This window comes from Streptomyces sp. NPDC127092, from assembly GCF_042722475.1.
Taxonomy (GTDB): Bacteria; Actinomycetota; Actinomycetes; order Streptomycetales; family Streptomycetaceae; genus Streptomyces.
Genome location: NZ_JBHXFE010000010.1, coordinates 138,742 through 192,867, shown reverse-complemented (window position 1 = coordinate 192,867; position 54,126 = coordinate 138,742). Strand labels below are relative to the sequence as shown.

Sequence of the window (54,126 nt, the reverse complement as noted above, 5' to 3'; positions counted from 1 at the left end):
GCCCTCGGCCGTTCCTCCTGGTCCGGCAGGCGCTACATGCCGCCGCTCCGCGAACCCGGCGGCAGCGCGTACGCCGACGACCAGCCCGTCTGCTGGCGGTGCCGCGCCACTCCCGTTCCGGCGAAGCCCCGGAAGCCCAGCTCCTCCTCGCCGCTGCGGTCGCCCGGCAGCGTACGGAACGACCGGCGGTACTCGGAGTACAGGGCGTCGTAGATCGGAGTCGCCGAAAAACCCGCCGAACCGTCCTGCGCCGGGCGCATCGCGGGGATCGCGCTCGGCACGGGACTCGGGGTCGGACTCGGATACTGCTGGCGAAATGGGTCGTATGCGTGCACGTATGTGCCAACGACCCCGCCGTCCGTGAGATGCGGGCGATGCGCCTCCGAAAGCGGAGCCCGGGGGCGCGGCACGGTCGGCACCCCCGGGACGCGGGCCGGCCCTATGCCGGGTCGCGGGTGGTCCATCACGTGCCGGCCAGCGGCATCGCGGCGGCCACCAGGCGCCCGTTGGCCGCGGCCTTCTCCAGCGCGTCGCGCAGCAGGTCCTCGCGCGGCTGCTGCCCGATCGAACCGACCGGGGCGGCGAAGACGAGCACCGTGTGCGACTTGTTCGCCGCGGCCCGCCAGCCCTCGGTGACCTGCAGCGGCTGGTGCGCCTGCCACCAGGCGACCTGGCCCGTGCCGCCCGTACCCGGCTGGAGCACCGAGTGCAGCTGGCCCATGGCGACCAGGACCGACCAGCCGGGCAGCGGGGCCGGCGTGTGCTCGAGGTCGGCGACCGGCTGGAAGCCCTGCTCGACGAGCAGCGGCAGGAACTCGTCCGTCAGACCCTCCGAGCCGGGGCGGGCGACCGGCGCGGTCGGCTCCACCACGAGCGCCGGGTGCAGCTCGCCCTGGATCAGGACCAGACCGCTGGTGACGCCGAGGACCGCCTGCTCCGGGTGGGCGGCGGAGAGCGAGCCGGCGGCGTCGGCCGCCGTGATGGAGGCGACGGCGCCCTGGAGCTGCTCCTCGGCGACCCGTACGACCTGGGACGGAATGCAGCTGGCGTGGGCGAACGCGAGGACGGCGGTCTCCTCGCCGACGAACAGGACGGTGCTGGTGCGCTCCTGCTCGGAGTCGCCCGGGGTCCGGCAGGAGGTGCAGTCGTAGCTGCCCGGGGCGTTGTCGCCGGCGAGCAGCCGGTCGGCTTCTTCGTCGCCGATCTCGGCGCGTACGTCCTCGCTGACGTCGAGCATGCGCGGCACGGGGGGCTCCCTGGACTCATTGCGTGCGACGGCGGGCGGTTCCCGGTCGTCTCATGCCGAGTTCAACGGGGAAGGCTCGGCCGGGGTCACGCGTGGAGGGCCGACAAATGTTTGAGGAGCGGCGCCGCGGGCCGTGCCGCCGACCGGGTGGGATGTGAACGGCGTTCCGCGCGGCACGGGGCCGGGCTCCGGGGCCGCTGCCTAGCCTGCCCCGATGTCGAAGATCCGATGGTGGACGACCGGATGCCTGCTGACGGCCGCGCTGCTGGCACCTCCGGCGGAGGCCGTGGCGGTCGCGGGGACGACGGGCACGGCGGGGGCGCCCGCCGCTCCCACGCCCGTCGAGGCGTGTGTGAAGGACCAGTGGCCGTGGGGCTGCGTCGCGCAGTGCGAGAGCGGCGGGGACTGGCGCGCCAACACCGGGAACGGCTTCTACGGCGGGCTGCAGTTCTGGCAGCCCACCTGGGACGAGTTCGGCGGCCGCCGCTACGCCCGGCGCGCGGACCTGGCGACCCGGGCCCAGCAGATCACGGTCGCCGAGGACGTGCTGCGCGTCCAGGGCTGGGGGGCCTGGCCGGTGTGCTCGCGGCGGTACGGCCTGAGCGGCCGCGCCCATGTCGTGCAGCCCGGCGACACGCTCAGCGCCATCGCCCGGCGGTTCGCCGTCAAGGGCGGCTGGCAGGCGCTGTACGCCGCGAACCGTTCGGCGATCGGCCCTGACCCGAACCGGCTGACGGTAGGCACGATGCTGCGGATCGCCCCGCTCTAGAAGCGCCCCGCCGCGCTGTGGGGCTCACGGCCTCCTACACGAGCTCACCCGCGCCGGCGAGGGAGCCCCGGCTCAGTTCGTACGCGAGCGAGCCCGGCGGCAGCCCGCCCGGGACGCGCTGCTCGGCCAGGACGACCGCCGCGGAGCGGGGCGGGCGGGCGAGTGCGGCGAGCAGGCCGTACGTACGGGAGGCGACGGCCCGGGACAGGCCGAGGGACGGCTCGTCGACGAGGACGACGCGGGCGGGGGAGAGCAGCGCGCGGGTGAGGGCGAGCATGCGCCGCTCACCGCCGGAGAGGGTGCCGGCGCGGTGGCCGAGCAGCGGCGCGAGCTCCGGGTAGGCGGCGAGGGCCGCGTCCTGGCGGCCGGGGGCCACCAGGTCCAGGTTCTCGGCGACGGTGAGGGTCGCGTACACCGCCCGAAGATCCGGTACGAAGCAGAGCCCGCGGCGGGCCCGGGCGTGGGCGGGCAGTCCCGTGACGTCCGTACCGCGCCACAGGACGCGTCCTGCGGCGAGCGGCACCGTCCCGGCGAGCGCGCGCAGCGCGGTGGTGCGGCCGGAGCCGTTGCGGCCGAGCAGCAGGGTGACGGTGGCGGCCGGCAGTGCCAGGTCGAGACCGTGCAGGGCCTCCAGCGGGCCATAACGGACCCGCGCGGCGCGGAGGGCGATCTCGACGGTCACGGCCCGCTCCTGGACACGATCCGGCCGCCCTCCATGATGTGGACGGTGCGGGCGATGCCCGCGACGAGATCCGGGTCGTGCTCGATCACGAGCACGGCGAGGCCGTCGGCGGCGAGGGCGGCGAGGACGCGGGCGAGGGCGTCGGTCTCGCCCGCGTCGAGCCCGGCGGCGGGTTCGTCCAGGAGCAGGGTGTGCGGCCCGGCCGCGAGCGCCCGGGCCAGCTCGACCCGGCGCAGCGTCCCGGTCGGCAGCCCGGCCGCCGCCGCCCGCCGGACCGGCCCCGCGAGCCCGACGAGACGCAGCGCCTGTTCGACGGCCGTCTCCGCGTCCCGGCCGCGGGCGCCGACGCGGACGTTCTCCTCGACGGTGAGCGACGGGAACACGGCGAGCTGCTGGAAGGTCCGCGAGATCCCGAGGCGGTGCCTGGTGTGGGCGGCCCGCTTCGTGATGTCCACCCCGTCGAGCGCGACCCGGCCGGCGGTCGGCCGGAGGGTTCCGGCGAGGCAGTCGAACAGCGTGCTCTTGCCCGCCCCGTTCGGCCCGACGACGGCGGTGACCGCACCCGCCCGGAGATCGAGATCGACCCGGTCGAGAGCGGTGAGCCCACCGGGGTAGGTGAGGCTGAGCCGGCGCGCGACGAGACGGGCCTGCGGCCGGCGCGCGGACGACCGTCCGGCCCCCGGTCCGCCGCCGCCCGCGGCCGACGGTCCCGCCGCCCGCCCTCCGCCCGGACTGCCGGCCCCCGCCCGTCCCACCCGTGGCGGCCCGTCCGCCGGTTCTCCGGCGCGCGATGCGGCGTCGCCAGAGGCCGGGGGCTGTCGGGCCTCCGCCCGGCCTTCGGCCCTGGGGTCCGGGTGGCTGTCCTGGCCCGGGCCTTCGCCCGGGTGGGTCGGGCCCGTGGTGTGCGGGGGCGTCCTGGGCGCGGGCCGGGCGGTGGTCGGGTGCGGAGGGGTGGTGGCGCGCGTCGTGGGGGCCTCCGGCGGTGCCGGGGCGGGTGGCTGCCGGCCTGGGTGGCGGGGAGCGGCCGCAGGGGCCGTCGTGGGTCGGCGCGTGCGTGCCCGGGCGGTTGCGGCGGTCGTCGTCGGCCCGCTCGCGGGGGCCGCCGCCCGGCGCGGTTTCGGCAGCAGGGCCGGGACGAGCGGGGGGACGCGGCCCGTCAGGGTGGCGAGGAGGCCGATCAGGGCCGCCGCGACGCCCGCGTGGGAGCCGGCGTCCAGGGCCACGAGGAGGGTGGCGGCCAGGAGGGGGGTGAGGAGGGTGTCCGCGCCGAGGACCAGGACGGCGGCGAACCAGAGGAGGCCGCGCACCGGGTCGAAGGCGTCGGGATCGAAGGCGCGGACGCCCATGCCGAGGAGGCCGCCGCCCAGCGCGGCCAGCGCCGAGCCCAGGGTGAAGGCGAGGAGCTTGAGGCGGGCCACCGGCACGCCCGCCGCCTCCGCGCCCGGCTCGTGGTCGCGCAGCGCCGCGAGCGCGCGGCCCGTGCGGCCCCGGCGCAGGGCCGCGACCAGGAGCAGGCAGCCGGCGAGCAGCACCAGCTCCAGGGCGTAGTACGCGCGGTCGTGGCCGAAGCCCGCCGGGCGGTCGAGCGTCACGCCCGCCGTCGCGTACGGCTGCGCGAAGACGAAGCGGCTCACCGCGACCCCGACCGCGAGGGTCGCCAGGGCGAGGGCGAGTCCGTGGCGGCGGATCGCGGGCCGGCCGGTCAGCAGACCGAGCGGCGCCACGCACAGCACGGCCACGCCCAGCGCCACCAGCTCCGGCAGGCCGGCCGCCGTGAGGAGGCCGGTGAACAGCGCGCCGAGACCCGCGTACGCCGCCTGGCCCAGCGCGATCTGTCCGCCCCGGCCGGAGACCACCACCAGCGACAGCAGGACCACCGCGAGCGCCGGGACCTGCACCGCCGTCGTCAGGTCCTCTCCCGCGAAGCCCAGCGGCAGGAGGAAGAGCACGGCCGTCACCAGCCAGACGCCCGGCGGGACCCGCGGCGCGGCCCTCGGCGGCGGCAGCGCGTCGGTGTCGCCCACTCCCGGCAGCACCAGCGCCGCCACGAGCAGCGCCACGACGAACAGGTTCGCCCCCACCGCCTGGAGCAGTTCGCCCGGCCAGCCGCCGGGGTGCAGCCGGGTCAGCTGGGCCTGCGCCACGCCGAGCGCGAGCGCGGTCACCACCGCCACCGGCAGGCTCCGCATCCGGGCCACCACCGCCACCGCGATGACCTCGACCACCAGCAGCGGCATCCCGTACGGGTCGAGCCGCACGTACGGCGCGAGCAGCACGCCCGTGAGGCCCGCCGTGAACGAGCCGAACGCCCAGCCCGCCGCCGACACCCGGTCCGCCGGGATGCCGGACAGGACGGCGAGTGGCCGGTTGTCGACGACCGCCCGCAGCTCCCGGCCGAACCGGGTCCACCGGGTCACCGCGCCCACGAGAAACGCCAGCGCCACCGCCGCCGCGAGCTGCGCCCACGGGTCGTCGCCGAGCAGCACGGGCGCGTCGTCCCGCGCGCCGCCGCCCCAGATCAGCGCCGCCGCGCCCACGAGCAGCACGAACACGCCGATCGACGCCACGAGCGTCTGCGCCGGACCCGCGCCGGCCAGCGCCAGCGGCCGGAACACCGCCCGGTCCAGGACCAGGCCGATGCCCGGCGCGACCACGAGCAGCGTCACCAGCGCGGCCGGCGGCAGCGGCCAGCCCCACTCGACCACCAGCTGGCGCAGCACGTACGCGCAGATCATGGCGACCGCGCCGTGCGCCAGGTTCAGGACGCCGGTCGCCCGGTAGGTGACGATCAGTCCGATGCCGGTGAGCGCCGCCGCGCTGCCGACGGCGAGCCCGGCGAGCACGAGGTCGTACGTCAGCGAGGCCACGGCTCACACACCGGGCAGGGAGCCAGCTCCGCGTCCCCCGCGGGCTCCGCCTCCGGCCGCCCCGCCACCAGCGGGCAGTCCGGCCGGTGCGCCAGCGTCCCGCCCGGCACCCGCAGCGGCGGCTCCTCCGAGGAAGGCGCCTGCCCAGGCTCCTCGGCCGGCTCCTCGGCCGGCCGCTCCTCCGTCGCCCTCGCCGCCGCCTCCCCGCCCGCGCCCCCGTACGTCCACAGCGCCCCCACGACCAGCACCGCCCCCGTCACGATCAGCGCCGCCCCCGGGACCGTGCACGAGGCCAGATACGGCAGCTGGCGCTCCGCGAAGCGCTCGCCCGAGATGCCGTACCAGCCGACGACGCACAGCACCGCCCCGGCCGCCGCCGCCACGAGCCCGCACCACAGCAGGAGCCGGGAAGCCGGCGTCCGGCGGACCGACCGCGGAATCGACGGCACGGGAGCCTCCCTTTCCCTTCGGCCGGGTCACTTCGGCCGGGACGTCACACACTCACACCTCACGTCGCACACCCACACCTCACGTCACACCCTCACACCTCACCCCCACCCTTTATGTTCTCTTTAGTTCCCTTCCTTGCGCTATGTCCGCGATCGGCACACCCTGGAATCGGCAGGCCGCCCGGTCTGCCCTCGCGTCCGGCCCTCCGGTGGTGAGCCAGATGGTTCTCAAGCGACGCGCGGCCGCTTTCGCCGCCGCGGCGGTCCTCGCCCTCACGCCGGTGGTCGCCGGCTGCTCGGACGACGGAGGTTCCGCCTCCGACGAGGCCACGCCCACGGTGCCTCCCGTTCCTTCCACGACGACCGCCCGGCCCAGCGACCAGCCCGCCGACCCGGCCGCGGCCAAGGCGGAGATCACCAGGAACTGGACCGCCTTCTTCGACCCGAAGACCCCGACCGCCGAGCGGGTGAAGCTGCTGGAGAACGGCGAGAGCATGACACCGGTCCTCGCCGCCTTCGCGGGCGACAAGAACGCCCAGCAGACCTCCGTGAAGGTCAAGAAGATCGACTTCACCTCGCCGTCCGGCGCCGACGTCACCTACGACCTGCTCGTCGCCGGCAACAACGCCCTGCCCGACGCCAAGGGCACCTCCGTCCTCCAGGACGACACCTGGAAGGTCTCCGTGAAGACCCTCTGCGGACTCGTCCAGGTCAGTGGTGCGACCGTCCCGGGCTGCTGAGACGGCACTGGCGCTGCTCCTCGCCGTCCTGGCCGCGCTCGTCGCGGGCTGCGGCAGCCGGCTTCCGGAGCGCGCCTTCGAGACGCGGCCCACCGCCAACCCCTCCGGCGGTGAGCCGCTTCGCGTCGGCATCATCACCAGCGCCACGAGCCCTGTCGGCGGAGGCGCCTTCACCGGTCCGCGCGACGGCGCCCTCGCCTACTTCGCCGCACTCAACGCCCGCGGCGGGCTCGACGGCCGCCGGATCGAGGCGATCACCTGCGACGACGGCGGCAGCGGCATCGGCAACAACGCGTGCGTGCACCGGCTGGTCGACGAGCGCAAGGTCTTCGCCCTGGTCGCCACCACCGCCCTCGACTACGCGGGCGCCCCGCGGGTCTCCCGGGCCGGCGTCCCCGACATCGGCGGACAGCCGCTGACCCCGGCCTACGAGACGTACCCGCACCTCTACGGGATCTACGGCAGCTCCGCCCCGCGCACCGGCGAGGCGCCCGGCTGGGACGGGGTGCTGTACGGCGGCACCGAGGTCTACCGCTGGTTCAGGACCCACCTCGGCGCCCGTACCGCCGCCGTCGTCTCCTACAACCAGGCCGCCTCCGCCGCGTACGCCCGGCTGATCTCCCAGGGGCTCCGCGCCGAGGGCTACCGGGTCGTCGACGAACAGGTCGACTTCGTCCTGCCCAACTTCCGCGCGGTGGCGGCCGATCTGCGGGCGCAGAAGGCCGACGTCGTCTTCGACGCGATGGACACCCACGGCAACGCCCGGCTGTGCGAGGCGATGGAGGCCTCCGGCGTACGGGTCGCCGCCAAGGTGACCAACGTGCAGAACTGGTCCTCGTCGGTGCCGCGCGACTACGCGAAGTCGCCCGGCTGCCGGGCCGCGCTCTACGTGACCGGCTCCAGCCGCAACCACGACGACACGTCCTTCCCGGCCGTACGGGAGTTCCGGGCGGCGATGGGCGGCCGGCCGCTCTCGCAGTGGCAACTGGAGGGCTGGGCGGCGGCCATGTGGTTCACGGACGCGGCGCGGTCCTGTCTCGCCGCGCCCGGTGGGCTCACCCGTCCCTGCGTCGAGGAGTACGTCAACCGGGCGGAGCCGTACACCGCGCGCGGGCTGTTGCTGCCGGTCCGCTTCGAGCACCTCGCCGAGCCGCCGAAGACCCGTGAGACCTGTCTGTCCGTGGCCCGTTGGCGCGACGGACACGGCTGGATCGCCCAGGGCGACATGAACAGGACCTGTGCTTCCGTCCCCCAGTTGGGATACCGGCCGTGAACACCGAAGCGCCGGGGCAGTACAGTCGCCCACGACCACGCTCCTGACCGGGGGGAACCGGCACGCCCATGCGCATCTCCTTCCTGCTCCACAACGGCTACCACATCGGCGGGACCATCCGGGCGACCTTCACGCTCGCGGCCGAGCTGGCGGGCCGTCACGAGGTCGAGATTGTCTCGGTGTTCCGCCACCGCGACGAGCCGATCCTCGGCGTGCCCGCCGGTGTGACGCTGCGGCACCTCGTCGACCTGCGGAAGAAGAGCCCGGGTTACGACGGCGAGCACCCCGACTTCCACCGGCCCGCCCGGGTCTTCCCGCGCGGCGACGGCCGCTGGAAGCAATACAGCGCGCTCACCGACGCCCGGATCGGCGCGCACCTCGCCTCCGTCGAGGCGGACGTCGTCGTCGCGACCCGCCCGGGGCTCAACGTCCAGCTCGCCCGGCAGGCGCCGCGCGGCCCCGTCCTCGTCGGCCAGGAGCACCTGACCCTCGACGGGCACGGCTACCGGCTGCGGCGCGACATCCGGCACGAGTACGCGCTCCTGGACGCGGTCACCACGGTCACCGAGGCCGACGCCCGCTCCTACCGGGCGCTCGGACTGCCCGGCGTACGCGTCGACGCCGTGCCCAACAGCGTGCCGGCGCCGGGCCTGCCGCCCGCCGACCCCGCGTCGAAGGTCGTCGTCGCGGCCGGCCGGCTCACCCCGGTCAAGCGCTACGACCTGCTGATCGACGCCTTCGCGGACGTGGCCGCCGCCCGCCCGGACTGGAAGCTGCGGATCTACGGCACCGGCGACGCCTCCGACAACCTGAAGAAGACGCTGGCGAAGCAGGTCGAGCGGCTCGGCCTCGGCGAGCACGTCTTCCTCATGGGCACCGCCCACCCGATGGAGCCGGAGTGGGCCAAGGGCTCGCTGGCCGCGGTCACCTCGCGGCGCGAGTCCTTCGGCATGACCATCGTCGAGGCGATGCGCTGCGGGCTCCCGGTGGTCTCCACCGACTGTCCGCACGGCCCTGCCGAGATCATCGAGGACGGCGTCGACGGCCGGCTCGTCCCCGTCGACGACACGGCGGCGGTCGCGGCGGCGCTGCTCGCCCTCATCAACGACGACGAGGCCAGGGCCCGGGCGGCCAAGGCCGCGCTGGTGGCCTCCGAGCGCTTCGACCCGGCGCGGATCGCCGGCCGTCACGAGACGATCTGGGCCGACCTGGCCTCGGCCTCCGCGTCCCGCCCCCGCACCCACCCCGCCCTCCGCGCCGCCACGCACCGCGCGGTGGGCGCGGCGGTCGACGCCGTCTACTCGGCGAAGGCGGCGGCGGGAAGGCTGGTCCGCCGCTTCCGCTGAGGCGGAGGAAGGGCGGGGGAGTCCGCAGCGGCCCGGGGGGACGTGCCCTCAGGGGGGGCGCGGCCTCAGGGGATGCCTGCGCGATCGCGGACCGTATCCGTCCGCGATCGCTGGCAGACTCGTCGCCATGTTGGAGACCTCCGCGCGACTGCTGCGTCTGCTCTCGTTGCTCCAGGCACACCGTGACTGGTCGGGCCCCGAGCTCGCCGAGCGGCTCGGGGTGACGCCGCGGACCGTGCGGCGCGACGTGGACCGGCTGCGGGAGCTGGGCTACCCGGTCAACGCCACGCCCGGTACGGGCGGCGGCTACCAGCTGGGCGCCGGGGCGGAGCTGCCGCCGCTGCTGCTCGACGACGAGGAGGCGGTCGCCGTCGCCGTCGGGCTCCGGGCCGCCGCAGGGCAGGGGATCGAGGGCATCGGCGAGAGCTCCGTGCGCGCGCTCGCCAAGCTGGAGCAGGTGCTGCCCGGGCGGCTGCGCCGCCGGGTGGGCGCCCTGAACGCGTACACCGTGCCCATGCTGCGCACCCCGCGCGACCGGATCGACCCGGCCGTTCTCACCGAGCTCGCCAACGCCTGCCGGGACGCCGAGCGGCTGCGCTTCGCGTACCGCGACCACGGCGGCTCCGCCACCCGCAGGACCGTGGAGCCGCACCGCCTGGTGTGCAGCGAGCGCCGCTGGTACCTGGTCGCCTGGGACCTGGACCGGGCCGGCTGGCGCACCTTCCGGGCCGACCGGATCACGCCGACGCCGCCGCACGGTCCCCGCTTCGTGCCCCGGGATCCGCCCGCCGAGGACCTGGCCGCCTATGTGGCGAAGGGCGTGTCCACCGCCGCGTACGCGACCGAGGCGACGATCCGGCTGCACGTGCCGCTCGCCGAGGCGGCCGCCGCCGTGGGCGCCGCCGACGGGACGCTCACCGCCGAGGGCGAGCACTCCTGCGTGCTGCGGACCGGGGCCCACAGCCTGGACCTGATGGTGGTCCACGTGTCGATGATCGGTTTCGAGTTCGAGGTCCTCGACCCGCCGGAGCTCGTCGACCGGGTGCGGGCGCTCAGGGACCTGCTGTCCCGGGGCCTCGACCGGTCGGCCGGCGCTCCGGCGGCGGGCTCGTGAGCCGCATCCGCTCGTACTCCGCGAACTCGGGGTGGTGCAGGTCGAAGGCGGGGGCCTCGGAGCGGATCAGCGGCACTTCGAGGAAGTTGTGCCGGGGCGGCGGGCACGAGGTCGCCCATTCCAGCGAGCGGCCGAAGCCCCACGGGTCGGCGACCTCGACCTTCGGCGCGTACCGCCAGGTCCGCCACGCGTTGTAGAGGAACGGCAGCGTGGACGCGCCGAGCAGGAACGCGCCGATCGTCGACGCCGTGTTGAGCGCCGTGAAGCCGTCGTCGGCCAGGTAGTCCGGGTACCGCCGGGGCATGCCCTCCGCGCCCAGCCAGTGCTGTACGAGGAAGGTGAGGTGGAAGCCGACGAAGAGCGTCCAGAAGTGGATCTTTCCGAGGCGCTCGTCGAGCATCCGGCCGGTGAACTTGGGCCACCAGAAGTAGAAGCCGCCGAAGGTCGCGAAGACGACGGTGCCGAACACCGTGTAGTGGAAGTGGGCCACCACGAAGTACGAGTCGGTGACGTGGAAGTCCAGCGGCGGCGACGCCAGGATCACCCCGGTGAGCCCGCCGAACAGGAACGACACGAGGAAGCCGGTCGCCCACAGCATCGGCGTCTCGAAGGACAGCGAGCCCCGCAGCATCGTCCCGGTCCAGTTGAAGAACTTCACCCCGGTCGGCACCGCGATGAGGAACGACAGCATCGAGAAGAAGGGCAGCAGCACCGCCCCCGTCACGAACATGTGGTGCGCCCACACGACCACCGAGAGCCCGGTGATGCTCATCGTCGCGGCGATCAGCGTCACGTAGCCGAACAGCGGCTTGCGGGCGAAGACCGGGATGATCTCGCTGACGATGCCGAAGAACGGCAGCGCGATGATGTACACCTCGGGGTGCCCGAAGAACCAGAACAGGTGCTGCCACAGCAGTGCGCCCCCGTTCTGCGCCTGGAAGGCGACCGAGCCGAAGCGCCGGTCGGACTCCAGGACCAGCAGGGCCGCGGCGAGGACGGGGAAGGCGACGAGCACGAGGATCGCGGTGAAGAGCACGTTCCAGGTGAAGATCGGCATCCGGAACATCGTCATGCCGGGCGCCCGCATCCCGATGATCGTCGCCAGGAAGTTCACCGAGGTGAGGATCGTGCCGAACCCGGAGAACGCGAGCCCCATGATCCACAGGTCGACGCCGATCCCGGGCGAGCGCAGCGCGCTGTTGAGCGGGGCGTAGGCGGTCCAGCCGAAGGCGGCGGGGCCGGTGGGCGTGAGGAAGGACCCGAGCACCATCAGGCCGCCGAAGAGGAACAGCCAGTACGAGAACATGTTGAGCCGCGGGAAGGCGACGTCGGGCGCGCCGATCTGGAGCGGCACCAGCTCGTTGGCGAAGCCGGCGAAGGTGGGCGTCGCGAACAGCAGCAGCATGATCGTGCCGTGGAGGGTGAAGGCCTGGTTGAACTCCAGGTTCGACACCAGCTGGAGCCCCGGCCGGGCCAGCTCGGCCCGCATGACCATCGCCAGCGCCCCGGCGACGAGGAAGAAGACGAACGAGGTCACCAGGTACAGGTGGCCGATCTTCTTGTGGTCGGTCGTGGTGATCCAGTCGACCACGATCCGGCCATGCCGCTGCCGCGGCGATTCGACGGCCGCGGTCTCGGTCTCGGTACCCATCCCCGGATGATGGCCTCCGTCGCGCGGGCGGTGCGGGAGGCGGACCGGCGCGTCGTCCGGTCGGCGGACCGTGTGCGCGGGGTGCGGGGGAATCGTGAATTCCGCCTGACCTGCCGGTCCGCCCGAATTCCCGGACGTGGCACGCGCGTACGGAATTCGGGAAGCGCCTGCCGACGGTGTGCGCGTTCACCGTGGGCGCCTCGCGGAGGAGCCCGTGAATTACCCGGGAAACGGCTGGAAACCGTCGTCGCCGGCTGACGGAGACGCGTCAAACATATGTCGAGAACCTGTGACACAAGCGTGACCGGCGAGGTACTAACGTGATCTGCATGACATCCGAACACGCACCCGACCACGCTTCCGAAACCTATGTGGGGCTCGACCGGGAGGAGGCCGAGCGGCTCGCCCGGGTCCGCGGCTGGAGCGTCGTGCGCAGCCTTCCGCCCGGCTCGATCATCACCATGGAGTACCTGGAGGGGCGCATCAACTTCGAGGTCGAGGACGGCGTCGTCACCCGCGTCTGGCTCGGCTGACCGCGCCGACGGGGAGCGACAGGGAGAGGGCCCCGGCCGACGATCGGCCGGGGCCCTCTCCCGTACGCGTGCGGCGGCTCAGCCGCCCGTCGCGGGACGCGAGTGCGGAGGACGGCGGCTGCCGGCCGGGCCGACCGGACCGCGCTCCGAGCGCACCGCGTGATGCCCCGTGTGGTGCGAGGGGTGCGCCGTCCGGGGCGCGGCGAGCGGCTGACCGGGGCGGGCCGTGCCCCGCGCGGCCGTGCCCAGGCCCGAACCGGCGCCGACGGCCTCGCGGACCGGCTCCTCGGCGCCCGGGCGCGGCGGGAACAGATGGCCCGGCAGCGGGCCTCCGCCGGCGACGGGCAGCGAGGGCACCAGGCGGCGGCGGGAGCGCAGCTGCTCGCGCAGCCGGTCGCGCACGCCCAGGATCCAGGCCTCCGCCACCGCAAGCACCGGCTCGCACCAGGGCAGCGCGAGCAGGATGAGCAGGCCGGCGGCCCAGCCGAGCAGCACGTCGCTCAGCCAGTGCGTACCCAGGTAGACGGTGGTGAGGCCGACGCCCAGCGCGACCACGGCCGACAGCGCCGAGAGATAGCGGCGGGCCCTCGGCGTGGTCGCCAGATAGGCCAGGATGCCCCAGGTCACCACCGCGTTCGCGGTGTGGCCGGAGGGGAATATATCCCCGCCCGCGAACAGCTCGGCGGAGCCGACCTGGGTCGCGTAGTGGGGGCCGAGGCGGCCGAGTCCGAGTTTGACCGCGCCGACGGTCACGTTCAGCAGCAGCAGCGCGGCGCCGAGGCAGAGCAGCGGCCGCAGCGTGTGCTGACGCCAGGAGCGCCAGCCGAGCCAGGCCGCGACCATCACGGCGGTCGGGCCGCGCTGGCCCAGGACCACGTAGTAGTCGAGGAAGGCGTGGAGCTCCTGCCACTGCTGGTAGGGCCGGAAGAGCATGATCTTCCAGTCGAGGGTCACCAGCCACGTCGACAGGAGTACGGCGACGACGATGGCCAGATAGAACGCCAGCGTCCCGCCGAAGAGGGCGAGACGCGTACGGGTCATCCGCGGGACCTCTATCTTCGGCGGTTCCGGCTCCCGGTCCAGCCGGGCAAAGATGTCGGTACGCACCCAATCGACGTTACAGGGAGTGAGTACCGACCTTGGTCGTTCCCGTGCCTTCGTGATGACGATGTGATGTGGAGTTGCTCTCAGCCGGGCGTTTGTTCCCGTCAGCCGTCGGAAAATCCGATGACCTTCCGCCCTATTGCCCGACGGACGTTTCCGGAACTCTGTTTGAGGCCCCCGGGAATTCCCGGAACGGCTTCGCGGGAGGAATTCCAGGCGGCGCGCGGCGGACCCCGAGTGGTGTACGCCACACCGTGCGGCCCGCCGGGGTGAGAGCTGCACCACGCGCTCGGGCCTTGAACTCGCGTACGCTGACGGCTCACTCGCCCGTCGATGCCGGGCCGCCCCGGGGCCGCTCCCCGGCCGGTGCCCGCCGAGCGCGAGGGCTTCACTGGGAGGTACGTACATGGCACGGACGATCACGGCCGGAGCACGTCTCCGAACCGCCGGCGGTGGTGCCAACCGCTGGGTCGTGCTCGTCGTCCTCTGCGTCAGCCTGCTGCTGGTCGCGCTCGACGCGACCGTGCTGCACGTCGCCGTCCCCTCGCTCACCGAGGACCTCCGGCCCAGCTCCACCGCGCTGCTGTGGATCGTCGACGCCTATCCGCTGATCTGCGCCGCGCTGCTGATCCTCTTCGGCACGCTCGGCGACCGGGTCGGCCGCAGACGGGTGCTGCTGCTCGGTTACGCGCTGTTCGGCGTCGCCTCGGCGGTCGCCGCGCTCGCCACCGTGCCCGAGGTCCTGATCGCCGCCCGCGCCCTGCTCGGCGTCGGCGGCGCGATGATCATGCCCGCCACGCTCTCCATCCTCCGCGCGGTCTTCCCCGACCGCCGCGAGCGGGCCACCGCGATCGGCGTCTGGACGGCGGTCGCCGCCGTCGGCGCCGCCACCGGTCCCGTGCTCGGCGGCTTCCTGGTCGAGCACTTCTGGTGGGGCTCCGTCTTCCTGATCAACATCCCGCTGATGGCGCTGATCCTGCCCGTCGGGCGCTGGCTGCTGCCCGAGTCGCGGGGCGGCTCCGACGGCCCCTGGGACGTGCTCGGCGCGCTGATGGCCGCGGCCGGAGTGCTCGGCGCCGTCCTCGGCGTCAAACGGCTCGGCGCCGGCGACCCGCCGTTCGCCCCGGCCACGCTCGGCCCGCTGCTGCTCGGCGCCGCGCTGCTCGTCCTCTTCGTACGGCGGCAGAAGCGCCGCACGCACCCACTGATCGACATGCGGCTGTTCGCCCGCGCGCCCTTCACCACCTCGGTCGGCTGCATCGTGCTCGCCATGCTGGCGCTGGTCGGCCTGGAACTGATCGCCGTCCAGTACCTCCAGCTGGTCCTCGGCCTCAGCCCCCTGGAGACGGGCCTGCGGCTGCTCCCGCTGACCTTCGCCGCGATGGCCGCCGGCGCCACCGGCTCGTACACCCTGCGTCGGCTCGGCCCGCGCCGGATGGTCGGCTGGGGCTTCCTGCTGACCGCGTCCGCCGTGCTGCTGCTCGTCCTCATGGGGCAGCACGACCGGCCGCTGCTGCTCACCGTCGGCTTCGTGCTGCTCGGCTTCGGCCTGCAGACCACGCTCTTCTCGGCGTACGAGTCGATGCTGAGCGAGGCCCCGCCGGAGAGCGCGGGCGGTGCCGCGGCGATCGGCGAGACCTCGTACCAGCTGGGCGCCGGCATGGGCATCGCGCTGCTCGGCAGCGTGATGAACGCGGCGTACGCACCCGGCCTCAGCGGGGTGCCCGGAGTGCCGGACGAGGTGGCCAGGGCGGCCGCGAACTCGCTCGGCGAGGCCTACCAGGTCGCCGACCGGCTCGGCGGCCCGGCGGGCGAAGCCCTGCACCACGCGGCCCGGCACGCCTTCGTGAACGGCCTGCACGTGACCCTGTTCGTGAGTGCCGGACTGCTGCTGCTCGGCGCGCTCATGGCGCTGCGGCTGCCGCGCGTCATGGAGTGCCCGGCCGCACCGGACGCCGAGCGGGCCGGCGAGGACCGGACGGACACGGACCGGACCGCCAGGGAGCAGGCCGGCCGGGGACGGGCCGGCGCCGAGCTGCCGGATGCGGCGGGCCGAGGGCCGGTGGGCCGTGGGCCGGCGGACCCGGACGGCGGGCCGCGAACGGGGGGCGGGACCGCGGATGCCGTACGGGTCCCCGCCACGCGGGGCCACGCCGAGCCGGCCGGCTCGGGCCTGCAGGGACACTGACGTCCCGGCGGGCCGGACGAACGCCCCCGACGGGGCGTCGGTGTCAGCTCTGGTTGAAGAAACCGTCCTGCGAACGGCCGCCGGGGTCGCCGCTGACGATCTCCGTGTCCGCCGGGGTCAGCAGGAAGACCCGGGTCGCCACCCGCTCGATCGAGCCGCGCAGACCGAAGGCGAGACCGGCGCAGAAGTCGACCACGCGCTTGGCGTCGTTCGGCTCCATCGCGGTCAGGTTCACGATCACCGGGACGCCGTCCCGGAACAGCTCGCCGATGCCCCGGGCGTCCCGGAACCCGTCGGGCGAGAGGGTCGCGATCCGACGGCCATGCTCCTGCGCCGTGTCGGACGCCACCCGCACCCGCGGGTCCGTCACCCAGGCGTCGTTGCCCTCGGCACCGTCGGCGTACTCGTCGTCGTAGTAACGCTCGTCGTTGTCCTCGACGAGTCCCAGCCAGGCACTGGCCTTGCGCACCGATCCCATGGACGCCTCCTTTCAGCGCGGTCACTCGTGGTTCCGCAATCCCTATCGTCGTCCATGATGCGGATCGCGCGCCAAGTGGATAGTCGGCGCGCAGGGGATTCGTGACGGTACTGGTGCAGAACGTGAGGCTCGAAATCTGGCGATTCGTCAGGGATCTTGCGGTTTGCCCGGGCTGACGGTGGGTCGGATCGGGGCACGCAACTTAAAATATGAAAGTCGGGCCAGAAGGGTGAGGGCGAGGGCGTACGGGTGAACCGATCGCGTCGGACCTCCTCGGTACGATGCCCGACGCAGCCGCGCGGATCCGCGCGCCGGTCCACGGGGGAGTGTCTTTGTTCGGAATCGTCAGGCCCTGCGCGCACCGCCTCACCGAAGGCCTCAAGGTGGAGTGGATGGCCCATCTCTGCGGCCTCTGTCTGGCCCTGCGCGCCGACCACGGGCAGTTCGCCCGGGTCGTCACCAACTACGACGGCCTGATCGTCTCGGTCCTGACGGAGGCTCAGGCGGGCCGGACCGAGGCCGGGCGCCGCACCGCCGGCCCCTGCCCGCTGCGCGCCATGCGGACCGCGCCCGTCGCGCGCGGCGAGGGAGCGCGGCTCGCCGCCGCCGTCTCCCTGGTCCTCGCCTCCGCGAAGATCCGCGACCACGTCGCCGACCGCGACGGCCTGCTGGCCCGCCGGCCGGTCGCCGCCGCGGCCCGCCGGGTCGCCCGCTCCTGGGACCGGGCCGGCGCCCGCACCGGCCGGGAACTCGGCTTCGACACCGCCGTCCTGGTCGACGCCGTCGACCGGCAGACCGGTCTTGAGGCCCTGGCCGGGCCCGGCACGCCGCTGCTCGTCGTCACCGAGCCGACCGAGACGGCGACCGCGGCGGCCTTCGCGCACACCGCGGTTCTCGCCGGCCGCCCGGGCAACGCCGAACCGCTCGCCGAGGCGGGCCGCCTCTTCGGCCGCCTCGCCCACCTCCTGGACGCCGTCGAGGACCAGGCCGCCGACGACGCGGCAGGCGCCTGGAACCCGCTCACCGCGACCGGCACCTCCCGCGAGGAGGCCCGCCGGCTCGCCGACGACGCGCTGCACGGCATCCGCCTCGCGCTGAAGGACGCCGAGTTCACCGACGGACACCTCGCCCACGTGCTCCTCGCGCACGAGCTGCGCAACTCCGTCGACCGGGCCTTCGGCACGACGAGGTGCGCGCACGGAGCGCCGCCGCCCGCGCAGGGCGGGGCGCCCGGGCCGTACGGCGCGTACAACCCGTACGGCGGCGGCAACCCGTACGGCGGTGGCGGCAATCCGTACGGCGGTGGGCACCCCCACGGCGGCGGCGGGCCGGCCGGCCCCGGCGGCCCCGGCGGTCCGGGCGGTCCGGGCGGACCCGGCGGACTGCCGCCGCAGTTCGGCGCCGGCGGGCCGCACCAGCCCAAGAAGCCGCGCGGCTTCCTGGCCGGCTGCGCCATGTTCACCTGGCTGTTCTGCACCTGCCAGATCTGCTGCGCCAAGGAGTACGAGGGCCCCTGGTCGCGGAAGAAGCGCGAGGGCTGCTGCCGGGACTGCGACTGCGGCAACTGCAACTGTGACGGCTGCGACTGCTGCTGCCCCTGCGACGGCTGCTGACGGTCCGTCGGGCCCGCCCGGCCGTGCGTCCGCGGTGCCGTGGGCCCGCGAGGCGCGGGTCCGCGGTGCCGTGACGTGACGTCTGTGTGTCGGTCCGCCCGGTCTGCTCCGTGCCAGGAGCAGACCTGTGGAAAAGTGGCCCACCATGACGGATGCATCACAGGAGTGGCAGCACTGGCACGAGCAGCGGACCGCGGCGGTCGCCTCGTCGTACGGGCCGCTCTCGCTGACCGGTACCTACTGGCTGTCGGACTTCCCGGAAGGCCGGATTCCGGCCGTTCCGGGGGAGTGGCGGGCGGACGGCGACGAGGTGGTCCTCAGCGCGGGCGCGGAGGACGCCGTCACGGTGGACGGCAAGCCGCTGATCGGCACCGTACGGCTGACCGCCGACCACGGTCCGATCCACGAGTCCCGGGCCGAGTCGGCGGGGCGGCGCCTCGTCGTGCTGCGCCGCGAGGGGGAGTGGGCGGTACGGGACTTCGACCCGGAGTCGGAGGCGCGGCGCTCCTTCCAGGGCATCGAGGCCACGCCGTACGACGAGAAGTGGGTGCGGCCGGGAGTCTTCCGCCCGTACAGCGAGGACCGGCACGTCCGGGTGGAGAACGCGGACGGCAAGGAGCGCGGCCTCGGGCTCTCGGGCGAGCTGATCTTCGACCTGAACGGCGCCGAGCACAGCCTCCAGGTGGCGGTGGAGGACGACGGCACGCTGTGGGCGGTCTTCGCGGACGCCACCAGCGGCCGGGACAGCTACCGCTTCCGCTTCCTGCGGCCGGCCGCCCCGGCGGCGGACGGTTCGGTGACGGTGGACTTCAACCGGGCGCTGCTGCCGCCGTGCGCGTTCGCGGCGCACTTCATCTGCCCGTTCCCGCCGCCGGGCAACACGCTGGACACGGCGGTCGCGGCGGGGGAGCGGCGGGTGGCGGGCACCTGACGGCAGGCCCCGCGGGGCGGTCCGTCAGGGCCGTGACGGGCGGCCCGCAGGTAGGTCACCGGGCGGCCCGCAGGTAGGTCACCGGACGGTCCGCAGGTGGGTCACCGGACGGTCCGCAGGTAGGTCACGGGCGGCGCGGGCTCAGGGGAGCGCGCGCCGCCCACGCGCGTAGAGCGGGTGTGTGGGCGGTCTTGTGCGTTCCGGAACGGTGGGCCAGTATCGCTCGCGTGCATGTCAGGAACACGTCACCTGACGATGCCTCATGGGCCCGCCACCCGCGGGTTCCTCCGGTGTGACCCGAAGGAGACCAGTGAGGACCACGCGCATCCGACTGCTCGCCGTCGTCGCCGCCGCCACGGCGGCCACCGCCCTCGGCCTTCCCGGCGCCCAGGCCGCCCCCACCCCCGGACCCGCGAGCGCCCAGGCGCTCGCCCGCGCCGACGCCGCCGTTTTGAAGGCGGACGTTGGCGGCACCGCCTGGTACGTCGACAAGGCCGCCGGCCGGGTCGTCGTCACCGTCGACTCCACGGTCGGCGAGGCCGGGATCGCCAAGATCCGCCAGGCCGCCGGAGCCGACGCCTCGGCGCTGCGGGTCGAGAGAACCTCCGGGGTCTTCAAGCCCCTGCTCGGCCCCGGCGACGCCATCTACGGCGGCGGCTACCGCTGTTCGCTCGGCTTCAACGTGGTCAGCGGCAACACGCCGTACTTCCTGACCGCCGGCCACTGCGGCAACGTCGTGAAGACCTGGTACGCCAACTCGGCCCAGTCCACGCTGATCGGCCCCACGGTCGGTTCGAGCTTCCCGGGCAACGACTACGCCCTGGTCCGCTACGACAACACCTCGCTCAGCCGCACCGGCGGCTTCACCGCCGCCGACGCCTACGTGGGCGAGCCCGTCAAGCGCTCCGGCTCGACCACCGGCACCCGCAGCGGCACCGTCACCGGCCTGGACGCCACCGTCCACTACTCCGGCGGCGGCACCGTGCGCGGCATGATCCAGACCAACGTCTGCGCCGAGCCCGGCGACTCGGGCGGTGCCCTCTACGACGGCACCAAGGCGCTCGGCATCACCTCCGGCGGCAGCGGCAACTGCTCGACCGGCGGCACCACGTTCTACCAGCCGGTGCCCGAGGCGCTCGCCAAGTACCGGGTGAGCCTGCTCTAAGCAACCAACTTCCGCATCTGGCTGGTCAGTTGAAGGCCGCACGACCGAAAGCCGCCCTTGCGGCCCGAAGTCGTGCGGCCGGAGACTCCCCCACAGCGCCGGCCCCCCAAGGCCGCGCCTCACGGGTCCGACACCCCACTGCGGGCCCCCGATTCCCCTCTGGAGGAACGAGAAGTGAGGATCAAGCGCACCACCCCCACGAGAAACACCGGCACCGTCCGGATGGTCGCCGTCGCGACCGGTCTGGTCGCCGCCGCGGCGCTCGCCGTCCCCACCGCGAACGCCGACTCCGCGCAGACCTTCGGCGCCACCCAGCTCGCCGCCGCGAGTGACGCCGTCCTCGCCGCCGACGTGGCGGGCACCGCCTGGCACACCGACGCCGCCACCGGCAAGGTGGTCGTCACCGTCGACTCCACCGTCTCGCAGGCGGAGATCGCCAAGATCAAGCGCCAGGCCGGAGCCAACGCGGGCGCGCTCCGCATCGAGCGCACCCCGGGCAAGTTCAACAAGCTGATCTCCGGCGGCGACGCCATCTACGCGAGCAGCTGGCGCTGCTCCCTCGGCTTCAACGTCAAGGACAGCGCGGGGAACTACTACTTCCTGACCGCCGGTCACTGCACCGACGGCGCGGGCACCTGGTACTCCAACTCCTCCCGGACCACGGTGCTCGGCTCCACCGCCGGGTCGAGCTTCCCCAACAACGACTACGGCATCGTGCGCTACACCAACAGCACGGTGACCAAGTCCGGTTCGGTCGGCAGCGTCGACATCACCAGCGCCGCCAACGCCACCGTCGGCATGTCCGTCACCCGCCGCGGCTCCACCACCGGCATCCACAGCGGCTCGGTCACCGGCCTCAACGCCACGGTGAACTACGGCGGCGGCGACATCGTCTACGGCATGATCCGGACCAACGTCTGCGCCGAGCCCGGCGACTCCGGCGGCCCGCTCTACTCCGGCAGCCGCGCCATCGGCCTCACCTCCGGCGGCAGCGGCAACTGCTCCACCGGCGGCACCACGTTCTTCCAGCCGGTCACGGAGGCGCTGAGCGCGTACGGCGTCAGCGTCTACTAGACCGCTCGGGCGACGCGGCGGATGCCCCCGGCGGACGCGCCGGGGGCATTCCCTTCCAAGATCTTGTGAAAGCCTTCACAAAGGGACTTCCGGCCCCTCCCGCAGGGTCTTTCTCCGGATCTCTCCGCAGGTCATCGGGTGTCGAATGGAGACGTAGGGAAAGCGCCGGACCCACGAAGGAGGGCCTGTCATGGAGGCCAAGGAGAGGGTGGACGGACTCGTCGGGAGCGCGCTCGCCGCACTCGCGGAGTTCGAGGACCTCGACCAGGAGCGGGTCGACCACATCGTGCAGAAGGCCTCGCTCGCCGCCCTCGCCGCCCACGGGGAGCTGGCCCGGCTCGCCGTCGAGGAGACCGGCCGCGGCCTCTTCGAGGACAAGGCCGTCAAGAACCTGTTCGCCTGCGAACACGTCACCCACTCGATGGCCGGCCTGAAGACCGCCGGAGTGATCCGCCGCGACGAGATCACCGGCATCACCGAGATCGCCGAACCCGTCGGCGTCGTCTGCGCGATGACCCCGGTCACCAACCCCACCTCGACCACCGTCTTCAAGGCGCTGATCGCCCTGAAGACCCGCAACCCGATCGTCTTCGCCTTCCACCCCTCCGCGCAGCGGTGCTCCGCCGAGGCCGCCCGGACCGTCCGCGACGCCGCCGTCGCCGCCGGCGCGCCCGCCCACTGCGTGCAGTGGATCGAGGAGCCCTCGATGGAGGCCACCCGACTCCTCATGAACCACGAGGGCGTCTCCACCATCCTCGCCACCGGCGGCAACGCGATGGTCCGCGCCGCCTACTCGTGCGGCAAGCCCGCCCTCGGCGTCGGCGCCGGCAACGTCCCCGCGTACGTCACCAGGACCGCCAGGGTGCAGCGCGCGATCCACGACATCGTGCTCTCCAAGGCCTTCGACAACGGCATGATCTGCGCCTCCGAGCAGGCCGTGATCCTCGACGAGGAGGTGTACGAGGAGGGCATCGCCGAGTTCGAGCGGCTCGGCGCGCACGTCGTCACCGCCGCCGAGAAGGCCAAGCTGGAGGAGTACCTCTTCGGCGTCACCGCCCACGGCGGCGACTGCGCCGGCGCCAGGCTCAACTCCGCCGTCGTCGGGAGGTCCGCGGCGTGGATCGCCGAGCAGGCCGGTTTCGAGGTTCCCGAGGGCACCTCGGTCCTGCTCGCGGAGTGCGCCGAGGTCGGCGAGAGCGAGCCGCTCACCCGGGAGAAGCTCTCCCCGGTCCTGGCAGTCCTCAAGGCCGGATCCACCGAGCAGGGCCTCGAACTCGCCGCCCGGACGGTCGAGTTCCACGGCCTCGGGCACAGCGCCGCCATCCACACCGAGGACGAGGCCCTGGCCGAGGAGTTCGGCAGGCGGGTCAAGGCCGTCCGGGTCATCGTCAACGCGCCCTCCACCTTCGGCGGCATCGGCGACGTCTACAACGCCTTCCTGCCCTCCCTCACCCTCGGCTGCGGCTCGTACGGACACAACTCCGTGTCCGACAACGTCTCCGCCGTGAACCTGCTCAACATCAAGCGGATCGGACGGCGCAACACCAACATGCAGTGGTACAAGATCCCGCCGAAGATCTACTTCGAGCGGAACGCCATCCGCTACCTCGGCGAGATGGAGGGCCTGGAGCGGGTCACGATCGTCACCGACCGGACCATGGGCGAGCTCGGCTTCGTGCGGAAGGTCACCGACATCCTGAACGGCCGCCCCGGGCCGGTCACCATCCAGGTCATCGACGGAGTCGAGCCCAACCCCGAACTCGCCACCGTCCGGGCCGGCGCCGCCGCCATGCGGGACTTCCGGCCGGACACGATCATCGCCCTCGGCGGCGGCTCGCCGATGGACGCGGCGAAGATCATGTGGCTGATGTACGAGCGGCCCGAGGTCGAGTTCGCGGACACCAAGGAGAAGTTCTTCGACATCCGCAAGCGCGCCTACCGCTTCCCGGCGCTCGGCGGGAAGGCGAAGCTGGTCGCGATCCCCACCACCTCCGGCACCGGCAGCGAGGTCACCCCCTTCGCCGTCATCTCCGACCCGGAGGCCGCCCGGAAGTACCCGCTCGCCGACTACGCGCTCACCCCCGACGTGGCCATCGTCGACCCGGTGCTTCCGCTGCACCTGCCGCCGACCGTCACCGCCGACTCCGGCTTCGACGCGCTGACCCACGCCACCGAGGCGTACGTCTCCGCCTACGCCAGCGACTTCACCGACGGGCAGTGCATCCAGGCGATCCGGCTGGTCTTCGAGAACCTGGAGGCCTGCGTGAAGGAGGGGGCCGGGGCGCCCGGGGCCCGCGAGAAGATGCACAACGCGTCCACCATCGCCGGCATGGCCTTCGCCAACGCCTTCCTCGGCCTGGTCCACGCGATGGCCCACACCCTCGGCAACACCTTCCACGTGGCCCATGGCCGCACCAACGCCCTGCTCCTGCCGCACGTGATCCGGCACAACGGCACGGTCACGCACAAGGCCGTGCCGTGGCCGAAGGCCGAGGTGTACCGGGCGCCGGAGCGCTACCAGGAGATCGCGCGGATGCTCGGCCTGCCGGCCACGACGCCCGAGGAGGGCGTGGAGTCCTACGCCCGGGCGGTGGAGGAGCTGCGCGAGCGCTGCGGCATACCGGCCTCCTTCCGGGAGGCGGGCGTCGACGAGGAGGCCTTCCTGGCGGCCCTGCCGCAGCAGGCGATGAACGCCTACGCCGACCAGTGCGCGCCCGCCAACCCGCGGATGCCGATGATCGACGAGATGAAGGAGCTGATGACCCGGGCCTACTACGGCGCGTAGCCCGCGGCGGCGCGTCGCCCGGGACGCGCGAAGGGCCCCGGCGGAGTGTGCGGTCCGCCGGGGCCCTTCGGTCCGCCCCGTGTGCCCGTACGGCTCAGGCCCTGACCTCGCCCAGCTCCTCCGCGACCGGCTCGGGCTCCGGCTGCTTCGGCCTCAGCGAGGCCATCACCAGCGTGACGGCGGAGCCGACGACCGCCCAGGCCGACAGGACCAGCATCGAGGCGGTCATGTCGTTGCCCTTGAAGTACGCGATCGAGCGTGCGGCCCAGGTGCCGGCGCCCGGGGGCAGGGCCGGGCCGATCGCCTTCCAGAACGGCGGCAGCATCGGCAGCGGGAAGGCGCCGCCCGCGCTCGGGTTGCCGGCGACCACGATGAGCAAGATCGCCAGGCCGATGCCGACGATCCCGAAGACGGACTGCAGGGCGAGGGTGGCCGCGCCGACCGCGAACACCACCAGGGTGCCGAGGCCCCACAGGGCGGCGATGCTGCCGGGCAGGGCGCCGAGGACCGGGCCGATGACGACCGCGCCGCCGAGGCCGCTGAGGACCGAGTAGAGCGCGAGCGTCCCGAGCCGGATGACCGCCCGCTCCCGGTTGGCGGGCCGGGAGCCGGCGCTGATCGCCAGGATCGCGGCGCAGATGTAGCCGCCGACGCACCAGCCGACGACCAGGTAGAAGGCGGAGAGGCCGTCGAAGTCCTCGGGGGAGGCGGGGGCGACGTCGACGGTCCGGATGGTGCGCTGGTTGGCCGCCTCCACCTGGGTGAACATCTTCTCGAGCGTGGAGGAGAGCACGGTGCCGCCGCCGGAGGCGACGAGCAGGGTGTCGGTGCGGCCCCTCGGGTCGACGATCAGTGCCCCGTCGATGTCCCGGTTCATGATCTGGTCCCGTGCCGCGTCCGCGTCCGCGACCGTGCGCGGATCGAGCGGATCACCGGGCAGCTTCTCCAGCCGGTCCATGAGGACGGTGGAGACCTGCTGCGGGGCGACGACGCCGAAGGGCACGTCCGTCGGTTTCGGACTGTGCAGGGCCCCGACGTACGAGGTGATGAACAGCATCTGGAGCGCGAAGACGCCGATGACCAGCAGGGCTGCTCGGGGAGTGACGGCGCTCTTCAGTTCGTCGACGAGACTCATGCCCCCACGCTCCGGGGCGGACGGCGTTTCCGCAGGTGGGAAGGGGCCGAATGGCTGACGGGGTCGTGCCGCTCCCGGTTATCGTACGAGCGTTCGAAAATGAGCTATGGTGAGAGCGAGGGGGTGGGAACGTATGTACGATTTTGCTGTGGGAGGTGAGGCGGCGCATGCCGGGGTTCACGCATCTGCACACCGCGTCGGGCTTCTCCCTGCGCCACGGCGCCTCGCATCCCGCCCGGCTGGCCGAGCGCGCCGCCGAGCGCGGCATGGACGCCCTCGCCCTGACCGACCGCGACACGGTCGCGGGCGTGGTCCGCTTCGCCAAGGCCTGCGAGAAGGCGGGCGTCCGTCCGCTCTTCGGCGTGGACCTCGCCTGTGAGCCGTTCCTGACCGCCGTCCCTCCGCACGGCGCGGGCGCCGACGGCACCCGCACCGGCGGGGCCACCTCCGCGCGGCGCGCGCCCGTGCGCGGCGGCGCCTTCGTGGACGAGTCCGCACCCCGTGCCGTCTTCCTCGCCCGGTCCCGGGCCGGCTGGGCCGAGCTCTGCGCGCTCGTCACCGCCGCCCACGCCCACGCGGGCGAGGGGCCGCCCGTGCTGCCCTGGGCGGCCAACCGGGGCGAGGACCTCTTCGTGCTGCTCGGCACCGGCTCCGACGTCGGGCGGGCCCTCGCCGCGGGACGCCCCGACCGGGCCGCGCGGCTGCTCGCGCCCTGGCGGGAGCGGTACGGCGACGCCCTGTGCCTGGAGGTCGTGCACCACGGGCGCTCCGGCACCGGCCCCGGCTCGCTGCGGCTCGCCGCCCGCACCGTCGGCTTCGCCGCCGAGCAGGGCGTCCGGCCCGTGCTCGGCAACGAGGTGCGGTACGCCGACCCCGGCCAGGGCCCGGTCGCCGACGTGCTCGACTCGGCCCGCCGGCTCGTCCCGGTCGACCCGCGCGCCGGGCTCGACAGCGGTGAGGCCTGGCTCAAGGGCCCCGGCGACATGCTGGCCACGGCCGAGCGGGTGGTGGAGGCCGCGGGCTTCCGCCGGGACGCCGCCCACCGCCTCCTGGAGCGGACCGAGTCCGTCGCCGCGGCCTGTCTCGTCGACCCCAAGGACGACCTCGGCATGGGCTCCGCGCACTTCCCCGAGCCGTACCTGGTCGGCGCCGCCCACCGCACCGCCCAGCGCGTGCTGGCCTCCCGGGCCGCCGCCGGCATGGTCCTCAAGGGCTACGACCGGCGCCCCGACCGGCGCGCCTACTGGGACCGGATGCACCGGGAGCTGGACATCATCGCCCACCACGGCTTCGCCAGCTACTTCCTGACGGTGGCCCAGGTCGTGGACGACGTACGGCAGATGGGCATCCGGGTCGCCGCCCGCGGCTCCGGCGCCGGCTCCCTCGTCAACCACCTCCTCGGCATCGCCCACGCCGACCCGGTCGAGCACGGCCTGCTGATGGAGCGCTTCCTGTCCAAGCGCCGCACCGCCCTGCCCGACATCGACATCGACGTGGAGTCCGCCCGCCGCATCGAGGTCTACCGGGCGATCCTCGGCCGCTTCGGCGCCGAGCGGGTCGTCACCGTCGCCATGCCCGAGACCTACCGGGTCCGCCACGCGGTGCGCGACGTGGGCGCCGCCCTGTCCATGGACCCGGCCGAGACCGACCGGATCGCCAAGGCCTTCCCGCACATCCGCGCCCGGGACGCCCGCGCCGCCCTCGACGAACTGCCCGAACTGCGCGGGCTGAAGGCGGAGACGGAAGGGCGCGAGCGCTTCTGGGAGCTGGTCGAGGCGCTGGACGCGCTGCCCCGCGGCGTCGCCATGCACCCCTGCGGCGTGCTCCTCTCGGACGCCTCGCTGCTCACCCGTACCCCCGTCGTGCCGACCAGCGGCGAGGGGCTGCCGATGTCGCAGTTCGACAAGGACGACGTGGAGGACCTCGGTCTGCTCAAGCTCGACGTCCTCGGCGTACGGATGCAGTCGGCGATGGCGCACGCGGCCGCCGAGGTCGAGCGGGTCACCGGCACCCGGCCGGACGTCGACGCGGTCCCGCCCGGCGACCCCGAGACGTACCGGCTGATCCGCTCCACCGAGACCCTGGGCTGCTTCCAGATCGAGTCGCCGGGCCAGCGCGACCTGGTGGGCCGGCTCCAGCCGGAGAACTTCCACGACCTCGTCGTCGACATCTCGCTCTTCCGCCCGGGTCCGGTCGCCGCCGACATGGTCCGCCCGTTCATCGCGGCCCGGCACGGCCGCGCGCCGGTCCGCTACCCGCACCCCGACCTGGAGGGCGCGCTGAAGGAGACGTACGGCGTCGTCGTCTTCCACGAGCAGATCATCGAGATCGTGAGCATCATGACCGGCTGCGGCCGCGACGAGGCCGACCAGGTCCGCCGCGGCCTCTCCCACCCCGAGTCGCAGGGCAGGATCAGGAACTGGTTCGCCGAGCGGGCGCGGCGGAAGGGCTACGAGGACGAGGTCGTCGCCCGTACCTGGGAGATCGTCGAGGCCTTCGGCTCGTACGGCTTCTGCAAGGCGCACGCGGTGGCCTTCGCCGTGCCGACCTACCAGTCGGCCTGGCTCAAGGCGCACCACCCGGCCGCCTTCTACGCCGGGCTGCTCACCCACGACCCCGGCATGTACCCGAAGCGGCTGCTGCTCGCGGACGCCCGGCGGCGCGGGGTGCCCGTGCTGCCGCTCGACGTGAACCGGTCGGCGGCCGCCCATCGCATCGAACTGGTGTCCGATGGCGGCTCGGAGAAGTGGGGCCTCCGGCTCGGTCTCGCCGACGTCCACGGCATCAGCGAGGCCGAGAGCGCCCGCATCGAGGCCGGACAGCCCTACGCCTCCCTGCTCGACTTCTGGGAGCGGGCCCGCCCGCGCAAGCCCGTCGCCGAACGGCTCGCCCAGGTCGGCGCGCTGGACGCGTTCGGCGCCAACCGCCGCGACCTGCTGCTGCACCTCACCGAACTCCACCGCACCCAGCGGGGCGCCGCCTCCTACGGCGGACAGCTCCCGCTCGCGCAGGGCCGCAAGACCGCCCCCGTCGGCCTGCCCGACCTCGACGAGAGCGAACGGCTCAGCGCCGAACTCGGCATCCTCGGCATGGACGCCTCCCGCCACCTCATGGGCGACCACCAGGCCTTCCTGCGCGAACTCGGCGTGATCTCCGCCCGCCGGCTGCGCTCGGCCGCGCACGGCCAGGTCGTCCTGGTCGCCGGCGCCAAGGCGGCCACCCAGACCCCGCCGATCCGCTCCGGCAAGCGGGTCATCTTCACCACCCTCGACGACGGCACCGGCCTGGTCGACCTCGCCTTCTTCGACGACTCCCACGAGCGCTGCGCCCACACCGTCTTCCACTCCTGGCTGCTGCTCGTCCGCGGGGTGGTGCAGCGGCGCGGCCCGCGCAGCCTCAGCGTGGTCGGCGCCGCCGCCTGGAACCTCGCCGAGCTCGCCGAACTGCGGGCGAGCGGCGGCCTGGAGGCGGTGGGCGAACGGCTCTCCGAGCAGCCCGGGCAGACCCCCGCCGAGGAGGCCGGCGACACCGGCCGGCGGATCACCCTGCCCACCGGCTACACGATGAACCCCTGGGCCGACCTCCAGCCGGCCGGGGAAGGCGCCGCGACACCGTCGCGGAAGCTGTGGCACAGCAGTCCGGGGAGCGCGGGATGATCCTTTGCGTACGGTTCCGACTGGAGCCCCTGTGGGAGGTGATGCTCCCTCAGCTGCTCGATCTGCTCGGCGAGTTCACCCCGGTCGTCGAGGCGGCCCCGCCCGCCGAGGCGCTCGCCGACGTGCGCGGCGCACTGCGCTACTTCGGCTGGAGCCCGGCCGAACTCGCCTCGGTGATCCGGGTCAGGGCGCTCGCCCTGTACGGGATCGACTGCGTCATCGGCGCCGGCCCCAACCCGATGCTCGCCCGGATGGCGGCCCGCGAGGCCCGGCCCGGCGCCACCGTGGTCGTCGAGGACCCGGAGGCCTTCCTGCGGGACCGGCCGGTCGCCGCCCTCGACGGAGTGGGCCGCGCCACCGCCCGTACCCTCTGCGGCTACGGCCTCGACTCCGTCGGCCGGGTCGCGGACGCGCCGCTCGCCGTGCTCCAGCGCCTGGTCGGCGCCAAGGCCGGCCGCGAGCTGTGGGAACGGGCCCGCGGCATCGACCGCACCCCCGTCGTCCCCGGTGAGGTCTCCCGGTCCGTCGCGGCCGAACGCTCCTTCCCGCACGACGAGCTGAACCCCGCGGAGCACCGCAGGGCGCTGCTCTCGCTCACCGGCGAACTGGGCGCCCGGATGCGGACGGAGGGCCAGGTGTGCCGCTCCCTGACCGTGACCGTGCGCTACGCGGACCGCACCACGTCGAGCCGCACCCGCACCCTGCGCGAACCCACCGCCCACTCCACGGACCTCACCGCGCTCGCGTACGCGATCCACGCCTCCTTCGGCCTCCAGCGCGCCCGGGTCCGGGGCATCGCGCTGCGCGCCGAGGGCCTGGCCCCCGCCGAGGGAGCCGCCCACCAGCTCACCTTCGACCCGGCCGACGACAAGGCCCGCCGCATCGAGGAGGTGGCGGACCGGGCCCGGGCGAAGTACGGCCCGCGGGCGATCGTGCCGGGCTCACTGGCCGCGTGAGCGACACGGCACTTTTTACCGACGCGTAACTTCCCACCGAAGCTACCCGTACGTAGCTTGGCTGAAGCGCATCCCCACTTGTGGTCCGGACCGCAGGGCGTAGAGCACTCCCTCATTCCCCTTGAGCCGCAAGGAGATCGCCCGATGCTGCCCAGGAAGCCCTGGAAGCAGGCCGTCAGAGCGCTGTCCGTACTGCTCCTGACCGCCGCCGCCACCCTCGCACCGACCGCCGCCGCCCAGGCCGGCACCGCCCCCAGCCGTGGCTGGAACGACTTCACCTGCAAGCCGTCCGCCGCCCACCCCCGCCCGGTCGTCCTCGTCCACGGCACCTTCGGCAACTCCGTCGACAACTGGCTGGGCCTCGCGCCCTACCTCGTCAACCGGGACTACTGCGTCTTCTCGCTCGACTACGGCCAGCTGCCGGGCGTGCCGTTCTTCAACGGCCTCGGCCCGATCGACAAGTCGGCCGGTCAGCTCGCCGCCTACGTCGACCGGGTCCTCGCCTCGACCGGGGCCGCGGAGGTCGACCTCGTCGGGCACTCGCAGGGCGGCATGATGCCGCGCCACTACCTCAAGTTCCTCGGCGGCGCCGCCAAGGTCAACGCGCTCGTCGGCATCGCCCCCGACAACCACGGCACCACCCTCAACGGGCTCACCAGGCTCCTGCCGTACTTCCCGGGCGCCGAGGACCTGATCGGCACCCACACCCCCGCGCTCGCCGACCAGATCGCCGGCTCGGCGTTCCTCACCAGGCTGAACGAGGGCGGCGACACCGTGCCCGGCGTCCGGTACACGGTGATCGCCACCAAGTACGACGAGGTCGTCACCCCGTACCAGTCGGGCTGGCTGTCCGGGCCCGACGTCACCAACGTGCTGCTCCAGGACCGCTGCGCGCTCGACCTGTCCGAGCACGTGGCGATCGCGACGGTGGACCGGGTCGTCTTCCACGAGGTGAACAACGCCCTCGACCCGGCCCACGCGACCCCGACCACCTGCCTGTCGGTCGTCGGCTAGCGGGACGACCTGCGGCGGGCGGTCGCGAAGAGCACGATCGCACCCAGACCGAGGACGGCGGCGCCGCCCGTCGCGAGGTACGCGGTGGCGGAGTCGCCACCGGTCTCGGCGAGCTCCTCGCCGGAGCCGTGGGCGGCGGGCGCGGGAGCCGCGGAGCCCGGGGCGGCGTCGCTGCCGGGCGTCGCGGTGCCGCCCGGGGCGGTGCTGCTCGGGGCGGTGGTGCCCGGGGCGGTGGTGCTCGGTGCGGTGTGCCCGCCGTGGCCGCCGTGCCCGGCCCGCGTCGGCTCCTCGGAGGGGGCGCTCGGCGCCGGCACCGGGGCGCCGCCGCCGCTGTCCTTCCCGAACACCACGTCGGAGCAGGTGTAGAAGGCCTCGGGGGAGTCGGAGCGCTGCCAGATCGAGTAGATCAGGTGGCGGCCCGACTTCTCCGGCACGGTGCCGGTGAACACGTAGTCACCGTTCCGCATCCCCGGGTCGGTCACCGTGGCGAACGGCTTCGCCTCCAGGTCCGACCACTTCAGCGGCTTCGACGGGTCGTAGCCGTCCTTCGTCACGTACAGCTCGAAGGACCCCTTGTGCGGCGCGGTGCCCTTGTACCGGAAGGTGTGCCCACCGGAGTTCATCGGGCTCGCCGGCCAGTCGGCGCGGGCGAGGTCGAGGCCCCGGTACTTCTCGTTCCCGGCGCTGCACAGCTCGCCGTCCGGGATCAGCTCCCGGTGCTTCCCGGCCGCGTTCGCGATGTTCACCCCGTTCCAGTCGTAGAACGCCTGCGTCCCGCTCGCCGCCACGGCCGCCTTGCACGCCGCCGAGTCCGGGCTCTCCGGCCCCTCCGCGTAGCAGCCCGCGACCCGGCTCACCGGGTCGGTCATCGACCCGTGCGCGAACGCGCCGGGCGCGGCGGCGAGTCCGGACAGGACCAGCGCGGCGACGGTGGCGGAGACGGCGGTGGTACGGCGTGAGGTCATGGGGGGACAACTCCTTCACGAGGGTGAGGTGGGGGGGGTTGCCCAGCAAACTAGCCCTGGCGGAGGGCGCGACGGCCCGCCTTAGGACGGCGTTAAGGCGGAGGTAAGAGCCGCCTGAGGAACACGTCCGCCCGGGGGGAGCTTCAGCCCAGCCGCCGGTAGCGGCGCTCCGGGCGGCCCGTACCGCCGTAGCGCAGGGTGATCTCGGCGCGGCCGGTCTCCGCGAAGTACTCCAGATAGCGGCGGGCGCTCACCCGGGACAGCGAGCCCGCCTCCGCGCACTCGGTGGCCGACAGGCCCTCCGGGTGGGCCCGCAGGATGGTGTCGACCAGGTCGGCGGTGGGCGCGGCCAGGCCCTTGGGGAGCTCGCGGGAGGCCCGCGGGCGCGCGCCGAAGATCTGGTCCACGTCCTCCTGGCGGGCCCCCGCCCGCTCCAGCTCGTCCAGACGGCCCTGCAGCGAGGCCACGTGCCGCAGCTGCTCCTGCAGCGCCGCCTGGTTGAAGGGCTTGATCAGGTAGTGCAGGGCACCGGCGCGCAGCGCCGAGCGGATCGTGTCCACGTCCCGCGCCGCCGTGATGAACAGCGCGTCCGCCGAGAGGCCCGCCGCCCGCAGCTCGCGCAGCACCGCGATCCCGTCCATGTCGGGCAGGAAGATGTCGAGCAGCAGCAGGTCCGGCCGCAGCCGGTCCGCGGCGCGCAGCGCCTCGGCGCCGGTGTGCGCGACGCCCACGACCTCGAAGCCCGGCACCGCCGCGACGTAGCGGCAGTGCAGCTTGGCCACCATGAAGTCGTCGTCGACCACCAGCACCTTCGTCACGCCGCCAAGGTAGGTCGCGACCACAAGGACCACAACGTCCGTTGGTTGCGGAAGAGAGACAGCTTCTTAACGTGCGGGCAACATGTGGGACACCTCACACCTTTCCCGTACCCACGAGAGGCGGCTCACGTGCGCCTGCGCACCCCCTTCGCCCTGCTCGGGGCGGCGCTCCTGGTGCTCGTCGGACCGCCGCTGCTCAGCCCCGGCAGCGGCACCGACACCGGCACGCAGATACCCGGCCTGCGCTTCATGGTCCCCAACACACCCGGCGGCGGCTACGACATCACCGCCCGCACCGCGGCCAAGAACGCCGAGGAAGCCGGGCTCACCTCCGACATCGAGGTCTTCAACCTGCCCGGCGCCGGCGGCACCGTCGGCCTCACCCGGCTCGTCGGCGAGCGCGGCAACGGCAGGCTCGCCATGTCCATGGGCCTCGGCGTCGTCGGTGCCGTCCACACCAACAAGACCCCGCGGACCCTCGCCGACACCACCCCGATCGCCCGGCTCACCATGGAGCAGGACATCGTCGTGGTGGGCAAGGACTCCCCGTACAAGACCATCCAGGACCTGCTCGCCGCCTGGAAGAAGGACCCCGCCAAGCTGCCCGTCGGCGGCGGCTCCTCGCCCGGCGGCCCCGACCACCTGGCGCCCATGCTGATGGCGCAGGCCGCGGGCATCGCCCCGAAGAGCGTCAACTACGTGCCCTTCGACGGCGGCGGCGAACTCCTCGCCTCCATCCTCGGCAACAAGGTCGCCTTCGGCGTCTCCGGCGTCGGCGAGTACCTCGACCAGATCAAGGCCGGCGAGCTGCGGCTGCTCGCCGTCACCGGCGCCGAGCGGGTCCCCGGCCTCGACGCGCCGACCCTGCGCGAGGCCGGACTCGACACCGAGTTCATCAACTGGCGCGGCATCGTCGCCCCGCCCGGCCTCACCGACGCCGAACGCGACAAGCTCGTCGGCCTCGCCACCGAACTGCACGCCTCCGCGGAGTGGCGCGAGTCCCTGAAGACCCACGGCTGGAACGACGCCTTCCTGCCCGGAGAGGAGTTCGGCGCCTTCCTCGCCGAACAGGACAAGCGCGTCGGCTCCGTCCTGAAGGAGCTGGGACTGTGACCACCACGCCCGAACCCGACACGACGGCCACCGGCAGGAAGACCTGGCTGCGCGAGCACTCCGAGCTCGGCGTCGGCCTCATCCTCCTCGTCCTCGGCGTCCTGGTCCTCACCGACGCCCTCACGGCGTTCTCGGGGACTGTCGACATCTCCCAGCGCGGCCCCGTCGGCCCCCGCACCGTCCCCCTCGTCGTCGGCACCGGCCTGCTCGTCGTCGCCGTCCTCCTCGCCGTCGACGTGCTGCGCGGCGGCCGCGGCGAGGCCGAGGGCGGCGAGGACATCGACCTGAGCGAGCCGAGCGACTGGCGCACCGTCCTGCTGCTCGCCGGCGTCTTCCTCGGCTTCGCCGTCCTCATCGGCCCCGTCGGCTTCCCCGTCGCCGGCGCCCTGCTCTTCTGGGGCGCGGCCTACGCCCTCGGCAGCCGCCACCTCCACCGCGACCCGCTGATCGCCGCCGTGCTCTCCCTGCTCACCTACCTCCTCTTCGACAACCTCCTCGGAGTCCCGCTGCCCGGCGGCCCGCTGATGGGAGTGCTCTGACCCATGGACTCTCTGAACTCCCTGCTCGACGGGTTCGGCACCGCGCTGACCCCGGTGAACCTCCTCTGGGCCGCCGTCGGCGTCCTCCTCGGCACCGCCATCGGCGTACTGCCCGGCATCGGCCCCGCCATGGCCGTCGCCCTGCTGCTCCCCGTCACGTACGGACTCGAACCGACCGGCGCGTTCATCATGTTCGCCGGCATCTACTACGGCGCCATGTTCGGCGGCTCCACCACCTCGATCCTGCTCAACACCCCCGGCGAGAGCGCGGCCGTGGTCGCCGCCATCGAGGGCAACCCCATGGCCAAGGCGGGCCGCGGCGCCCAGGCGCTCGCCGCCGCAGCCATCGGCCACTTCACCGGCGGTCTCGCCGGCACGATCCTGCTCGTCGCGCTCGCCCCGACCGTCGCCGCGCTCGCCGTCGACATCGGCGCCCCCGACTACTTCGCCATCATGGTCCTCGCCTTCATCGCGGTGACCTCGGTCCTCGGCTCCTCCCGCATCCGCGGCCTCGCCTCGCTCCTCATCGGCCTCACCCTCGGCCTGGTCGGCCTCGACCAGATGACCGGCCAGCAGCGCCTCACCTTCGGCTCGCTCCAACTGGCCGACGGCATCGACGTCGTCATCGTCGCGGTCGGCCTCTTCGCCATCGGCGAGGCCCTGTGGGTCGCCGCCCACCTGCGCCGCACCACCGGAGAAGCCATCCCGGTGGGCCGCCCCTGGCTCGGCAGGTCCGACGTCAAGCGCACCTGGAAGGCCTGGCTGCGCGGGCCGCTCATCGGCTTCCCGTTCGGCGCGATCCCGGCCGGCGGCGCCGAGATCCCCACCTTCCTGTCGTACGTCACCGAGAAGCGCCTCTCGAAGCACCGGGACGAGTTCGGCAAGGGCGCCATCGAGGGCGTCGCGGGCCCCGAGTCGGCCGCCTCCGCCTCCGCCGCCGGCACCCTCGTCTCCATGCTCACCCTCGGCCTGCCCACGACCGCCGTCGCCGCCGTGATGCTCGCCGCCTTCCAGCAGTACGGCATCCAGCCCGGCCCGCTGCTCTTCGAGCGCGAACCCGACCTGGTCTGGGGCCTGATCGCGTCCCTCTTCGTCGGCATGGTGCTGTTGCTCGCGCTCAACCTGCCGCTCGCGCCGGTGTGGGCCAAGCTGCTCCGCATCCCCCGCCCCTACCTCTACGCCGGCATCCTCTTCTTCGCGGCCGTCGGCGCCTACGCGGTCGGCGGCGAGGCCCTCGACCTGGTGATCCTGCTGGTCATCGGCCTCATCGGCTTCGGCATGCGGCGCTACGGACTGCCCGTGCTGCCCGCCGTCATCGGCGTCATCCTCGGCCCGGCCGCCGAACAGCAGCTCCGCCGCGCCCTGCAGATCAGCGACGGCTCCCTGACCGGCCTGGTGAACACCCCGTTCTCGGTGACCGTGTACGCGGTCGTGCTGATCCTGCTGGCCTGGCCGCTGCTCCGGAAACTGATCGACCGCCGCGCGGGCACCGCCGTAACGTGACCGCATGACGACCCCTCCGCTCCGCCCCGCCACCGCGGCCGACGTGCCCGCCGTGAAGGCCGTCATCGACGCGGCCTTCCACCACTACATCGAGCGCATCGGCCTCGTGCCCGCGCCGATGGAGGAGGACCACGCGGCCAACGTCGAGGCGGGCAGGGTCTTCGTCGCCGGCGACCCGGTGACCGGTCTCGTGGTGGTGATCCCCGAGGCCGGCCACCTCTACCTCGACACCGTCGCCGTCCACCCCGACGCCCAGGGCACCGGCCTCGGCCGCGCCCTGATGGCCTGGGTCGAGCAGCGGGCACGCGAACTCGGCGTGCCGGAGGTGCGGCTGCTCACCAACGCGATGATGTGGGAGAACCAGAAGATGTACGAGCGGTACGGCTACGAGGTCACCGAGCGCCGCCGGACCGGCCCGTACGACCGTATTCATTACCGCAAAGTGCTCAACTCGCCCCCGATGGGGTGAGTTTCGGACAAGCGGCGGCTTGATCCGGTATCCCTGGCGGGCAGCACCCCCCACCCCGAAGGGACCTTCCGCCCATGCGCGCTCGCCTCGCCCTCGCAGGCGCCCTGCTGGCCACCGCCGCCGCCACCGCCCCGACCGCCCACGCCGGAGCGGGCGACGGTCTGTCCGTCACCCCCCACGGGACCGTCGCCGACGACGGCACGGTCACCCTCACCGGCTCGTACCGCTGCCTGGACGACAGCGCCGGGCCCGTCTTCGTCAGCTCCACCCTCGTCCAGGACGACCGTTCCTCCGGCATCGGCGGCACCCGGGCCGTCTGCGACGGCCAGGTCCACGAGTGGACCAACAGCGCCGTCGTGAGGGAGCCGGGCTACCGACCCGGCGAGGCCCGGGTGAAGGCCACGCTGATGCAGCTCACCGCCCAGGGCCCGCTGGGCCTGCCGCTGCCCGGCTTCCTCGCCGTGAAGGAGTCGGCCGTCACGCTCCGCTGAGCAGCCCGGTCAGTCCGTCCCGGCCCAGGGCGGCCAGCTCGTCGAGGGCGAGGACCGCGCGCCCGGCCGCCTCCGGGTCGGAGGCGGCCAGACCGCTCGCCGCGAACTCGTCCTCGTCGAGCCGCAGCACCTCGCTGCCGTCCGCCGACACCCACAGGTCCAGGTCCAGGTCCTCGACCACCACCTCCGCGGCGCCGACGTCGGCGGGCCGGGTCACGTCGCAGTACCAGCCCTTGAGCGTGCCGTCGCCGGAGCGGACCTCCTTCACGGCGTACCAGCGGTCGCGCCAGTAGTGCTCCGTGAACACGTCGCCCGGCTCGAAGCGCACGAAACCGAAGTCCCGTACGCCCTCCCCGGCCCAGGGCGCGCGGACGGTCAGCCGGACGCCGTCGTCGGACAGCAGCTCCGCCGGGTAACGGATCTTCGTCCGGCCGGCCTTCACCAGGACGATCTCGACCGTGCCGGCCGTCTCAGCCGAGTTCGCGGACATGACGGGTCTCCTTCGCGCGGACCTCGTAACCGAACCACCTGTTGACGGCCAGCATCGGGCCGTTCTCCGTGTCGTTGCCGGTGAACGCCTCCGTACAGCCGGCCGCGCGGGCCCGGTGCAGCGAGTCGTTCTTCGCCAGCTTGGCGAGCCCCCGGCCCCGGTGACCGGGGTGGGTGCCGGTCATGGCCGAGCCGTAGCGGCCCAGGCCGTCGGTGCGGGCCGCGCTGAACGCCACCGGACGCCCGTCGGCCACGACCACCGTGGTGAGCTCCCGGTCGAGCAGCGGATGGTTCCAGGTGGACGCCAGCCAGTGGGCGTAGTCGTCCAGCTCCGCCGCCACGTCACCCGGCTCGTCCGCCGTGGTCACCCCGTCCAGCTCGAACAGCGGCCGCGGGTCGGCGGCGAAGTCGGCCGCCGTGCGCAGCTCGACACCTGCGGGCGGCGCCTGGAGCGGCGGCAGCTCTGCCGTGGCCAGGTCGAGCCGCAGGAAGTACGCGGAACGGCTCGGCCGGTAGCCGTGGCTCGCGGCGAAGGCGAGGGAGGACGGCTCGTCGAGGACCCAGCTGTACAGCCTCGTCGCCCCCACCTCCGCCAGGTGCTCCTCGGCGGCGCGCAGCAGCAGCGTGCCGGCGCCGCGACCGGTGTGGCCGGGATGGACGAAGACGTTGACGTCGCCGATCCCCGGCTCGGGGGACTCGTGGGCGAGGGACACCTCCGCCGTGCCGACGGCCTCGCCGTCGATCTCGGCGATCAGCGGCCGGGTGCGGGCGTCGGGATGGGCGTGCGCCAGGTCGTATGCCACCTGCGGGCCGGTCGCGAGCAGGTAGGGCAGCGCGGCGCGCCGGACACGGGCGAACGCCTCGGCGTCCTCCAGGACGCCGGGCCGTACGTCGCGGACGATCACAGTCATGTGACCGCACGCTATGCGGCGTCCGTCTCCGGCCGCCTCCCATTTTCCGGGGGGCCGGGTGCACAATCGGGCGGGTGACGCTTCGAATCAGCGTGGATGCCCGTTCCACCACCGCTCCGTACGAACAACTGCGCGCCCAGATCTCGGAGAGCGCCCGCTCGGGCGAGCTGCCGGTCGGCTACAAGCTGCCGACGGTGCGCGGCCTCGCGGAGGACCTGGGACTCGCGGCGAACACGGTCGCCAAGGCGTACAAGGCCCTGGAGGCGGACGGGGTGATCGAGACCCGGGGCCGCAACGGCACCTTCGTCGCCGCGGCCTCCGACGCCGCCTCCCGCCTCGCCGCCACGGCCGCCGCGGCCTACGCGACGGAGGCCCACCGGCTGGGCCTGACCCGCGACGAGGCCGGCGCGGCGGTGAAGGACGCCCTGCGGGCGGCGTACGACGAGTGAGCACGCAGTCCTGGGAGTGACGACCTCGGCGCCCGGGCACCGGCGCCTGGGCGGTAGCGGCAGAGACGGCCGGGCGGTGACGCGCAGCAGAGACGGCCGGGCGGTGACGAGGAGCACCGCGCCGGCCGGGCGGTGACGAGGAGCACCGGGCCGGCCGGGCGTGAAGACGAGCGCTGAGCCGGCCGGGCCCGACGGCGGGCGCTGAGCCGGCACCGCCTGCGCTAGAGGTACAGTCCCTGGCTTGTCGCGCGCTGCTCCGGCATGCCCGGCGCGGGTGTCCCGCGGCGCAGCGCGAACAGTTCCGCGAGGGTGGCGCCGTCCCGTCCGATGCCCTCCTCGCGGCCGAGCCAGTTCACCGCCTCGGCGCGGCTGAGCGGTCCCACCTCGACGCGGGCCAGGCAGCGGCCGGGCCGCACCACGGCGGGGTGGAGCCGCTCCAGGTCCTCGTTGGTGGTGACGGCGACCAGCACGTTGCGGCCCTGGCCGAGCAGCCCGTCGGTGAGGTTGAGGAGCCGGGAGAGCGCCTGGCCCGCCGCGTGCTTGGCCTCGCCGCGGATCAGCTCGTCGCAGTCCTCCAGGAGGAGCAGCCGCCAGCGGCCCTCCTCCGTCCCGTCGTCCTCGCCGATCGCGATGTCCATGAGGTAGCCGACGTCGCCGAAGAGCTGCTCGGGGTCGAGCACGCAGTCGACCTGGCACCAGTCGCGCCAGGAGCGGGCGAGGGTGCGCAGCGCGGAGGTCTTGCCGGTGCCGGGCGGACCGTGGAGCAGCAGCAGCCTGCCGGTGATGTCGTCCGGGGTGAGGGCCATCAGCTGGTCCATCGCCTCGGCGACCGGCGCCGTGTAGTTGGGGCGGACCTCGTCCCAGGTGGCGGCGGCGATCTGGCGGGTGTTCCGGTCCGGCCCGCGCCGGGGAGACAGGTGCCAGAAGCCCATGGTGACGTTGTCGGGGCTCGGTTCCGGCTCGTCCACGGCCCCGTCGGTGGCCTCCTTGAGGACCCGCTTGGCGAGTTCGGGATCGGTCGCGGTGACGGTGACGTGGGCGCCCCAGTTGAAGCGGGAGGCGAGCAGCGTCCAGCCCTCGCCCTCGGCGAGGACGGCTCCGCGGTCGCCGTCCTTCGCGGCGCGCAGCAGCCGGGCGCCCGCGGGCAGCAGGGTCGCGGACGGCTTGACCCGTTCCAGCCGCGCGCCGTGCGCGTGGGGCTGCTCGCCGTTGACGAAGCGGCCCAGGAACAGGGCGTCGACGACGTCGGACGGGGAGTCGGCGTCGTCGAGGTTGAGTCGGACGGGCAGGGCGTGGAGCGGATCGGACGCTGCTTCAGGGGTGCCTGACATGGGGTCATGATCTGTCACCGCGGCGGTCCGCGCACCGGGTTTTGGAGCGGACGGTCCGTCGGGTGACGGGCGGGGCGGAAGTGGCCGGATATCGACGCTTCCTGACGGGGTGACGGGAGCCGGTCACTCCCACTTTTGACATGAACACTTCCGGCGGGCCGGATCCGCTGCTACTACCTGGTAACGCAGAGATCCTGCTACAGGGAGGTTCCATGAAACTGTCCCGTTTTACGGCTTTCTCGTCCTCGCTGCTCCTCGGTGCCGTCCTCGCCCTGACCGGCGCCGGCGTCGCCCACGCCGCGGAAACCGCCGCGGTGGACTACGTGGCCCTCGGCGACTCGTACTCCTCCGGTGTCGGAGCGGGGAGTTACGACAGCGCCAGCGGCGACTGCAAGCGCTCCACCAAGGCCTACCCGGTCCTCTGGAAGAACGCGAACGCCCCCTCGTCCTTCGCCTTCACCGCCTGCTCGGGCGCCCGAACGGGTGATGTCACGGCCAATCAGCTCGGACCGCTCAACAGCGGCACCGACCTGGTCTCCCTCACCATCGGCGGCAACGACGCCGGTTTCGCCGACGTCATGACCACCTGTGTCCTGCAGTCCGAGTCGACCTGCATCAACCGCGTGAATCAGGCCAAGGCCTATGTCGACTCGACGCTGCCCGGCAAGCTCGACGCGGTCTACTCGGCCATCAGATCCAGGGCCGCCAACGCCCGGGTCGTCGTCCTCGGCTACCCGCGCTTCTACCAGCTCAACGGCAGCTGCATCGCCGGCCTGAGCGAGAACGAGCGCCGCGCCATCAACGACGCCGCCGACTACCTCAACGCGGCCACCGCCAAGCGCGCCGCCGACCACGGCTACACCTTCGCCAGCGTGGTCCCCGCCTTCACCGGCCACGAGATCTGCTCGAGCTCGTCCTGGCTGCACAGCGTCAACTGGCTCAACATCGGCGAGTCGTACCACCCGACCGCGTCCGGCCAGTCCGGCGGCTACCTGCCGACCTTCAGGGCCGTGGCGTAGCGGAACCCGGCGCACCGCCGGAAGCACCGGCCGAAGCACCACCAGGAGAAGAGGTCCCGTCCGAAGGCGTCGCCGTCGTCGGCGGCGTCGACGGCGGGACCGTCTCCTCACAGGTCACCGAGAACGCCACCCAGTTGGACTGCCGCGCCACCGGCTCGCGGACCTCGACCCGGATCCGGTCGCTCACCTGCGAACCCGCCCCGTAATCGGCCTGGGTGCGGGTCAGCCGCTGCTCGGTGGGCCCGCCCTCCGGGAACTCCAGCGTCCGCCACTGCGTGTCCTGGGCCTCGCCGCTCTGCGTCGCCCAGCGGTACGACACGGTCGCCGGCGTCCGGTCCACCGTCACCACCGCCGTGAACGACGGGGCCACGTCCTCCGGCGGAGGGCACGCCCCGCTGTAGGAGTCGCGCACCGCCCGTACGTTCAGGAGGACGGACACCGGCGGAGTCGTCGTCGCGCTCGGCGACGCGCTCGTGGTCTGCGCGGACGTCGTCGGCGCGGGCGTCGGCGACGTCGTGGGCGCGCTCGTCGTGACCGGCGGCACCGTGGGCGTCTCATGGGCGTCGGTGTCCCGCAGCGCCGCGTACGTCAGCCCGCCCGCCACCAGCAGCAGCGCCGCGATCCCGGCGGCGAGCCCCCAGCGCCTGCGCGGCCGGCCCCCGGAACCGTCGCCCGGCACCGGCAGGGGAGTGGTCGCCCCGGGACCCGCCGGGCCGCCGGGACCGCCCGGCGCGCCCACGCCGGCGAGGCCGACCACTCCGCCGGAACCGCCCGCGCCGTCCGCGCCTCGGGGTGGGAGGGGCGCGTACGGCACGGCCGTCAGCGGCTCCGTGCGCGGCGTGCCGCCCGCGCCGATCACCCGCAGCCGGTCCTCCGCGTCCGCCGCCGAAAGGCGCTGTTCAGGATCCTTGCGCAGCAACCCCTCGATCACCGGGGCCAGCGGGCCCGCGTGCGCGGGCGGCGCGGGCTCCTCGTCCACCACCGTGCGCAGGGTGTCGAGCGCCGTCTCCCGGCGGAACGGCGTGACGCCCTCCACCGCCGCGTACAACAGGACGCCCAGCGACCACAGGTCGGCCGCGGGTCCCGGCGTGCGACCCAGGGCCCGCTCGGGAGCCAGGTACTCGGGCGAGCCGATCAGCTCGCCGGTCATGGTGAGCGGCGAGACGCCCTCGACGGCCGCGATCCCGAAGTCGGTGAGCACCACCCGCCCGTCGTTGGCGAGCTGGACGTTGGCCGGCTTGACGTCCCGGTGCAGCACGCCCGCCTCGTGCGCGGCGCGCAGCGCGGCGCACACCTCGGCGCCGATGTGCGCCGCCCGCCGAGGCTCCATCGGGCCCTCGGCCGCCAGGGTCTCGGCCAGCGTGAGACCCGGGACCAGCTCCATCACGATCCACGGGCGGTCGTCGTCCAGGGCCACGTCGTAGACGGTGACGACGTTGCGGTGGGTGATCCGGGCGGCGGACCTGGCCTCCCGCTCCAGCCGGGCGTAGAGGCGCTCGCGGTCCTCGGCCGGGAGCCCGGCCCCCGCCCGCACCTCCTTGACCGCCACCTCGCGCCCCAGGACCTCGTCCCGGGCGCGCCAGACGGTGCCCATACCGCCCTCGCCGAGCACGTCGAGCAGCCGGTAACGACCCGCGATGACCGTCATCACTCCACGGTAGCGGAGCCCCGCCGGTTTTGGTGGCGGAGATCACACCCGCTCGCGGCCCCGCAGGTGGGGGCCGCGCGTGCAGGATGGTTCGTGACGGTTCGACAGGTGTTCGATCGCTGTCCAACTCACCCTGGAATCAGATGGATTCGGACAGTGATCGTCAACCCCCGTACACGAGCGGTGAATCCTGCGGCCGGAATACACGGGTGTCGTAGCGGGGCGATAGGGTTAACCTGCCCGGGCCGGGTGCCCTCGTACGGGTGGGGAGTGACATGGAACAGATAGCAATGCGCAGCAGGCCGCGAGTGCCTGCCATCACCTGCGGGAGCAGCGCGACCAGTTCGCGACTCGACCGCCATCTCGCGGTGCTCGGCGGTCCCGCCGTGCCGCCGCGCGAGGCGGCCGAGGCGACGCTGCTCATGCGGGAACTGACGACGCGTACGCGTGAGGTGCCCGTGCAGGGCCACCGCAGCCGCAGCGCGCGGGTCTCGCTCTTCGCCCCGCTGCGCCGACTGCGCCGCTCGCTCTTCGGCAACCACAGCTGACAGGCCGTCCGGGCCGGGCTCCCGCGCACCCCGAGGCGCCGCTCCCGCCCGCACCCGCTCGGCCCACGGCTCGTCCCTGACCGAACGCCGGACGTGTCCCCGCCCGTCCGGCGCTTTCCCTTACCCGCGCCCCCTGGCCTGCGCCGCTCCCTCACCGGAGCCCTCCCTTGCCCGCGCCCCCTGGCCCGCGCCGCTCCCTTACCGGCGCCCTCCTTGCCCCTGCGCGCGAGGCGTCCCGAGGCTGCGGGGTCTCATGTACGGGCGTAGCGCCCCACGGCCGCCGGCGCGCACAGCGCGATCAGTGCCAGCGACCAGAGCAACGCCCCGGCCACCGGATGCGTCACGGGCCACGCCGCGTCGACCGGCACCGGCGCGTTCCCGAACAGCTCCCGGACGGCGGTCGTCACCGCCGAGATCGGGTTCCACTCCGCGACCGTGCGCAGCCAGCCCGGCATCCCGTCGGTCGGGAGATAGGCGTTGGAGAGCAGCGGCAGCATGAAGGTCGCGCTGCCCAGCTGTCCGGCCGCCTCCTCGCTCTTCGACGCCAGACCGAGCAGGATGCCCGCCCAGGTGGCCGCGAAGCGGAAGAGCAGCAGCAGTCCGAAGGCGCCGAGGGCCCCGACGGCCGTGCCCTCGATCCGCCAGCCCATCGCCAGGCCGACCAGCAGCAGCGGGACCATGCCGACCGCGCTGGTGACCAGGTCTGCGAGCGCCTGCCCCAGCGGCACCGCCGCCCGGCTCACCGGCATCGTCCGCAGTCGGTCCGTCACTCCGCGGTGGGTGTCCTGCGCGGCCTGGAACATCCCGGTCATCAGGCCGTTCGCGGCCGTCGCCACCAGCATGCCCGGCACCAGGAAGGCCCGGTAGTCGGCGCCCGGCATGGCGAGCGCGCCGCCGAACACGTACCCGAAGAAGAGCAGGAACACCACCGGCATGGTCTGGGTCATGACCGTGATCGCGGGGGCGTGCCGGATCCGCAGCAGATGGCGGCCGAGGATCGCGGTGCCGTCGTGGACGAGGGCGCTCATGCGGCGAGCTCCTTGCGGTCGGTGAGGCGCAGGAACACCTCGTCGAGGGTGGGCGGGCGCAGTGAGGCGTCCAGGATGGGGACGCCGGCCGCGTCGATCTCGCGGACGAGCCGGGGCAGGGTCAGCGTCGGATCGGTCGTGACCGCGCCGACCGTGCGGCGCTCGGCGTCCAGGGACGGCAGCGAGCCGGTGAGCCGGTCGAGCACGGCCGCGGCCGCCTCGAGCGGCGCCGGTTCCGCGACCACGACCTCGGCGTAGCTGCCGATCCGCGCCTTGAGCCCGGCCGGCGTGCCCCGGTGGGCGGCGCGGCCCTCGTCGACGAGGACGATCTCGTCGGCGAGCCGGTCGGCCTCCTCGAGGTACTGCGTGGTGAGCAGCACGGTCGTGCCCTGCGACGCCAACCCCCGTACGGCGTCCCAGATCCCGTTCCGGCTGAGCGGGTCCAGTCCGGTGGTGGGCTCGTCGAGGAACAGCACGGCCGGCGGGACGATCAGGCTCGCGGCCAGGTCGAGGCGCCTCCGCATGCCGCCCGAGTAGGTGCGGGCGGGCCGGCCGGCGGCCTCGGCGAGACCGAAGCGCTCGAGGAGTTCGTCGGCGCGGGAGCGCGGGGCGCGCAGCAGCCGGGCGAAGAGCCGCAGGTTCTCGGCGCCGGTGAGGTCGCCGTCGACGGAGGCGTACTGCCCCGTGACCGCGATCCGCTCCCGCACCCCGCCCGGGTCGCGGACCACGTCGCGCCCGGCGACCCGCGCGCTGCCCGAGTCGGGCGCCACGAGCGTGGTGAGCACCCGGACCGCCGTGGTCTTCCCGGCGCCGTTGGGTCCGAGCAGCCCGCAGACCGTGCCCTCGGGCACGGCGAGGTCGAGGCCGCGCAGCGCCTTGACCTGGCCGTAGCGCTTGCACAGACCCTCACTAAGTACAGCGTACGTAGTTGTTGTCATGCGGCGACCCTAGCGCATTACGTACGGTGTACGTAACCGGGTGCGTCATTACGATGTGCGGCGAGGTGATGATCGATGGCAGGCCGAGCGGCCGAACCCGAAGTGATCTGGGCGCGCCCCGAGCGCACGGGCCGCGGCCCGAAACCGGCCTACCGCCGGGAGGACATCACGGACGCGGCCGTCCGCATCGCCGACGCCGACGGCATCGACGCCGTCTCCATGCGGCGGATCGCCGCCGAGCTCGGCTGCGGCACCATGTCCCTGTACAACTACGTGCCGCGCAAGGAGGACCTGTACGAGCTGATGGTCGACCGGATCAGCGGAGAGTACGAACTCGGCGGCCCCAGCGGCGACTGGCGCGCCGACATGACCGCCGTCGCCCACCAGGCCCGCGGGATCCTGCGGCGCCACCCCTGGGTGATCCGGCTGATGACCACGGGATACGCCTTCGGGCCCAACGCCCTCCGCTTCCTCGAGCACTGCCTGGCGTGCCTGGACGGACTCGACCTGCCCGGCGGCACCAAGATGGAACTGGTCGCCACGGTCAACGGCACCGTGATGACGATCGTGGCCAACGAACTCGCCCTGGCCGAACGGGCCCGCTCCCTGCCCTGGTCAGAGGAGCAGGAACAGGCCGTGCGCCAGGCCTACCTGGCGAGCCGCCTCGCCACCGGCGCCTACCCGCACCTGACCGCCGTCTTCACCGCCGCGGCCCCGCCGCCGGACGCGGAGGAGGTCTTCACCCGGACCGTCGACCGGGTCCTGGACTCGTTCGTGAAGACGTGAGCTGAGCCGGAAGACCGGGCCGCGTGCGGTCGAGCGCGGCGGCCAGGTCGGTTCACAGCAGGGCGAACTGCCCCTCCGGACCCTCTTCCTGATGGCCGAGCACGGACGCCGGGCGGCGCGCCCCGTCCGGCACGGGCAGCACCCCGGCCGCCCGCAGCCCGGCCCCGGTCACGCCTTCCGCCGTCGCGCGCCCGGCGAGCGCGGCCCGCTCCGGCTCGCGGCCGGCGAGCAGCGCCAGGACCGTGATCAGCTCCAGCAGCTCCGAGGTCCACTCCTGCGGCCACGCCGCAGGTCCGATCGCCTCCAGACTGCCCGGCTCGGCCGCCGCGGTCCGGTGCGCGAACCACTGCTCCAGCATCCGCACCCCGCCGACCTCGAACTCCCACGCCTCGGCCGGCACGGGGGAGACCCGGCCCTCGTCCAGGGACAGCACCTCCTCCACCGGGTCGTACGCGATCCCGGCCGGCCGGGCCGGCAGCGCCGCCCGTACGTACGGCCTGCGGCCACCCGGGAGCCGCGGCCGGGCCCCGCCGCGGGCCCCGCGCAACTGCACCTCGATCAGCTCCCGGCCGAGCGCCATGCCCGCCGCCCACACCTCCGGGTCGACGGGCAGCGGCACCCGGCAGCCGGCGGCGGAGGGCAGCGCCGCCGCCACGGCCCAGGCGAGCACGTCCTCCGCGGCCACCTCGCAGCCGTACCGCCGGCCGAGGAAGTCCCGCAGTCCCGGCGCCAGGTTGGGTTCCAGACCGCCCGGGCGGCGGAACAGCGGGCGGATCCGGCCGGGACGGCCGGCCGGGGACCGACCGTCGGGCAGCGCCGCGGTCACCAGCAGCGCGGGCCCGCCCGCCCCCGGCACGTAACCCTGCTCGACGGCGAACAGCTGCCGCTCGTCCGCGACCCGCCACAACTCGGGCCGCGCGGTGTCGATCAGCCGGTGGTCCGGCAGCAGCCACTGCTCGTCGAACGGCCCGTGCGCGAGCCGCACCGGCTCCGGACAGGGCCCCGGCTCCCGCGACAGCCGCACCGTCCCGGTCCGCTGCCCGGGCAGAGCGGCCACCGAACTCGCCGTGGTCCGGGCCCGGCTCGGCCGGAACAACGCCTCGCGCTCCGCGCCCTCGGCCGCGGCCAGCCGCTCCCAACGGGCCCGTAGCGTGCGCGGATCCGGCGCGACGATCCAGGACCGCCCGAGCCGCAACGGCGCCACGGACCACGGCATGAGCTCGTCGAGCAGGGGCAGATCCTCGATCGCGGCGTCGTCCGTCACGCCCCGCATGCTAACGAGGGCGGCGCGCGGGCATCCAGCGACGCCGAAGCGGGTGCCGGAGCGGTGCCGGAGGGTGCGGCTGGGCGGGGGCGGGGGAAGACGGCGAGCGGGGGACGGGCGGGCGCGGAGAGCGTGCGGCCGGGCGCGGGCGCGGGACGGCGGCCGTGGGACGGCGGCCGTGGGACGGCAGTGTGGACGGGGTACGACGGCGGGGTGGGCGGGGACGGGGACGACGGCGGGCCTGTGCGTGGGGCGACGGGCGCGCGACGGCGGGCGTAGGGCGACGCGCCGGGAGGCGCGCGCCGGGCGGGTGGGCGCGGAGGCGCCCGGCGTCAGCGGCGCCGGACCCGCACGCGTCGCCGGGCCGGGGTGACCGGGAGTACGTCTGCCGGGGCGGCGGGAGAGACCGCAGGGAGCTCGCCCCCGACCGGGGTGGCTGCGGGAAGTGCCCCGGTGGAGGTGACGGCAGGAGGTGCCACGGCCGGGGTGGCTGCAAGGAGCGCTCCACCCGCGGGTGCTTCAGGGTGCGCGTCCGCCGGGGTGGCGGCCGTGGCCTCCTCCAAGGCGTCCCGGTACGCCTCCGGCGAGGCGGTGAAGTCCGCCCACGTGGCCAGGCCCGCCGGGTCCGCGTCCTGGCCCCGGAGGAGGTCGACGGAGGCCTGCGCGAAACGGGCGGTGAGGCCGTCGCGTTCGGCCGCGGCCAGCAGCGGGCGCAGTTCGGCGACCGCACGGGCGGCGCGGCGGCGGGACTCCGGGCCGGCACGCAGCACGGTGCGGTAGTCCGCGACCGGTGCCGCGTCCTCCAGGAGCAGGTCGAGGTGTGCGGTGAGGCGACGCCCGGCCCGGGCCGCCTCGCGTGCCGCCGGGCCCGCCTCCACCAGCACTCGCAGGGCACGCAGCAGCTCCGTGTCGCGCGCCGCCTCCAGCGACCGGGGGCCCTCCTCCCACGCGGCTCGCACCGCCGCGACGGCGCGGTCGTGGTCCCGGGCCACCCACGCGGCCGCGTCCCGCAGCTCGGCCGCGCGGCGCAGCAGCCGCGGCTCCGCCTCGGCGAGCCGGGGCAGCGTGCGGATGTTGCCGCCGACCAGCCCGACGACGGTGAGGAGCATGCCGAGGCCCGCCAGCGCGTCGGACGCGGCGTTGAGCCCGTCGCCCTCCGTTTCCTGGCCGAGTTCGAACAGCTCGCCGCGGTGCGGCCCGTCCGCCCGGACGAACCCGGTCTCCCAGCCGTAGCCGGAACCGTCGTCGTAGTTCGGTGCCTTGAGCACCGCCGAGCGCTTGGGGTCGCAGTGGTACGTCCCGTCGCGGAAGCGGTGGTCCACCGGGTCCGACCAGCGGACCTTGCAGGTGCCGTCGGGCTTCTCGTCCAGCACCGTCAGATCGACCTGGGTCAGCTCCGGATAGTCGGGTGCCGCCGCGTACAGACCGAACGACCCCAGCATCAACGTCAGTCCCAGCGTCGCCACCCATCGGAAGACGGCCACGTGCCGCATTCCGCCACCCCCGCCCACACCAGCCGTTCCTCGGCAGGACCCCCCTGCGGAACACAGCGTCCCCCGCCGCGACGGGCGCCGTAAGGGCCCGGCTACGGCAGTCCCGGCACCGCCCCGTTTCCCGCTCCCGGCAATGTCACCGGGGGCGGCGGCACGATCACCGGCTCCGACGGCATCGTCACCGGGTACGGTGCACCATCACCGGCTCCGGCGGCATCGTCCTCGGGTCCGGAATGCCACCGGGTCCGGCGCCGTCACTGTGCCTCCACCGTGACCGTGAAGGAGAACCGGTCGCCCCGGTAGCGGATCCGGGCCACGTCCACGACCCGGCCGTCCTCGTCGTAGGTCACGCCCGTGTAGTGCAGGATCGGCGAGAGCAGCGGGACCTGGAGCAGCTGGGCGGTCTCCGGGTCCGCGAGGCGGGCCTCGACGGTGTCGGTGATCCGGCTGATCCGGACCCCGACGACGTCGCGGAGCACCTTCGTCATCGGCCAGCGTTCGAGATCGGCCGGGTCGATGCCCGCGGCGATCTCCGGCAGCACCGCGTTCTCCGCCCAGTTCGTGGGCTCGCCGCTCTCGCCGTCTGCCCGGAGCCGCCGGAAGACCGCGATCTCCGAACTGCCGGGGAAGTGCTCGGCCAGCTCGCCGGGGACCGGCTCGGTGCCGTGGCCGAGCACGGTGGTCCGCTCGCCGGACTGCTGGGCCACGATCGCGTCGATCGAGCCGAGCAGCCGGCGCGGAGTGGAGCGCCGGGCGCCCGGTTCGATGAACGTGCCGCGCCGCCGGTGCCTGCTGATCAGGCCCTCCTCCTCCAGCTCCTTGAGGGCCTGGCGCATGGTCAGCACGCTCACGCCGTAGTGCGCCGCGAGCTGCTCCTCGGTGGGCAGCCGCAGCGAGGCGTCAGGGGTGCGGCCCAGTATGGAGGCGCGCAGCGACTGCGAGACCTGGTACCAGAGCGGCAGCTTCCGGTTCAGGACCAGCGAGTCGGGAGCGAAGGCGGTCACGGTTCTCTCCGTACGACGACTACGGGACACCCGGCCGGATGTTACGGGTGTTCACGGCCGGAAGTGGCGCTCAAGACCCTGCCATACGTCGTCGTAGGCGCGCTGCAGGTGGTCGGCACCGGCCGCCTGGGCGGTGGCCGTGACCGGCCAGCGGGTCTCGAACATGAAGGCCAGGCCGTCGTCGATCTTCTGCGGCTTCAGCTCGGCGGCGCTGGCCTTGTCGAAGGTCTCCCGGTCGGGGCCGTGCGCGGACATCATGTTGTGCAGCGAGCCGCCGCCCGGCACGAAGCCCTCCGCCTTGGCGTCGTACGCGCCCTCGATGAGGCCCATGTACTCGCTCATCACGTTGCGGTGGAAGTACGGCGGCCGGAAGGTGTCCTCGCCCACCAGCCAGCGCGGCGCGAAGACCACGAAGTCGACGCCCGCGAGACCGGGGGTGTCGGACGGCGAGGTCAGCACCGTGAAGATCGACGGGTCCGGGTGGTCGTAGGAGATCGTCCCGATGACGTTGAAACGGCGCAGGTCGTAGACGTACGGCGTGTGGTTGCCGTGCCAGGCGACGACGTCCAGCGGCGAGTGGGTGTACGTCGCCGACCACAGGTTGCCGCAGTACTTGTTGACCACCTCGACGGGGCCCTCGACGTCCTCGTACGCGGCGACGGGCGCCCGGAAGTCGCGGGCGTTGGCCAGACCGTTGGCACCGATCGGACCGAGGTCCGGCAGCTGGAACGGGGCGCCGTAGTTCTCGCAGACGTACCCACGGGCCGTCTCGTCGAGCAGCTCGACGCGGAAGCGGACGCCGCGGGGGATCAGCGCGACCTCGCCGGGACCGGCCGCGAGGTTGCCCAGCTCGGTCCGCAGCAGCAGCCCGCCGCGCTCGGGCACGATCAGCAGCTCGCCGTCGGCGTCGCTGAACACCCGCTCCATGGAGGCGTTGGCGTGGTAGAGGTGCACGGCCATGCCGGCCCGCTGGGTCGCGTCGCCGTTGCCGCCGAGCGTCCACAGACCCGCCAGCCAGTCCGTACCGGGCGCCGGGTCCGGCAGCGGGTTCCAGCGCAGCCGGTTCGGGTCGGGCACCGTCTCGGTGAACGGCGCGGAACGCACGGCGCCGTTGTCGATCCGGGTGAACGGCGGATGCGCGGCCGAGGGCCGGATCCGGTACAGCCACGAGCGCCGGTTGTGCGCCCGGGGCTCGGTGAACGCGCTGCCGCTCAGCTGCTCCGCGTACAGCCCGAGCGGCGCCCGCTGCGGCGAGTTCCGCCCCTCGGGGAGGGCCCCGGGGACGGCCTCGGAGCTGTGCTCGTTGCCGAAGCCCGTGCTGTAGGTCAGCGCTGCGGCCGTCTTTCTGGCCTGTTCCGCGTTGCTCTCCGCGTTCATCGCGTACTCCTGTCCTGACGCTCACAACAATCCTATGCATGACCGTAGGATTCCGCTCCCGCTCGCGTCAACGGGGACTTTCCGGGCCCTCCCGGCCCTCCCGGCCCTCCCGCCCTTCCCCGGAGGTGTGCCGGCCTTCTTGGACGAGGCGCGCGCACGACGGGTTCCTGCACGAGGGGTTCCAAAAGATGAACAATGCTCTACTCTCACGCGCATGTCGTGGACCCGAAGGTTCGTTCTCGCGCTCTCGGTCGTGCTCGCGGCGCTCGCCGCCGCCCTCGTCACCGCTCCCGCCGCCCAGGCACACGAGGAGCGGCCCATCACCTTCCCCGACGGCTCCGGCCGCGTCCCCGCGCTGCGCACCGGCGAGCCCGACCTGCTCGTGTGCAAGAGCGACCCGGCCGACTTCCACCGGCGGATCGCCGCCTTCCCCGCCGCACTGAAAGCCCGCAACCTCGCCCTCTTCGACCGCTGCCGGCGCCAGGGCTACCGCCACCTCCAGCAGGCCGTCGACGCCGTGAACCGGCCCGGCATGACCATCGCGATCCTGCCCGGCCTCTACGAGGAAGAGCCCTCACTGCCCGCACCCGCCGGCGCCTGCGCCGCGCTCAAGGCGCCGACGTCCTCCTTCGGCTACCAGATCCTCAGCTACGAGCAGCAGAAGCAGTGCCCCCACAACCAGAACCTCGTCGCGATCCTCGGCAAGAAGGACCTCCAGATCGAGGGCACCGGCGCCTCCCGGCTCGACGTCGTCATCGACGCCAGGTACGCCAAACTCAACGCCATCCGCGCCGACGGGTCCGACGGCGTCTACTTCCGCAACTTCACCGCCCAGCGCACCACGTTCAACTCGCTCTACGTCCTCGCCGCCGACGGCTTCGTCATCGACGACGTCCTCACCCGCTGGAACGACGAGTACGGTTTCCTCACCTTCGCCTCCGACCACGGCCTCTACAAGAACTGCGAGTCCTACGGCAACGGCGACTCCGGCATCTACCCCGGCTCGGCCTCGAACATCAACGACGGCCGCGGCTACGACGTCCCCCGCTACTCCATCGAGATCACCGGCTGCCGCAGCCACCACAACATGGTCGGCTACAGCGGTACCGCCGGGGACTCGGTGTGGGTCCACGACAACGAGTTCGACCACAACATGGGCGGCGCCTCCATGGACTCCGCCTTCCCCGGCCACCCCGGACTCCCGCAGAACCACGCCCGCTTCGAGCGGAACCTCATCCACGACAACAACCAGAACTACTACCCGTACGTCGCCGACGGCACCTGCGCCAAGCCGCCCGCCGAGCGCGGCTACGAGCAAGGCGTCGTCTGCCCGCAGATCTCCATGCCGCCCGGCACCGGCATCATCACCGCGGGCGGCAACTGGAACCTCTACGAGAACAACTGGATCTACGGCCACCAGCGCGCCGCCTTCTTCCTCAGCGCCGTCCCCGCGTTCATCCGCGGCGAATCGGCGTGGGGCAAGCAGACCGACACCTCCCACCACAACCGCTACGCCGCCAACCACCTGGGCGTCGACCGCGCCGGCAACGCCCGCCCCAACCGCACCGACGTGTGGTGGGACGGCCAGGGCAGCGGCAACTGCTGGCAGCCCGACACCGGCGCCGCCACGCCCTACGCCCTCCCCGCCTGCGGCTCACGCCGCGGCGAGGTCTCGGGCGACACCCGCCGCCTCGTCGGCGAACCCGTCAAACTCGCCCAACTCCTCGTCTGCGCCGACTACAACGTCCAGGCCCGCCGCCTGCCCGCCGGCTGCGACTGGTACGGCGCACGCGGCATCCAGCGCGTCGAGACCCAGCTCACCCTCGGCATCGCCGCCGTCCTCGCCCTGGTCGGCACCACCCTGTGGTGGCGCCGGCTCCGCGGCAGCCGGCTCGCCGGCGCGGCCACCCTCCTCGGACTGCTCGGCCTGGCCCTCGACGTCACCGCCTCCACCCTCGCCCTCACCCCGACCGTCCTCCCGGCCCTCGCACTGCTCCTGACCGGCCTGTGGTGGACCGCCCTCGGCCTCGCCCTGCGCCCGCACCGCCGTGTCTTCGCCTGGACCACCCTCACCCTCGGCGCCCTCACCCTCCTCGACGCCTTCGACAAGGCGGTCCTGATGATCCCCTGGATCCCCCTGAGCCCGGCCTGGGTACGCGGACTGCTCGGGGTGGTCTGGGTGCTGTGGGCCGTGACAGCAGCAGCCACCCGCCGCCCCACGCCCGGGCAGCCCTCTACACCCACCTCCGCGGCCTCGGGCAGCGCCACGCCCGTCGGCTCGCCGGACGTCGCCGACCCCTCGGGCGGAGCCAACCCCTCCGCTCCCTCCGCCCCCTCGGGCGGTGCCGCATGACGCCCCGCCCCGCCCCCGCCCCTCCCTCCGCCCCGCCCCCTCCGCCCACCCCCGCGCCCGTGCCCCGGCCCGCACCGGCGCCCGTGCTCGCCGCGGCGCACGACGCCCCGTCCACCCCCGGGCTCGTGCCCGCTCCGGCGCCCGTGCCGGCACCGACACCCGTGCCCGCCGCGGCGCACGCCACCCCGTCCGCCCCCGCCGTCGTCGCCTCCAGCGCTCGGCCACGTCGAGCGTGGCGCCGACCGTGGTGGCGCGCGGTCGGTGCCGGGCTCGTGCTCGCCGTCGGTGTGGCGCTGCTCGCCGGTTGCGGCGGGCGCCCCACCACCCACCACAAGCCCGGCACCAGCCACCAGGAGGCGACCGGCGGCAACGGCACCCTCCTCACGGCCCGCGACAGCACCGGTCACCGCCTTCGCGAGGTGCCCGCCGCCGGAGCGCCGAGCGTGCGCCTGGAGACCCGCCCCGACAGCGAGGGCGGCTGGAACGTCCACCTCCTAGTGGAGAGGTTCCGCTTCACTCCCGACAGCACCGGAGGTGCCGCTCTCCCCGGGCGCGGCCACGCCCGGCTCCTCGTCGACGGCCGTGAGACCGCCCGCGCCTACGGCCCCTGGGTCCATGTCCCGGCAGGTGCCCGCACCCTCACCGTCCGGCTCCACGCCGACGACCACACGGCCTGGGCCGTCGCCGGCCGCCCCGTCGAGGCCACCGTCCGCCTCGCCGTCGGCGCTGGTGGGGGGGGGGGGACGCCCGCCTCCCCCCCCACACCCACCCCCCCAACCCCACCCCCCCACCCTCTTCCTCCCCTCCCCCCCCCCCTCCAC

At 73.7% G+C, this 54,126-nt stretch carries 46 protein-coding genes and 1 pseudogene; 26 read left to right on the top strand and 21 right to left on the bottom strand.

All coding sequences use genetic code 11. The features are described 5' to 3' along the window. Nucleotides 1–32: 32 nt before the first annotated feature. Together ACFWJO_RS11575 and ACFWJO_RS11570 are read right to left on the bottom strand one after the other, a co-directional pair. Entirely contained in the window at nt 33–281 is a 249-nt protein-coding gene (locus tag ACFWJO_RS11575; RefSeq protein WP_386864514.1) for a hypothetical protein, read from the bottom strand. 182 nt (nt 282–463) lie between these two features. Continuing rightward, entirely contained in the window at nt 464–1,246 is a 783-nt protein-coding gene (locus tag ACFWJO_RS11570) for a hypothetical protein (protein WP_384416402.1), read from the bottom strand. Nucleotides 1,247–1,460: 214 nt separating this feature from the next. On the opposite strand from ACFWJO_RS11570, the gene ACFWJO_RS11565 reads away from it, so the two are divergent. After that, nucleotides 1,461–2,015 (top strand): transglycosylase family protein, encoded by a 555-nt coding sequence (locus tag ACFWJO_RS11565; protein ID WP_386864513.1) that lies wholly within the window; start codon nt 1,461–1,463, stop codon nt 2,013–2,015. A gap of 34 nt (nt 2,016–2,049) precedes the next feature. Here the strand turns inward: ACFWJO_RS11565 and ACFWJO_RS11560 are convergent, their stop codons facing one another. Genes ACFWJO_RS11560 through ACFWJO_RS11550 form a run of 3 tightly spaced genes read right to left on the bottom strand, consistent with a single transcriptional unit; the run spans nt 2,050 to nt 6,013 of the window. After that, nucleotides 2,050–2,697: an ATP-binding cassette domain-containing protein gene (locus ACFWJO_RS11560; RefSeq protein WP_386864512.1), complete on the bottom strand. Its 648-nt coding sequence runs from the start codon at nt 2,695–2,697 to the stop codon at nt 2,050–2,052. Continuing rightward, nucleotides 2,694–5,564, bottom strand: coding sequence for an ATP-binding cassette domain-containing protein (locus ACFWJO_RS11555; RefSeq protein ID WP_386864511.1), 2,871 nt, complete (start codon nt 5,562–5,564; stop codon nt 2,694–2,696). The genes ACFWJO_RS11560 and ACFWJO_RS11555 overlap by 4 nt, the downstream gene beginning before the upstream one ends. Next, complete coding sequence (locus ACFWJO_RS11550) at nt 5,552–6,013, bottom strand: hypothetical protein (RefSeq protein ID WP_386864510.1); 462 nt, start codon at nt 6,011–6,013, stop codon at nt 5,552–5,554. Before ACFWJO_RS11550 ends, ACFWJO_RS11555 begins: the two co-directional genes overlap by 13 nt. A gap of 221 nt (nt 6,014–6,234) precedes the next feature. On the opposite strand from ACFWJO_RS11550, the gene ACFWJO_RS11545 reads away from it, so the two are divergent. From ACFWJO_RS11545 to ACFWJO_RS11530, 4 genes are all read left to right on the top strand, one after another. Beyond that, on the top strand, nt 6,235–6,753 hold the full coding sequence (locus ACFWJO_RS11545) for a hypothetical protein (protein WP_386864509.1): 519 nt from the start codon (nt 6,235–6,237) through the stop codon (nt 6,751–6,753). Continuing rightward, nucleotides 6,731–8,026 (top strand): ABC transporter substrate-binding protein, encoded by a 1,296-nt coding sequence (locus ACFWJO_RS11540; RefSeq protein WP_386864508.1) that lies wholly within the window; start codon nt 6,731–6,733, stop codon nt 8,024–8,026. Before ACFWJO_RS11545 ends, ACFWJO_RS11540 begins: the two co-directional genes overlap by 23 nt. Before the next feature lie 68 nt (nt 8,027–8,094). Next, nucleotides 8,095–9,372: a glycosyltransferase gene (locus ACFWJO_RS11535; protein ID WP_386864507.1), complete on the top strand. Its 1,278-nt coding sequence runs from the start codon at nt 8,095–8,097 to the stop codon at nt 9,370–9,372. A gap of 127 nt (nt 9,373–9,499) precedes the next feature. Continuing rightward, on the top strand, nt 9,500–10,486 hold the full coding sequence (locus ACFWJO_RS11530; RefSeq protein ID WP_386864506.1) for a helix-turn-helix transcriptional regulator: 987 nt from the start codon (nt 9,500–9,502) through the stop codon (nt 10,484–10,486). Here ACFWJO_RS11530 and ctaD read toward each other — a convergent pair. After that, nucleotides 10,425–12,137 carry a cytochrome c oxidase subunit I gene (gene ctaD, locus ACFWJO_RS11525; protein ID WP_386864505.1) on the bottom strand — a complete coding sequence of 571 codons (1,713 nt, stop codon included), beginning with the start codon at nt 12,135–12,137 and terminating at the stop codon, nt 10,425–10,427. The genes ACFWJO_RS11530 and ctaD overlap by 62 nt on opposite strands. A gap of 329 nt (nt 12,138–12,466) precedes the next feature. Between ctaD and ACFWJO_RS11520 the strand changes: the two genes are divergently transcribed. Then, a complete protein-coding gene (locus tag ACFWJO_RS11520) occupies nt 12,467–12,670 on the top strand; it encodes an I78 family peptidase inhibitor (protein WP_386864504.1) in 204 nt (67 codons plus the stop codon). Nucleotides 12,671–12,748: 78 nt separating this feature from the next. Here ACFWJO_RS11520 and ACFWJO_RS11515 read toward each other — a convergent pair whose 3' ends face one another. Further along, nucleotides 12,749–13,777, bottom strand: coding sequence for a phosphatase PAP2 family protein (locus ACFWJO_RS11515; RefSeq protein ID WP_386864502.1), 1,029 nt, complete (start codon nt 13,775–13,777; stop codon nt 12,749–12,751). Nucleotides 13,778–14,180: 403 nt separating this feature from the next. On the opposite strand from ACFWJO_RS11515, the gene ACFWJO_RS11510 reads away from it, so the two are divergent. After that, entirely contained in the window at nt 14,181–15,962 is a 1,782-nt protein-coding gene (locus ACFWJO_RS11510; RefSeq protein WP_386864500.1) for an MFS transporter, read from the top strand. Nucleotides 15,963–16,005: 43 nt separating this feature from the next. Here the strand turns inward: ACFWJO_RS11510 and ACFWJO_RS11505 are convergent, their stop codons facing one another. Then, on the bottom strand, nt 16,006–16,440 hold the full coding sequence (locus tag ACFWJO_RS11505; protein WP_386864498.1) for a cell division protein SepF: 435 nt from the start codon (nt 16,438–16,440) through the stop codon (nt 16,006–16,008). Between the two features lie 332 nt (nt 16,441–16,772). Between ACFWJO_RS11505 and ACFWJO_RS11500 the strand changes: the two genes are divergently transcribed. The 5 genes from ACFWJO_RS11500 to adhE all read left to right on the top strand — a co-directional run bounded on the left by ACFWJO_RS11500 (nt 16,773) and on the right by adhE (nt 24,008). Beyond that, nucleotides 16,773–18,053, top strand: coding sequence for a DUF5685 family protein (locus ACFWJO_RS11500; RefSeq protein ID WP_386864496.1), 1,281 nt, complete (start codon nt 16,773–16,775; stop codon nt 18,051–18,053). Between the two features lie 145 nt (nt 18,054–18,198). Beyond that, a complete protein-coding gene (locus tag ACFWJO_RS11495; protein ID WP_386864494.1) occupies nt 18,199–18,984 on the top strand; it encodes a DUF1684 domain-containing protein in 786 nt (261 codons plus the stop codon). 262 nt (nt 18,985–19,246) lie between these two features. Continuing rightward, on the top strand, nt 19,247–20,149 hold the full coding sequence (locus tag ACFWJO_RS11490) for a S1 family peptidase (RefSeq protein ID WP_386864492.1): 903 nt from the start codon (nt 19,247–19,249) through the stop codon (nt 20,147–20,149). A 174-nt stretch (nt 20,150–20,323) separates the two neighbouring features. Continuing rightward, the gene (locus tag ACFWJO_RS11485) at nt 20,324–21,223 is read left to right on the top strand and encodes a S1 family peptidase (protein ID WP_386864491.1); all 900 of its coding nucleotides are present in this window, start codon (nt 20,324–20,326) and stop codon (nt 21,221–21,223) included. 190 nt (nt 21,224–21,413) lie between these two features. Further along, entirely contained in the window at nt 21,414–24,008 is a 2,595-nt protein-coding gene (gene adhE / locus ACFWJO_RS11480) for a bifunctional acetaldehyde-CoA/alcohol dehydrogenase (RefSeq protein WP_386864489.1), read from the top strand. A 94-nt stretch (nt 24,009–24,102) separates the two neighbouring features. Here adhE and ACFWJO_RS11475 read toward each other — a convergent pair whose 3' ends face one another. Further along, entirely contained in the window at nt 24,103–25,143 is a 1,041-nt protein-coding gene (locus ACFWJO_RS11475; RefSeq protein ID WP_386864487.1) for a DUF3533 domain-containing protein, read from the bottom strand. 167 nt (nt 25,144–25,310) lie between these two features. On the opposite strand from ACFWJO_RS11475, the gene ACFWJO_RS11470 reads away from it, so the two are divergent. From ACFWJO_RS11470 to ACFWJO_RS11460, 3 genes are all read left to right on the top strand, one after another. After that, nucleotides 25,311–28,799, top strand: coding sequence for a DNA polymerase III subunit alpha (locus ACFWJO_RS11470; protein ID WP_386864486.1), 3,489 nt, complete (start codon nt 25,311–25,313; stop codon nt 28,797–28,799). After that, complete coding sequence (locus ACFWJO_RS11465) at nt 28,796–29,755, top strand: hypothetical protein (protein ID WP_386864484.1); 960 nt, start codon at nt 28,796–28,798, stop codon at nt 29,753–29,755. Before ACFWJO_RS11470 ends, ACFWJO_RS11465 begins: the two co-directional genes overlap by 4 nt. 144 nt (nt 29,756–29,899) lie before the next feature. Then, nucleotides 29,900–30,769: an esterase/lipase family protein gene (locus ACFWJO_RS11460; protein ID WP_386864483.1), complete on the top strand. Its 870-nt coding sequence runs from the start codon at nt 29,900–29,902 to the stop codon at nt 30,767–30,769. Here the strand turns inward: ACFWJO_RS11460 and ACFWJO_RS11455 are convergent. Both ACFWJO_RS11455 and ACFWJO_RS11450 read right to left on the bottom strand, forming a co-directional pair. Further along, nucleotides 30,766–31,734 (bottom strand): lytic polysaccharide monooxygenase, encoded by a 969-nt coding sequence (locus tag ACFWJO_RS11455; protein WP_386864482.1) that lies wholly within the window; start codon nt 31,732–31,734, stop codon nt 30,766–30,768. The genes ACFWJO_RS11460 and ACFWJO_RS11455 overlap by 4 nt on opposite strands. Before the next feature lie 143 nt (nt 31,735–31,877). Next, nucleotides 31,878–32,552, bottom strand: a complete 675-nt coding sequence (locus ACFWJO_RS11450; protein WP_386864481.1) for a response regulator — start codon at nt 32,550–32,552, stop codon at nt 31,878–31,880. Between the two features lie 129 nt (nt 32,553–32,681). Between ACFWJO_RS11450 and ACFWJO_RS11445 the strand changes: the two genes are divergently transcribed. The 5 genes from ACFWJO_RS11445 (at nt 32,682) to ACFWJO_RS11425 (ending at nt 36,667) form a co-directional block, all read left to right on the top strand. Further along, a complete protein-coding gene (locus ACFWJO_RS11445) occupies nt 32,682–33,665 on the top strand; it encodes a Bug family tripartite tricarboxylate transporter substrate binding protein (protein ID WP_386864480.1) in 984 nt (327 codons plus the stop codon). Then, nucleotides 33,662–34,204 carry a tripartite tricarboxylate transporter TctB family protein gene (locus tag ACFWJO_RS11440; protein ID WP_386864479.1) on the top strand — a complete coding sequence of 181 codons (543 nt, stop codon included), beginning with the start codon at nt 33,662–33,664 and terminating at the stop codon, nt 34,202–34,204. Before ACFWJO_RS11445 ends, ACFWJO_RS11440 begins: the two co-directional genes overlap by 4 nt. A gap of 3 nt (nt 34,205–34,207) precedes the next feature. Next, nucleotides 34,208–35,707, top strand: coding sequence for a tripartite tricarboxylate transporter permease (locus ACFWJO_RS11435; protein ID WP_386864477.1), 1,500 nt, complete (start codon nt 34,208–34,210; stop codon nt 35,705–35,707). A 4-nt stretch (nt 35,708–35,711) separates the two neighbouring features. Next, nucleotides 35,712–36,176 (top strand): GNAT family N-acetyltransferase, encoded by a 465-nt coding sequence (locus ACFWJO_RS11430; RefSeq protein ID WP_386864476.1) that lies wholly within the window; start codon nt 35,712–35,714, stop codon nt 36,174–36,176. Nucleotides 36,177–36,250: 74 nt separating this feature from the next. Continuing rightward, on the top strand, nt 36,251–36,667 hold the full coding sequence (locus ACFWJO_RS11425) for a DUF6299 family protein (RefSeq protein WP_386864475.1): 417 nt from the start codon (nt 36,251–36,253) through the stop codon (nt 36,665–36,667). Here ACFWJO_RS11425 and ACFWJO_RS11420 read toward each other — a convergent pair. Both ACFWJO_RS11420 and ACFWJO_RS11415 read right to left on the bottom strand, forming a co-directional pair. After that, the gene (locus ACFWJO_RS11420) at nt 36,654–37,157 is read right to left on the bottom strand and encodes a DUF402 domain-containing protein (RefSeq protein WP_386864473.1); all 504 of its coding nucleotides are present in this window, start codon (nt 37,155–37,157) and stop codon (nt 36,654–36,656) included. The genes ACFWJO_RS11425 and ACFWJO_RS11420 overlap by 14 nt on opposite strands. Further along, entirely contained in the window at nt 37,138–38,067 is a 930-nt protein-coding gene (locus ACFWJO_RS11415) for a GNAT family N-acetyltransferase (protein WP_386864472.1), read from the bottom strand. Before ACFWJO_RS11415 ends, ACFWJO_RS11420 begins: the two co-directional genes overlap by 20 nt. Nucleotides 38,068–38,141: 74 nt before the next feature. On the opposite strand from ACFWJO_RS11415, the gene ACFWJO_RS11410 reads away from it, so the two are divergent. Further along, the gene (locus ACFWJO_RS11410; protein WP_384416317.1) at nt 38,142–38,516 is read left to right on the top strand and encodes a GntR family transcriptional regulator; all 375 of its coding nucleotides are present in this window, start codon (nt 38,142–38,144) and stop codon (nt 38,514–38,516) included. Nucleotides 38,517–38,737: 221 nt separating this feature from the next. On the opposite strand, the gene ACFWJO_RS11405 is transcribed toward ACFWJO_RS11410, so the two are convergent. Beyond that, on the bottom strand, nt 38,738–39,847 hold the full coding sequence (locus ACFWJO_RS11405) for a DUF5925 domain-containing protein (RefSeq protein ID WP_386864471.1): 1,110 nt from the start codon (nt 39,845–39,847) through the stop codon (nt 38,738–38,740). A 212-nt stretch (nt 39,848–40,059) separates the two neighbouring features. Between ACFWJO_RS11405 and ACFWJO_RS11400 the strand changes: the two genes are divergently transcribed. After that, nucleotides 40,060–40,866 carry an SGNH/GDSL hydrolase family protein gene (locus ACFWJO_RS11400; RefSeq protein WP_386864470.1) on the top strand — a complete coding sequence of 269 codons (807 nt, stop codon included), beginning with the start codon at nt 40,060–40,062 and terminating at the stop codon, nt 40,864–40,866. On the opposite strand, the gene ACFWJO_RS11395 is transcribed toward ACFWJO_RS11400, so the two are convergent. Next, on the bottom strand, nt 40,850–42,514 hold the full coding sequence (locus ACFWJO_RS11395) for a serine/threonine-protein kinase (protein WP_386864468.1): 1,665 nt from the start codon (nt 42,512–42,514) through the stop codon (nt 40,850–40,852). The genes ACFWJO_RS11400 and ACFWJO_RS11395 overlap by 17 nt on opposite strands. A gap of 275 nt (nt 42,515–42,789) precedes the next feature. Here ACFWJO_RS11395 and ACFWJO_RS11390 point away from each other — a divergent pair, with 275 nt between their 5' ends. Then, on the top strand, nt 42,790–43,062 hold the full coding sequence (locus ACFWJO_RS11390; RefSeq protein WP_386864467.1) for a hypothetical protein: 273 nt from the start codon (nt 42,790–42,792) through the stop codon (nt 43,060–43,062). Between the two features lie 251 nt (nt 43,063–43,313). On the opposite strand, the gene ACFWJO_RS11385 is transcribed toward ACFWJO_RS11390, so the two are convergent. Next, entirely contained in the window at nt 43,314–44,090 is a 777-nt protein-coding gene (locus tag ACFWJO_RS11385) for an ABC transporter permease (protein ID WP_386864466.1), read from the bottom strand. After that, entirely contained in the window at nt 44,087–45,028 is a 942-nt protein-coding gene (locus tag ACFWJO_RS11380) for an ATP-binding cassette domain-containing protein (RefSeq protein WP_386864464.1), read from the bottom strand. Before ACFWJO_RS11380 ends, ACFWJO_RS11385 begins: the two co-directional genes overlap by 4 nt. Nucleotides 45,029–45,103: 75 nt before the next feature. On the opposite strand from ACFWJO_RS11380, the gene ACFWJO_RS11375 reads away from it, so the two are divergent. Continuing rightward, a complete protein-coding gene (locus ACFWJO_RS11375; protein ID WP_386864463.1) occupies nt 45,104–45,814 on the top strand; it encodes a TetR/AcrR family transcriptional regulator in 711 nt (236 codons plus the stop codon). Nucleotides 45,815–45,866: 52 nt separating this feature from the next. Here the strand turns inward: ACFWJO_RS11375 and ACFWJO_RS11370 are convergent, their stop codons facing one another. The 4 genes from ACFWJO_RS11370 to hmgA form a co-directional block, all read right to left on the bottom strand. Further along, the gene (locus ACFWJO_RS11370; protein ID WP_386864461.1) at nt 45,867–47,087 is read right to left on the bottom strand and encodes a type ISP restriction/modification enzyme; all 1,221 of its coding nucleotides are present in this window, start codon (nt 47,085–47,087) and stop codon (nt 45,867–45,869) included. Between the two features lie 323 nt (nt 47,088–47,410). Next, the gene (locus ACFWJO_RS11365; RefSeq protein ID WP_386864460.1) at nt 47,411–48,562 is read right to left on the bottom strand and encodes a hypothetical protein; all 1,152 of its coding nucleotides are present in this window, start codon (nt 48,560–48,562) and stop codon (nt 47,411–47,413) included. Nucleotides 48,563–48,825: 263 nt separating this feature from the next. Continuing rightward, the gene (locus tag ACFWJO_RS11360; RefSeq protein ID WP_386864459.1) at nt 48,826–49,575 is read right to left on the bottom strand and encodes a GntR family transcriptional regulator; all 750 of its coding nucleotides are present in this window, start codon (nt 49,573–49,575) and stop codon (nt 48,826–48,828) included. Between the two features lie 51 nt (nt 49,576–49,626). Next, the gene (hmgA, locus tag ACFWJO_RS11355; RefSeq protein WP_386864458.1) at nt 49,627–50,952 is read right to left on the bottom strand and encodes a homogentisate 1,2-dioxygenase; all 1,326 of its coding nucleotides are present in this window, start codon (nt 50,950–50,952) and stop codon (nt 49,627–49,629) included. 214 nt (nt 50,953–51,166) lie between these two features. On the opposite strand from hmgA, the gene ACFWJO_RS11350 reads away from it, so the two are divergent. Next, nucleotides 51,167–53,305: a right-handed parallel beta-helix repeat-containing protein gene (locus ACFWJO_RS11350; protein WP_386864457.1), complete on the top strand. Its 2,139-nt coding sequence runs from the start codon at nt 51,167–51,169 to the stop codon at nt 53,303–53,305. Nucleotides 53,306–53,364: 59 nt separating this feature from the next. Beyond that, nucleotides 53,365–54,126: pseudogene (locus tag ACFWJO_RS11345) on the top strand (hypothetical protein); the annotation flags it as partial.

Excerpts from the sequence above, each read along its gene's own strand:
- ACFWJO_RS11545 (WP_386864509.1), top strand. The coding sequence starts at position 6,235 with ATGGTTCTCAAGCGACGCGCGGCCGCTTTCGCCGCCGCGGCGGTCCTC.
- ACFWJO_RS11460 (WP_386864483.1), top strand. The coding sequence starts at position 29,900 with ATGCTGCCCAGGAAGCCCTGGAAGCAGGCCGTCAGAGCGCTGTCCGTA.
- ACFWJO_RS11510 (WP_386864500.1), top strand. The coding sequence starts at position 14,181 with ATGGCACGGACGATCACGGCCGGAGCACGTCTCCGAACCGCCGGCGGT.
- ACFWJO_RS11465 (WP_386864484.1), top strand. The coding sequence starts at position 28,796 with ATGATCCTTTGCGTACGGTTCCGACTGGAGCCCCTGTGGGAGGTGATG.
- ACFWJO_RS11420 (WP_386864473.1), bottom strand. The coding sequence starts at position 37,157 with ATGTCCGCGAACTCGGCTGAGACGGCCGGCACGGTCGAGATCGTCCTG.
- ACFWJO_RS11380 (WP_386864464.1), bottom strand. The coding sequence starts at position 45,028 with ATGACAACAACTACGTACGCTGTACTTAGTGAGGGTCTGTGCAAGCGC.
- ACFWJO_RS11390 (WP_386864467.1), top strand. The coding sequence starts at position 42,790 with ATGGAACAGATAGCAATGCGCAGCAGGCCGCGAGTGCCTGCCATCACC.
- ACFWJO_RS11470 (WP_386864486.1), top strand. The coding sequence starts at position 25,311 with ATGCCGGGGTTCACGCATCTGCACACCGCGTCGGGCTTCTCCCTGCGC.
- ACFWJO_RS11435 (WP_386864477.1), top strand. The coding sequence starts at position 34,208 with ATGGACTCTCTGAACTCCCTGCTCGACGGGTTCGGCACCGCGCTGACC.
- ACFWJO_RS11535 (WP_386864507.1), top strand. The coding sequence starts at position 8,095 with ATGCGCATCTCCTTCCTGCTCCACAACGGCTACCACATCGGCGGGACC.
- ACFWJO_RS11505 (WP_386864498.1), bottom strand. The coding sequence starts at position 16,440 with ATGGGATCGGTGCGCAAGGCCAGTGCCTGGCTGGGACTCGTCGAGGAC.
- ACFWJO_RS11395 (WP_386864468.1), bottom strand. The coding sequence starts at position 42,514 with ATGACGGTCATCGCGGGTCGTTACCGGCTGCTCGACGTGCTCGGCGAG.
- ACFWJO_RS11400 (WP_386864470.1), top strand. The coding sequence starts at position 40,060 with ATGAAACTGTCCCGTTTTACGGCTTTCTCGTCCTCGCTGCTCCTCGGT.
- ACFWJO_RS11455 (WP_386864482.1), bottom strand. The coding sequence starts at position 31,734 with ATGACCTCACGCCGTACCACCGCCGTCTCCGCCACCGTCGCCGCGCTG.
- hmgA (WP_386864458.1), bottom strand. The coding sequence starts at position 50,952 with ATGAACGCGGAGAGCAACGCGGAACAGGCCAGAAAGACGGCCGCAGCG.
- ACFWJO_RS11375 (WP_386864463.1), top strand. The coding sequence starts at position 45,104 with ATGGCAGGCCGAGCGGCCGAACCCGAAGTGATCTGGGCGCGCCCCGAG.
- ACFWJO_RS11565 (WP_386864513.1), top strand. The coding sequence starts at position 1,461 with ATGTCGAAGATCCGATGGTGGACGACCGGATGCCTGCTGACGGCCGCG.
- ACFWJO_RS11430 (WP_386864476.1), top strand. The coding sequence starts at position 35,712 with ATGACGACCCCTCCGCTCCGCCCCGCCACCGCGGCCGACGTGCCCGCC.
- ACFWJO_RS11405 (WP_386864471.1), bottom strand. The coding sequence starts at position 39,847 with ATGTCAGGCACCCCTGAAGCAGCGTCCGATCCGCTCCACGCCCTGCCC.
- adhE (WP_386864489.1), top strand. The coding sequence starts at position 21,414 with ATGGAGGCCAAGGAGAGGGTGGACGGACTCGTCGGGAGCGCGCTCGCC.
- ACFWJO_RS11530 (WP_386864506.1), top strand. The coding sequence starts at position 9,500 with ATGTTGGAGACCTCCGCGCGACTGCTGCGTCTGCTCTCGTTGCTCCAG.
- ACFWJO_RS11370 (WP_386864461.1), bottom strand. The coding sequence starts at position 47,087 with ATGCGGGGCGTGACGGACGACGCCGCGATCGAGGATCTGCCCCTGCTC.
- ACFWJO_RS11415 (WP_386864472.1), bottom strand. The coding sequence starts at position 38,067 with ATGACTGTGATCGTCCGCGACGTACGGCCCGGCGTCCTGGAGGACGCC.
- ACFWJO_RS11385 (WP_386864466.1), bottom strand. The coding sequence starts at position 44,090 with ATGAGCGCCCTCGTCCACGACGGCACCGCGATCCTCGGCCGCCATCTG.
- ACFWJO_RS11425 (WP_386864475.1), top strand. The coding sequence starts at position 36,251 with ATGCGCGCTCGCCTCGCCCTCGCAGGCGCCCTGCTGGCCACCGCCGCC.
- ACFWJO_RS11520 (WP_386864504.1), top strand. The coding sequence starts at position 12,467 with ATGACATCCGAACACGCACCCGACCACGCTTCCGAAACCTATGTGGGG.
- ACFWJO_RS11495 (WP_386864494.1), top strand. The coding sequence starts at position 18,199 with ATGACGGATGCATCACAGGAGTGGCAGCACTGGCACGAGCAGCGGACC.
- ACFWJO_RS11490 (WP_386864492.1), top strand. The coding sequence starts at position 19,247 with ATGGGCCCGCCACCCGCGGGTTCCTCCGGTGTGACCCGAAGGAGACCA.
- ctaD (WP_386864505.1), bottom strand. The coding sequence starts at position 12,137 with ATGGGTACCGAGACCGAGACCGCGGCCGTCGAATCGCCGCGGCAGCGG.
- ACFWJO_RS11350 (WP_386864457.1), top strand. The coding sequence starts at position 51,167 with ATGTCGTGGACCCGAAGGTTCGTTCTCGCGCTCTCGGTCGTGCTCGCG.
- ACFWJO_RS11475 (WP_386864487.1), bottom strand. The coding sequence starts at position 25,143 with ATGAGTCTCGTCGACGAACTGAAGAGCGCCGTCACTCCCCGAGCAGCC.